The sequence below is a fragment of the Bradyrhizobium sp. 63_E2_N1_3 genome, from assembly GCF_052076005.1.
GTDB classification, from domain to species: Bacteria; Pseudomonadota; Alphaproteobacteria; order Rhizobiales; family Xanthobacteraceae; genus Bradyrhizobium; species Bradyrhizobium barranii.
The window spans coordinates 5,992,847-6,048,819 of the sequence record NZ_CP197235.1 but is presented as its reverse complement, the minus strand read 5'-3'; the positions used below and the strand labels follow the sequence as shown (position 1 = coordinate 6,048,819).

Sequence of the window (55,973 nt, the reverse complement as noted above, 5' to 3'; positions counted from 1 at the left end):
GCCATCGTCGCCGACCTTGGTCACGGAACTCGAGGGATGAAATATAGACGCGAATTTGTCAGCATCCATTTCATAGGCACTGTCGAAATAGGTCTGCGCCAGGGAGCGCAAGGCACGAGCATCGGTATCCATAGGCCTGTTATCCATCAGCTTGGGAATGGGAAGAAGCTGCGCGTGGCTGGAAAGCGTGGTCTCCGGCCGAAACCTGCAGAAGGTTGCCTCAAGTCTTCCTTGCTGACCGAACCTAGGACAAAGTAGCTTATGAGGATAGGCGTGCTGGACAACTTGGGCTTATGAGGAATATTCATAAACCATGAGAAACGAACTGAACGAACTCGCTACGTTTGCAATCGTCGCCAGAGAACGGAGCTTTACGCGGGCTGCGGCAAAGATCGGTGTGTCTCAGTCTGCCCTGAGCCACACAATCCGGGGACTTGAGCAACGGCTCGAGCTGCAGCTTCTTGCTCGAACGACCAAGAGCGTCGCACCAACCGCCGCAGGCGCAGCTCTTTTGAAAGAATTGTCTCCGGCACTTGAGCAGATTGCTCGTGCCATCAACGAGGCCCGAAACGTTCGGCACCGGCCGGCAGGCCGCCTTCGGATTGTCATGTCCCGGTCGGCTGCCGTGATGGTATTGTTGCCGCGGCTCACGGCATTCGCGGAAGCTTACCCCGACATCGTTCTTGACGTTGTTACCGTCACTGGCCCCGTCGACCTCGTTGCGGGTGAGTTCGACGCCGGTATTCAACTTGGCGAGTACATTCAGAAAGACATGATCGCGGTGCGGGTCACCCAGGAGTTGAGATTGGCGGTGGTCGGATCGCCCGGCTATTTTTCATCACGAAGCATTCCCCGGAAACCCAAGGATCTAAATGACCATCGATGCATAAGCCTGCGTCTTCCGGGCGGTCCATACAGGTGGGAATTCGAGAAGGGACGGAAGGCGGTCACGGTCGGCGTGAATGGCCCGCTCATCATCGATGATACCCACCTGGTGATTCAGGCGGCACTCGCTGGCGCCGGCCTGGGGCTCGCATTTGAAGAGCAGGTCGCAGAGCATGTTGCGAAACGTCGCCTTATCCGTGTGCTGGAAGATTGGACGCCGCCAATTCCCGGCTTCTTCATGTATTACCCCAGTCGTCAGCATCAGCCGGCTGCGCTGTCTGCATTGACGAACGTGCTGCGAGCCTCTTAACCACAATTCGACGCGACGAACTGTATGGTGGCACCGTCGCTGAAATCGAATCCGAACGCCATCAGGGCCCGCGTGGGTCGCGATGCAGCAGTCGACAATCCGTCGAGCGTTCAACGCCGGGATGTCCGGAAGCCACCCAGACCCGACCGCCGATGGCGACGACGACCGTCGTGCTCTTTCAGGAGGCTTGCCTCGGGCTTTTGCGGTGGCTTAGGTACCGAACGGCCAATTTGATGAAATTGCGCACGACCATCGACGTCTCATCCTCTCGGAACACCAAAAACACATCGGCCGAGGGTGGTGAGGGTCTGATGGGCCGGAATACAATGTCGGCTGTCGTGAAGCGCGCAATGGACTGCGGCACCAGTGCCACGCCGAAGCCCGCCACGATCAGGCTCGGAATCGACTGGGCGTCGACGACCTGCTGGGATACCCGCGGCAAAAAGCCGGCATCGACACAGCATTTCTGGATGTAGCGTGCGAACTCCGAGCTATTGGGGTCGAGGACGATGTGATCCTCCGATGCTAGTTCGCTAAGCGCAACGCGCTTGCGCCCGGCCAACGGGTGCGCGTGCGGCAGTGCGAGGACCACCTCTTCCCGCCAAGCAAGCTTGCTGGTCAGGCCGTGTTCGGTCGGAACGCTGCGAATAAGACAAATGTTGGTCGTGCGGTTGAGGAGTGCTGCGATCTGCAATGCAGGCGCCTGCTCATGCACCGTGGTTTTCACCGATGGAGCAACCTTTCGGTAGGCGGCAAGCAGTTCCGCCAGCCGACCGCGCAAGATGGAGCCGGTCGCACCAACGTCAAGCGTGCCGATAAGGCCGGCGCCGATCGACTGAACTTCGTCTTCCGCGAGCTTGATCTGCTGGAGAATGGCGCGACCTCTGCCCAGCAGGGCTTCACCGGCCTTAGTCAGTTCGACCCTTCGGCTGGTCCTGTGGAGAAGCTGCGTCTTGAGCTCGGCCTCCAGCGTCTGGATGTGCTGGCTCAGCGGTGGTTGGGAAAGGTTCAGTCGCCGAGCGGCGAGGGTGAAGCTGCGCTCTTCGGCGACGGCGATGAAATATCGGAGCTGGCGGAGATCCATTTGGAAAACCTATCAATCGTGTCGTTCTATATATTGGACTTGAGATCCGCGATGGTCAACGAATGCCCGACGGAGCCCTCTGCGAGCCGGGCGCGGTCCGCGATCACGGGCAAGCGCGCTCCATTGTGCGTACGACGACACGTCACCATCAAACAACAAGATAGGCGGAGGCCTGAAGGCCCACCAAGCCGCGTCAGTCGAAGACCAGCCAAGCGAGGAAAAGCCGTGCCCAAGATCTTCAAGTCACTCTTCTTCCAGGTCGTCATTGCGCTCATGCTGGGCATCGCCCTCGGCATGGCTAATCCCGACCTCGCCCTTCAGATGAAGCCGCTCGGCGACGGCTTCATCAAGCTGATCAAGATGCTGGTGCCTGTGATCGTGTTCTGCGTCGTCGTGCACGGTATCGCCGCGGCGGGAGACCTGTCGAAGGTTGGAAGGGTCGGCATCCGCTCTCTCCTGTATTTCGAGATCGTCACCACCGTCGCACTGGTGTTCGGCATTGGGCTTGCCTACTATTTCGAGCCGGGCGCAGGAATGAACATCGACCCGAAGACGCTCGACGCCAAGGCCCTTAGCGGGTTCAGCCAAACCGCGGCTCAGGTCGCGGGAGGCGGCGTCTCCGAATTCCTGATGAAGCTCATCCCCTCGACGATTGTGGGGGCCTTCAGCTCCGGCGACGTCCTGCAGGTGCTGATCGTCTCGATCATGTTCGGCTGCGCCGTGTCCTTGTGCGGCGAGCGAGCGAAGCCGGTCGTCGAGTTCATCGAGCGCGTGAACGAGATCATCTTCAAGATGATGAATTTCGTCGTCCGGCTCGCGCCGATCGGCGTCTTCGGTGCCATCGCCTTCACGGTCGGGAAGTACGGTGTTGGTTCGCTCAAGCAACTCGGCGGGCTCGTCGGCCTGTTCTATCTGGCCGTGGTCCTGTTTGTGATCGTGGTGCTCGGCGCGATCATGCGACTGTCCGGCTTCAGCCTGTTCAAGTTGCTCGCCTACTTGCGCGAAGAGTTGATGATCGTTCTCGGCACCGCCGCAGGTGACAGCGTTCTGCCGCAAACCATGCGAAAGCTCGAGCAGCTCGGCATCAAGCGGTCGACGGTTGGTCTCGTTATACCGACCGGATACTCGTTCAATCTGGACGCGTTCTCCATCTACTTGACGCTGGCCGCAGTCTTCATCGCACAGGCGACCAACACGCCGCTTGCGACAGGCGATCTCCTCGCCATCCTTGGCATCGCGTTGCTCACCTCGAAGGGCGCGCACGGCGTTCCGGGCTCGGCCATCGTCGTGCTCGCCGCGACGCTTGCCGCTATCCCGGCCATTCCGGCGATTGGCCTTGTGCTCATCCTGTCGGTCGACTGGTTCATCGGCATTGCCCGCGCCCTCGGCAATTATGTCGGAAACTGCGTTGCCACCGTCGTCGTCGCGTCCTGGGAAGGCGACATCGACAGGGCAAAGGCGCATCGTATCCTGAACGGCGAGATTGATCCCTCAAGTGAGGGGCTGGTCGATGCCGTCGGCGGAGATGAGCCCGTCCCGAGTGCACAGACGGCGTGAAACGCGAGTGTTGGTTGGAATATGGCGATGCTGACGCTTTCGATTGAGCGTCTAACGAGGAAGGCATTTGCGCCGTTTGGCGAGGTCGTCGATACGGATGGGTTGACGCCCCTGCCGATCAACGAAGGCTTTGCCCGGCGCTTCAACGATCTCGCCACGATCGACGTCACCGCGGAAGGCGGACAGATCAACATCAGTTGGTTTGTCGCCTCCACCCGGCCTGCGCCGATCGCGATCCGGCTGATGGAGCGCCATCCGCTTGGAAGTCAATTGTTCATGCCCTTGAACCGCAAGGACTGGCTGATCGTCGTCTGCACGGATCCGCATATCGCCTCGACCTATCGGGCCTTCGCTGCAACGGGATACCAGGGCGTAAACTATGCCCGCAACTGCTGGCACCATCCGCTGCTTGTTCTGGAAGACTCCAGTCCGTTCTTCGTCGTCGACCGGAAGGGCGGGGGCGACAATCTTGAGGAATATTGGCTGGAAGAGATGGTGCAGCTCGATTTTGCGCCGGACAGCATTCTCGGGAAATGACGTGCGGCAAGCAGAGCCGCGCAATGACATACCACACGGGAAACCTATCGGAGGCCACGACCATGCGATCGCAAACCTATCACGTGCCGCAGGGCGGCCATCCGGCCCAGACGGAGCTCTTGAGCGGCCGGGCGGTCTTCACGAACGCATATGCGGTCATACCCGGCGGTGTGCAGCGCGATATCGTCGTCAGCCATCTGCCGCATTGGGATAACACGCGTGTCTGGGTGCTGGCGCGACCGCTCTCCGGATTCGCCGAGACATTTTCCCATTATCTTATGGAGGTGGCACCGGGTGGGGGAAGTGAGCTGCCGGAGCCGGACAAGGATGCCGAAGGCGCGCTGTTCGTCGCGGGTGGCAAATTGAGCCTCGAGGTGGCGGACAAGGAGCGGGAGCTGCGACCCGGGGGCTTTGCCTATCTTCCACCCGGCCGCGGCTGGAGCATTCGCAATCGCAGCTCGAGCCCCGCTCATTTTCATTGGATCCGCAAGCTATATCAGGGCGTACCGGGGCTTGCTCACCCCGACGTCATCGTGACCAACGAGGACTCGGTCGCACCGACGCTAATGCCAGATACGGATGGGAGATGGAGGACCACACGCTTCATCGATCCGGCCGATATCCGATATGACATGCACATCAATATTGTCACGTTCGAGCCGGGCGCATCTATTCCCTTCACAGAGACCCATGTCATGGAGCACGGTCTTTACGTTTTGGAGGGCAAGGCCGTCTACCGGCTCAACCAGGACTGGGTCGAGGTCGAGGCAGGAGATTTTATGTGGCTGCGGGCGTTCTGTCCGCAGGCGTGCTACGCCGGGGGCCCAGGTCGGTTCCGTTATCTCCTCTATAAGGATGTCAACCGGCACATGGATCTGCGGCCCTTCACGGCAGCGTAAGTTGGAGGCGCTTTTTGGCGAGCTATCGCGGACGGATCATCCGGACGATGCTGATAATTGCACAAAAGCTCGGGGTTACATCGGCTCGATGCCGATCTTCTTGATGACCGCAGCCCATTTCGTCGTTTCCGATGTCATGAAATCCTTCAGGCCTTGTGGGTCCATCACCATGGGCTCGGCGCCTTGCTCGACGAAGAGGGCGCGCACCTTCGGATCGTTCACGGCTTCCGCCATCGCCGCATAGAGCCTGTTGAGCACGGCCTTGCCTGTGCTCGCGGGCGCGAGCAGAGCAAGCCAAGCGGCGCTCTCGTAATTCTTGAGGCCCGCCTCCGCCGCGGTCGGCACATCCGGCAGCGCGGACATGCGCTTGTCGCTGGCCACCGCGAGCGGGCGTGCATCGCCGCTCTTGATCAGGCTGATGACGTTCGGCAAGAGCTGGAAGCCAAGCGGGACCTGGCCCGCGATGAAGTCCGGCGTGTAGGCGGCGATATTGCGATAGGGAACGTGCGTGATCTCGGTGCCCGTGAGCTGCTCGAAATAGGCGGCCGCCAGATGCTGCGACGAGCCGACGCCGACCGTTCCGTAGTTCAGCTCCCGCGGATGCGCCTTGGCATAGTCGATCAGCTCGTTCAGTGATTTCGGTGGCAGCCTCGAATTGATCACGATGACATTCGGCAGCGTCGCGAACAGGCCGATGGGGACGAGATCCTTCTGCGGATCGTAGGGCAGCTCCTTGTACAGCGATTTGTTCGCGGCCAGCGGACCGGAGGTGCTCATAAGCAGCGTGTAGCCGTCGGGTGCTGCATGCGCCGCAGCAGCGGTGCCGATATTGCCGCCGGCGCCGGGACGATTGTCAACCACGAAGGCCTGCCCTAGCGACATGGACATGCGGTTGAGCAGGATGCGGGTGATGACGTCGCTGGCGCTGCCGCCGGCGAAGGGCACAAGCACCTGGACCGGGCGGGTCGGATAGTCTTGCGCGTTTGCATGCCGCATTCCCGTTGCTGCGAGCAGGGCGCCACCACCGAGCGTGAGCAGCGACCTCCGGTCAGGACGAAATCCCTCGCTCTCCTGGTGAGCGCCATCTGTGATCTTGCTGCGACCGAACCGTGCCATCTCGGACTGAATCTCCCGACTGTGTCTTGTTCTGCGAGCCCAGGGAGCGTCCGGGACGGGAGTCGTCGGGGATGAGCGCCAGGTCGCGTTTTTCTGCGCCTGGACCGTAGTTAGCAGGCCGCTACGACCGTCATGCCTGCACGTCTCAAAACTTACCAACCCGTCTCATTTTGCAGTGGGCGCGACATCTTGTCCGAGCAGGAATTCTGCACTCAAGAGATCGCTTTCCGCCGCGTCTTGCTGCGCGCCTTGCGAGGCGATGAGGTCGTGCTGCCAATGAAAGGCTCCACAAACTCTCGCGCCACGGCGGCCGCTTGCGCAAGATCGTGGCTGATGACGTCGAGCACCGCCTTGGCCGCGACCGACACCGCTCGCCGCGGGTGATGCACCCAGGCAATCGAGCGCACGATCCGTTGCTGGTCGAAACGATGCGCCCGGATGGCGCCGCTCGCGAGCGATTGCCGGAGCGCGATGGTCGGCAGCACTGTGGCAAAGTCGGTGGTCGCGATCACGTCGCAGAGCGCGGGGAGGGTGTCGAGCTCGAGCCGCGGCCGCAGGTCGATGCCGATGGCGGCGGCGTGCTCATCCAGGATCAGCCGCAGGCCGTGGCGCTTGGACGGCAGCACGAGGTCGAAATTCGCGATGTGGTCGAACCGCAGCTTTGCCGGTGGCCTGACCGGGCTGTCCTTGCGGCAGGCGAACACCATCTCCTCGTCCATGATGTGATGCGCGGACAGCGGCGTCTTCCGGCGCGGCACGTTGATCAGCGCGAAATCGAGCTGACCGGTGTTGACCCAGTCCACGAGCGTCTCGGTATAGCCCTCGCAGGCGGACAGCGTGATCTCGGGATAACGACTGGCGACCGTCGCCGACGAACTGGCCATAGTGCTCTGCGCCACCGACGTGATGAGGCCGACCGAGACCCGCCCCGAAATGCGCCCGCCGAGCTGCGCCATCTCCTGCCGCGCATATTCGGCGTCACGCACGATCGGCGCGGTCAGCCGCACCAGCGCCTCGCCGGCGCTGGTCAGAGTCATGCCCTGGACGCTGCGGTCGAACAGTTTTTGGCCGAGTTCGGCCTCGAGCTTGGCGATCTGCATGCTCAGCGCCGGCTGCACGATGTTGAGCTGGCGCGCGGCGCGGGTGACGTTCTTTTCCTCGGCCAGGCAAAGGAAATATTGCATCTGCCTGAGTTCCACGGAGCTGTCCTTTGTTCGCTGTTGCTTGTGCGCGGCCATCATCACAGATGATGGATGATATAATCAATCATTATTTGTAGTGATGGGTGGGATTGCCTAGTCTCGTGGCGGACCGCGAGGCCTCGAGGGCCGCGCCGTCTGGGAGCGAAATCAGACATATGCAGGACGCCACACCCAAACGGATGATCATCGGCATTTCCGGCGCCTCCGGCGTCACCTATGGCGTTCGCCTGCTGCAGCTCCTGCGCAATGCCGGCGTCGAGACGCATCTGGTGATGTCGAAGACCGCTGAGCTGACCTTTGCCTACGAGACCGACCTGAAGATCGCGGAGGTGAGGGAGCTCGCCAATGTCTGCCATGCGATCGACGACATGGCCTCGGCGATCTCCAGCGGCTCGTTCCGCACCGCCGGCATGATCGTGGCGCCGTGCTCGATGCGCTCGATGTCCGAGATCGCCTCCGGCGTGACCACGACGCTTTTGACCCGCGCTGCCGACATCGTGCTCAAGGAGCGCCGGCGACTGGTGCTGATGGTGCGCGAGACGCCGCTGCACACCGGGCATCTCAGGACGATGACGGCCCTGTCGGAGATGGGCGCGATCATCGCCCCGCCCGTGCCGGCCTTCTACGCAAAACCCGAGAACCTCGACGACATGGTCGAGCACACCGTCGGCCGTGTGCTCGACCTGTTCGACATCGATATCGGCGTTGTGCGCCGCTGGGGCGAGGACGAGGCGCTCAAGCGCCGCTCGCCGCCGCTGCGCAAGATCGCGCCCTGACCTGAAGACCTGAGGAATGACCCGTATGCCAATGGAAAATGTTGCGAGGAGAGGCGCGAACGCGCCCGCCGATCTGCGCGCCTGGCTCGCGTTTCTCGCCGAGCGCGGCAAGCTCGCGATCGCCCGCGAGGGCATTGGGCTCGCTGACGAGCTCGCCGCCGTCGCCAAGCGGCTGGAGCGCGACAGCGCGGTGCTCTTCCCGCGCCCCGATGGGCATGAAATTCCCGTCGTCGCCAATCTCTTCGCCGGACGCGACTGGGTCGCCGATTCCATCGGCGTGACCGAGGACCAGTTGCTGCCACGGTTCCTGGCTGCTGCAAACCATCCACTGCCGACGCATGAGGTCGCGAGCGGACCGGTGCAGGACGTCGTCCACGAGGACGTCGATCTGCTGCGCCAACTCCCGGTGCCCAAGCACAATGAGCGCGACAGCGGCCCCTACATCACGGCCGGCCTGCTGATCGCGCGCAACCCGAAGACCGGTGTACAGAACGTCTCGATCCACCGCTGCCAGATCTCTGGCAAGAACCGCATCGGCGTGCTGCTGCTGCCGCGGCACACCTTCTCCTACTACCGCCTCGCGGAGGAGCTGGGCCAGGCGCTGGAGATCGCGATCGTGATCGGCGCGCATCCGGCCTTGATGTTGGCCTCCCAGGCGATCGCCGCGCTTGACGATGACGAGATGGCGATTGCGGGTGCGCTGCTCGGCGCGCCCGTCGACGTCGTGAAGTGTCGCACCAATTCAGTCCGCGTGCCCGCCCACGCGGAGATCGTCATCGAGGGACGCATTCTTCAGGGCGTGCGCGAACCGGAAGGTCCGTTCGGCGAATTCCCCCAATATTATGGTCCGCGCGCCAATCGCGAGGTGATCGAGGTCGATGCGATCACGCATCGTGCGAAACCGATCTTCCATACCATCGTGGGCGGCGGTTTTGAGCACCTGATCCTCGGCGGCGTGCCGCGCGAAGCGACGCTGCTCCAGCATCTGCGGCGCAGTTTTCCGGGCGTGATCGACGTCCGCCTCACGCGCGGCGGCACCTGCCGCTACCACCTCGCGATCAAGATCGACAAGGCGAACGACGGGGAGCCCAAGAACATCATGATGTGCGCCTTCGGCGCCCATTACGACATCAAGCAGGTGATCGTGGTGGACAAGGACGTCGACATCTCCTCGTCCGAGGAAATCGAATGGGCGGTGGCGACGCGCTTCCAGGCCGACCGCGACCTCATGGTCGTCGCCGGCGCGCTCGGCTCGAAGCTCGATCCGACCACCGACAACGGCATCAGCGCCAAGATGGGTCTCGATGCGACCGCGCCGGTCAACGCGCCCGAGCTCGCTTTCAAGCGCATTCGCGTCAAGGGCGAGGAGGAGGTCGATCTCGCCACTGCCTTGCAGGCCGACCCCGGCGCTGCGGTCGCGCGGTTTCTTTCGGAGACGCGCGCATGAGCGGATTACCGCTCGGAAGCAACTTGCGTCGGTTTGCGCCGTTGGAATATGAAGCGGGTGCTGCTTATAGTGCCGCGCCAATGAAGCAATCATTTTGCAGCGCAACGCTGCCGGGAGGAAGGAACTGATGTCGACGGCCCTGCGCATCGCTCATGGCGCTTTCGGCAGGGTCGCTCTGCTCGACATGGACCGTTCGCTGGTCCGCCACGCTCATCATCACTGCCACGTCCTGCTCAAGGTCGAGGGCTCCGACACGCAGTTTCTTGTGGGCGACCAGGTCACGCCGCTGACAGACACCGCCGCCGTGCTCGTCGACGGTTGGAAGCCGCATGCCTATGTGCACGACGCCAACCGTCCGCGCACGCTGATCATGGCGCTCTATATCGAGCCGGAATGGCTGAAGGAGTTCCGTCCCGGCTGGGCGGCCAGCGGTGCGCCGGGCTTTTTCGAGCGGCCGTCGGGCGAGGTGTCGCCGCGCATCCGTCAGCTCACGCTGCATCTGGCGGCCGAAATGATGGCGAATCCGGATGCGGTGCGGACCCACGAGCAGACGCTCTCGGATCTCATGATCGCGGTGATCGAGCGCTTCACGCCCTGGCGCAGCTTCCCGACCTCGATCCGCGGCATGAGCGCGGTGAGCTGCGACTGGCGGATCCGCCGCGCGATGGACGCGATGCGCGTGCATGATTCCTATGCCAACGTCGATCAGTTCGTGAAGGGCGCAGGCCTCTCGCGCGCGCAGTTCTTCCGCCTGTTCGAGACCTCGCTCGGCGTCTCGCCAAAGCTCTATCTCAACGTCGTCCGCATGGAGCGCGCGCTCGATGCTGTCATGCGCGAGGACACACCGCTCGGCGAGCTCAGCGAGCGTTTTGGCTTTCCGGAGCCTGCGCATTTCACGCGCTTCTTCCGCGATCACGCCGGCGTCAGCCCGCGCGAGTTTCGCAATGTCTCGCGTCTTGCGGGTTGAGTCTTGCGGGCCGATATTGCGCTGCACGCTCTCGAATGAGACGATTTGGTAAGTCGTGAGAGCGGGCGGTATGGCTCCCGCACCCCCAGTCCTGACAAACGTCATCGTCGCGTCAAAGAACGCGTCGGGAGGTATGCCGGGACATGTTGCAGGCGGTCAAATCCGCAAATCCGGGAAGTGGCGATGAGCCGTGGGTCGGGCGTTCGATCGAGCGCGTCGAAGACGCCGCGCTGCTCTCTGGCCGCGGCCGCTTCATCGACGATCTCGGTGTCCAGCCCGGCACGCTGCACGCGACGATCCTGCGCTCGCCGCATGCGCATGCCGATATTCTCTCCATCGATGTTGAAGCCGCCAAGCGTCTGCCGGGCGTTGCAGCCGTTCTGACCGGCAGCGACGTCAAGGCCGTCACCACGAGCCTCGTCGTCGGCGTGAAGGCGCCGGTGGAGTGTTGGCCGATCGCGATGGACCGCGTGCGCTATGTCGGCGAACCGGTCGCTTTGGTCGTCGCAACTGACCGTGCGCGCGCCGAGGATGCGGCCGAGCTGATCAACGTCGAGTATCGCCCGCGGGCTGCTGTCGTCGATCCGCTCGGGACGCTCGTATCAGGCGCGCCGGTACTGCACGAAGGCTTTCCCGGCAATCTCGCCAGTGACCGCCATTTCCGGTACGGCGATCCTGAAAAGGCCTTCGCGGACGCGCCGCATCGCTTCTCGATCGACATACGCTATCCCCGCAATTCCTGCACGCCGATCGAGACCTACGGGGTCGTCGCCTCGCACGATGCGGGCGAGGATGCCTATGAGGTGCTCGCCAATTTCCAGGGCCCGTTCAGCATCCACACCGTGATTGCGCGCGCGTTGAAAGTGCCGGGCAACCGGCTGCGGCTGCGTACGCCGCCGGATTCCGGCGGCAGCTTTGGTGTCAAGCAGGGCGTGTTTCCCTATATCGTGCTGATCGCCGCGGCCGCGCGTGTCACGGGCCGGCCCGTCAAGTGGATCGAGGACCGGCTCGAGCATCTGACCGCGTCGGTGTCGGCGACCAACCGCGCGACGACTTTGTCGGCGGCGGTCGCAGCCGACGGAAAGATCCTCGCGCTGGACTGGGACCAGGTCGAGGATTGCGGCGCGCATCTGCGCGCGCCTGAGCCTGCCACGCTCTACCGCATGCACGGCAATCTGACCGGCGCCTACGACATCCGTCACGTCAAGATCCGCAACCGCGTCGTCGTCACCAACAAGACGCCGACCGGTCTCAACCGGGGCTTTGGCGGCCCGCAGGTCTATTTCGCACTGGAGCGCCTGGTGCAGCGGATCGCGATCGGCCTTGGCCTCGATCCGCTCGATGTCATCAAGCGCAATCTGATCGACGCCGGCGCGTTTCCCTATCGCACAGCGACTGGTGCCTTGCTCGACTCCGGCAACTACCAGGAAGCCGTCGCGCTCGCAGTCGAGCAGGGCAGGCTCGCTGCGCTCAAGGCGAAGCGGGACGAGGCGCGAGCGCAGGGGCGGCTCTACGGGATCGGCTTCACCGCGGTGGTCGAGCCCAGCGTCTCCAACATGGGCTACATCACCACCGTGCTGACGGCGGCCGAGCGCCGCAAGGCAGGTCCCAAGAACGGCGCGCAGGCAACCGCAACCGTCGGGCTCGACCCGGTCGGCAGCGTCACGGTTCACGTCGCCTCCGTGCCGCAGGGGCAGGGCCATCGCACGGTGCTGTCTCAGGTGGTTGCCGACGTCTTCGGCCTCCAGCCGAAAGACATCCGGGTCAACACCGAGATAGACACCGCCAAGGATGCCTGGTCGATTGCGTCAGGGAATTACGCCAGCCGCTTCGCCGCAGCCGTGGCCGGTACCGCGAAGATCGCAGCCGAGCGCGTTGCTGGCAGGCTCGCCCGCATCGCCGCCAGCCAGCTGAACGTCGAAGCCGCCGACATCGTGTTTGCGAAAGGCTTCGTTGCCTCCAGGCACAATCCGGAGAACCGGATCGCGTTCTCGCGCGTCGCGGCGCTCAGCCATTGGTCGCCGGGCTCGCTGCCTGATGATGCCGGCCAGACCATCCGCGAGACCGTGTTCTGGACGCCGCCGGAGCTGACGCCGCCCGACGAGGACGACCGCATCAACTCTTCGCTCTGCCACGGCTTCATCTTCGATTTCTGCGGCGTCGAGATCGATCCGACGACGCTGGAGACGCGAATCGACCGCTACGTCACCATGCACGATTGCGGCACCATCCTGCATCCCGCCATGGTCAACGGCCAGATCCGCGGTGGCTTTACGCAAGCGCTCGGCGCCGCGCTCTACGAGGAATATGCCTACGCCGAGGACGGCAGCTTTCTGACGGGAACGCTCGCCGATTATCTGCTGCCGACCACGACAGAGGTGCCGGAGCCGCAGATCATCCACATGGAGACGCCGTCGCCGTTCACGCCGCTCGGCGCAAAAGGCGTCGGTGAGGGCAATTGCATGTCCACACCCGTCTGCCTCGCCAATGCAGTCGCGGACGCGCTCGGCATTGCCGATATCACCTTGCCGCTGGTGCCGGCGCGGCTTGCAGAGCTGGTGCGCGGTGCCGAACCGCCGCCTCCCGCTGGCGGCGCGACTGCCGCGCCTGTGCGCGAAGGCGACCGGCGGCTGCGCGGTGAGGGGCAGGCCTCGGTAAAGGGGGCGCCCGAGCAGGTCTGGGCGATGCTGCTCGATCCCGCAACGCTGCAATCGGTCATTCCCGGCTGCCAGCGCGTCGACAAGATCACCGACACGCATTTCCGCGCCGACGTCACGCTCGGTATTGGCCCGGTCAGCGGGCGTTATCGCGCCGACGTCGAGCTGTTCGATCTCGATCCGCCGCGCGCGGTCACCCTGCGCGGCGGTGCCACCGGCGCGCTCGGTTTCGGCAATGCCGAGGGGCGCATCACGCTCGCGCCCGACGGCAATGGCGGAACGAAGCTGACCTACAGCTACGACGCCGCGATCGGCGGCAAGGTGGCGAGCATCGGCGGTCGCCTGCTCGACGGCGCGACGCGCGTCATCATCGGCCAGTTCTTCACTGCGCTCGCCCGCAAGGCCGGCGGTGGTGGTGCGGAGGGCGGCTTCTCGCTCTTCGCGCTGCTGGCAAAGGTGGCGAGCCTGTTCGGGGGACGCCGATGAAACCGTCCGCATTCGACTATCTCCGTGCCGAAACCCTTGGCGATGTCCTCGAAGGACTCGCGCAGCAGGGTGGCGATGCGCGCGTGCTCGCGGGCGGGCAGTCGCTGATGGCGATGCTCAACATGCGCCTCGCCAAGCCAAAACTGCTGATCGACATCATGCGCATCAGGGAGCTGCGCGAGATCGAGCGGAAGGGCGATGCCGTCACTATCGGCGCCGGCGTGCGCCAGGCTGACCTCCTGGCATGGCCTGACCTCGCCGAGGCGCTGCCGCTGGTCGCGCTGGCGCTGCCATGGGTTGGGCACATGCAGACCCGCAGCCGCGGCACCATCTGCGGCTCGCTCGCGCACGCCGATCCCAGCGCCGAGATGCCGCTGACGCTGGTTGCGCTCGGCGGCGAGGTGTTGCTGCGCAGCGCCAAGCGGCGGCGGCGCGTTGCCGCCAAGGACTTCTTCGCCGGCATGATGCTGACCGCGCGCGCCGATGACGAACTGATCGAAGGAATCTCGCTGCCCGCCGTCAAGGGATCGCGCTTCGTCTTCCGCGAGGTCGCGCGACGCCATGGCGATTTCGCCATCGTCGCCTGCGCCGCGATGAAGACACCGACGGGCGTGCGCCTCACAGTCGGCGGCGTCGCCGACGTTCCGACCGCGCGCGACTGGCCGCGGCTGGAGGGCAGCGCGCTCGACGATGCCCTCAATGACTTTGCCTACGAGCTTGGCGCCCGCGACGACGTCCACGCCACCGCGCGCTACCGCCGCGACCTCGTGCGCATGATCGGTCGCGATCTGATCGGCGAGGTGCTGCAATGACCCGTCTCAAGGCAGATCAGCGCCATGCCGTCCGTTTCGCGCTCAACGGCAAGCCGGTCGAGGGCGAGGCCGAGCCGCGCATGCTGCTGTCCGATTTCCTGCGTCACCAGTTGGGCGCGACCGGCACCCATGTCGGCTGCGAGCACGGCGTCTGCGGTGCCTGCACTGTTGTCGTCGACGGCATGCTGACGCGGTCGTGCCTCACGCTCGCCGCGCAGGTCGATGGTTGCGAGCTCAAGACTGTCGAAGGCCTCGCGCCGTCGGCGGACCGGCTCGGCGTGCTGCAGCAGGCGTTCCGCCGCAACCACGCGCTCCAGTGCGGCTTCTGCACCGCCGGCATTTTGATGTCGCTCGACCACTATCTCGCCAGGAACCCGGCGCCGACCGAGGCCGAGATCCGCGACCTCCTTAGCGGACATATCTGCCGCTGCACCGGCTACACACCGATCATCCAGGCGGCGCTCGAAGCCGCCGCCGAACTCGCTTCATCCAAAAAAGAGACGTCCGATGCTTGATCTCGCCAGCAGCTTCATGGCCAGCGCCGCGCGCGATCCTCATGCGATTGCGCTTGTCGACGGCGATCTCCGCCTGACCTACCGCCAATGGTACGGCAAGATCTCTGCGCTCGTGGCGTCATTCGACCGCCTTGGCCTCAAGCCCGGCGATCACGTCGTCACGCTGCTGCAAAACCACTGGGAAGCGGCGACGCTGCACTGGGCCTGCCAGTTCGCAGGCCTCGTGATCACGCCGATCAACTGGCGCGCCAAGGCCGACGAGCTCGATTACTGCATCGAGAACGCCGAAGCCTGCGCGATCGTCTATCAGGATATCTCTGCCGAGGCGGTGCAGGGCTCGGGGTTGGCAGGCAAGCTGCTGCGTGTTTCCGTCGATCCCGGGACGGGGGAGGCCACCAGCTTTGCCGATCTGATCAAGGACAGCGCGCCGGACGCCGAGCCGCGTGTCGGCACCGATGCCTGGTCGATCATGCTCTACACGTCAGGCACAACCTCGCGGCCGAAGGGCGTGCCGCGGCGGCATCGCGCCGAACGCGCCGCGGCGATCGCCCATGTCGCGCAAAATCTCTACGGCCGCGGCGAGCGCACGCTCGGCGTCATGCCGCTCTACCACACCATGGGCGTCCGCTCGCTGCTGGCGATGTCGCTGATCGGCGGCACTTTCATCTGCCTGCCGCGCTATGACAGCCACCAGGCCCTGGCCCTGATCGAGAAGGAGGAGATCACCAACCTCTATCTGGTGCCGACGCTCTATCACGACCTCGTTCATCACGAGGCCTTTGCCAGGACCGACGTCTCCAGCGTCCGCAAGCTCGGCTTCGCCGGTGCCTCGATGACCGACGGCCTTCTCAAGAAGCTGAACGAGGCGTTCAAGCCAGAGTTGTTCGTCAATCACTACGGCAGCTCCGAGATCTACACCTTTACGATCGACCAGAACGCCGCCGCAAAGCCCGGCTCGGCCGGCAAGGCGGGGCTGAACCAGCACGTCAAGGTCGTGCGCATCGGAGCGAAGTCGGTCGCGGAGCTTGCCGCGGTCGGCGAGGAGGGCGAGATCATCGCGACGCTGGCCGGCGACGAGGCCTTCGAGGGCTACTGGCGCCGCCCTGAAGCCGACGCCAAGTCGCTGCGCGAGGGCTGGTATTTTACGGGCGATACCGGCTTCGTTGATCCCGACGGCGACCTGTTCGTCACCGGCCGCGTCGACGACATGATCATCACCGGCGGCGAGAACGTCTCGCCGGTCGAGATCGAGAGCTGCCTGTCGCTGCATCCGGCGGTCGACGAGGTCGCAGTGGTCGGCGTCGCCGACGAGAAATGGGGCAAGGTCGTAGCCGCCTTCGTCAAGCGCAATCGCCCTGTGTCGGACGTCGAGCTGGAGCAGTTCTGCCGGACCACGGGCCTTGCCAATTTCAAGCGGCCGCGCCGCTACGTCTTCGTCGACGCCATTCCCAAATCGCCGGTCGGCAAACTGCTGCGGCGACTGCTCGTCGCCGGTGAATACGAAGCCGAGCGCCTGCCGCCATCAGACGCCGCCTGATCATCACTCATCTACAATCAACAGAAGGAAACCAACATGCCGTCAGCCTACAATTTTACCGATCCTCGACTCGCAAAACTCGACGGGTTCAAGGTCGAGATCGATGAGGCGCATGAGCGGGCCGATATCATCCTGGGCCGGCCGCCCTACAACGTCGTGGCGATGCCGCAGCGTGACCAGCTGCGCCTGACCTTCGAGACGCTGGACGAGGATCCGCGCGTCCGCGTGATCGTGGTGCGCGGCGAGGGCGAGCATTTCTCCAGCGGCGGCAATATCGGCGGCTTCATGGAGGCGAGCCCCGAGCACGTCTCCAAGCTCGCCTGGAACATCGCCGCGCCGGCGCGCTGCGCCAAGCCCGTGATCGTTGCCAACCGCGGTTATTGCTTCGGCGTCGGCTTCGAGCTGTCACTCGCCTGCGACTTCCGCATTGCCTCGGAGACCACGCAGTACGCGCTGCCGGAGCAGAAGCTCGGCCAGATCCCGGGCTCGGGCGGCTCGGCTCGCTTGCAGAAGATGGTCGGCATCACCCGCACCAAGGACATCGTGATGCGCTCCAAGCGTATCTCGGCCAAGCAGGCGTTCGACTGGGGCATCTCCACGGAGTGTGTGCCGGATGCCGAGCTGGAGAAGGCGACCGACAAGCTGGTCGACGAGCTCCGCACTTTCTCGCCGCTGGCACAGCGCACCGCCAAGAAGCTGCTCAACGACACCGAGGATTCGACGCTCGCGATCGCCATCGAGCTCGAAGGCCATTGCTACAGCCGCCTGCGGCAGTCGGAAGACTTCAAGGAAGGCGTCGAAGCCTTTAACGCCAAGCGTCCGCCGAAGTTCACCGGGCGCTGATGCGCGACAAAACTGCCGCGGGTCGCAATGACGCGAACCGCGGCTCTATCAAAACGGGGGAGGTAAAACAGCATGGCTGAGATGGATATGCCGGCCGCGGGCGCACAGGCGTCGGCGGATAACAAGCAGATGGTCAATGCGATCATCGCATCGGTGCTCGGATGGGCGCTGGATCTGTTCGATTTGTTCATTTTGCTCTACGTGGCGCCGGTCGTCGGCGCGCTGTTCTTTCCGTCGAGCAACCCAGCGCTGTCGCTGGCTGCGGTCTACGGCTCTTTCGCCGTGACGCTCCTGATGCGGCCGCTGGGCTCGGCGGTGTTCGGGCATTATGCCGACGTGCACGGCCGCAAGCAGGCCATGCTGATCGCCATCATCGGCGTCGGCATCAGCACGGCGGCGTTCGGCCTGCTGCCGACCATCGCCCAGGTCGGCGTGATCGCGCCGATCCTCTTCCTGATCCTGCGTCTGGTGCAGGGCATCTTCGTCGGCGGCGTCGTGGCCTCCACCCACACCATCGGCACCGAGTCGGTGCCGGCGCAATGGCGCGGCGCGATGTCGGGTCTGGTCGGCGGCGGTGGCGCCGGCATCGGTGCGCTGCTCGCGTCCTTCATCTTCCTGATCACGTCCTCGATCTTCCCCGGCGATGCCTTCGCGGTATGGGGCTGGCGCTTCATGTTCTTCTCGGGGTTGCTGAGCTCGCTGCTCGGCTGGTTCATCTTCCGCAACCTCGAGGAGTCGCCTTACTTCAAGGAGCTCAAGCGCCAGCAGGGTAAGAAGCAGGCGAAGGTCTCGAAGGCGCCGGTCAGGGACGTGTTCTCCGGCGAATATCGCGGCGTGCTGCTGGTCAACCTTCTCATCACCTTCGGTGGCGGCGCCGGCTACTACCTGACCTCGGGCTACCTGCCGAGCTTCCTGAAAGTCATCAATGCGGTCCCGAACCAGACCTCGTCGTTGATCCTGATGGGTGCGAGCGTGTCGGCGTTCTTCTCCGCGGTGCTGGTCGGCGCGCTGAGCGATCGTATCGGCCGCAAGAAGACGTTCCTCATCATCGGTGTCTTGGCCGCGGTGCTGCTGCCGCTGTGCTATCTCAATCTCGCGGCGACCAAGGACACGACGCAAATCACGCTCTATGCGCTCGCCATCGCTTTCATCGGCAATGCCGGCTATGCGCCGGTGCTGATCTTCCTCAACGAGCGTTTTCCGACCGCGTTGCGCGCGAGCGGAACGGGCCTGTCCTGGAACATCGGCTTCGCGCTGGGCGGCATGATGCCGACCTTCGTCTCGCTGGTGAGCGGCAGCCCTGCGGAGATCCCGATGTCGCTGGCTTATTTCGCGGTCGGCGTGTTCGTGATCTACCTGATCGGGGCGGTCGTGATCCCCGAGACCAAGGGTAACTTCCGCTGAGCCAAATCGGCGCGGCCGCATTCGTGGCCGCGCCGATCCATCGAATTGCGCGATGAGACGGGAATGGATGGGCTGCATTTCGACGACGTGATCGTCGGCGGCGGGTCGGCGGGCTGCGTGCTCGCCAATCGGCTTTCCGCAGACGGAAGCCGTCGCGTGCTTCTGATCGAAGCCGGGATGGACACGCCGCCCGAGGCGACGCCGCCGGAAATACTCGACAGCTATCCGATGACGCTGTTCTTCGGCGACAAATACATCTGGCCGGGCCTGTCAGCGGCCGCCGGCCGCAATGCCGAGGGCAAGCCGGTCGTCCGCGCCTACGAGCAGGGCCGGGTGATGGGCGGTGGCTCCAGCATCAACGTGCAATCGGCCAATCGCGGCCTGCCGCGCGACTATGACGAGTGGCGCGATCTCGGTGCCCGGGGCTGGGGCTGGGCGGATGTGTTGCCGTACTTCCTCAAGCTCGAGACTGATCTGGATTTCGACGGCCCGCTGCATGGCAAGCACGGCCCGATCCCGATCCGCCGCATCGCGCGCGAGGCGATGCCGCCGTTTGGCCACGCCGTCGGCGAAGCGTTGTCGGCGACCGGCCTGCCGTTCCGAAAGGACCAGAATGGCGAGTTCGAGGACGGCATCTTTCCGCCGGCCTTCTCCAATCGCAATGACCGGCGCGTCTCGACCGCAACCGGATATCTCGACGCAGCAACGCGCGCGCGGCCGAACCTGATCATTTGGGCGGACAGCGAGGTCGAACAACTCCAGCTCGATGGCCGCCGCGCGACGGGCGTCGTGGTCGCGCGGGGCGGGCAGAAGCTCGCCGTCGCCGCCGGCCGCGTGATCCTGACCGCAGGCGCGCTGCAATCGCCGGCGATCCTGATGCGGGCGGGCATCGGCCCGGGTGCGGCGCTGCAAGCGCTCGGCATTCCCGTGGCGATCGATCTGCCCGGCGTCGGCAGCAATCTGCGCGATCATCCCGCGCTGACCTTCTGTCAATATTTGCCGCGGCGGTTGCGGTTGCCGCTTGCCCGGCGGCGTCCCAATTTCGCGGCGATGCGCTTCTCGTCGGGACATCAGGGCTGCGATGCTTCCGACATGTACATCACGGCCTCGGCCCGTGGCGGCTGGCACGCGCTGGGCACGCGGCTCGGGCTCTACTTCCTCTGGTGCAACCGGCCGTATTCGAGCGGCTCGCTCACCTTGGCGACGCCCGATCCCAGAACCTATCCGGTCGTGGATCTCAACCTCTTGTCCGACGATCGCGATCTCGAGCGGATGGTTGCGTCGGTCCGGCTGCTCGCGAAGCTTATCGTTCATTCCGCGCTCAACCCCGAGGCGGCCGATTTCTTCCCGGCCTCCTATTCCCCGCGCATCAAGCGGCTGAGCCGGTATGGCACGGCCAACCGAATCGTCGCCTCCATCCTCGGCCCGATGCTCGACGTGCCCGCGGGCCTCAGGCAGCTCTTGATCCGCCTTGTGCTGCTCAACGGCACGGCCTTCCAGGCGACGCTGGCGGACGACCGCGCGCTGGAAGCCTTCGTGCGACAGAGCGTGTTCGGCGTCTGGCACCCCGTGGGGACATGCCGCATGGGCGATCCATCCGACCCGAAAGCGGTGGTCGCCCCGGAAGGGCTGGTGATCGGCAGCGACAATATCTTCGTGGCGGATGCTTCGATCATGCCGCGGCTGCCGACGGCCAATACCAACATTCCCGTGATCATGGCGGCCGAGAAGATCAGTGATGCCCTGCTGTCGCGAAATTAAGCTTTGTGCTGCGCCAGCGCGGAAACGCCCTCCTGCGTGAGGTATTCGAGTTCCACGAGGTCACTCCGTTGGATTCGACTCCTGAACAGGAAGCGCCGCGACGACCGACTGCGGCATCGAGCGGTTCACGTTGGACAGGGCTCGCTCTTCTTCGCTGTTGTTAGAAAGTGGCCCGTGATGGATTGGAGCGAGGGTTAGATTGTTTCAATCAGTTAAGGGGCGGCGTGTGCATGACGTATGCACCGGGAGATCGAGAAAAAAATTTGCGCAGGCCAATGTGAGCAGGCGTTTTTCAGCAGGCGGATTGGTCGCGGAAAGCGCAGCTTCTTTGCACTCACGCAGCTAACTGCGACCTAGTCGATCAATGACGCGACGTCCTGGGATGGGACCAACTGGCTCTTAATCAGCAGGGCTCGGGTTCGAGCCTTTGCCGCGTCGGGCGCGAGCCCCCGCAGAGGCGCCAGGGCTCCAGAGACAAATCCTTTTGTCTTGCCGAAGCGCGTCGTCCTCTTGTTGCAAGACACCCGTCATCTTTGAAAGGACTATCTTGCCGCAAACGCCTAGCATATCCGGATCGTTGCCATCGTGACTGCGTGACATGAACACTCCCCGAGTTGAAAACCAGCGCGCCTCCACCAGCGTGCGATCGCCGATCATCGTCAATCAGCTTGGCCCGGACATTCGTGCGGCGCTGGTCGATCACTGGTCGCGCCCGCTGATCATCGATCATTCCGCCGATCGCGCGCCCTGGGAGGTTGCTCCCGAAGCCGACGTGCTGCTGACGCGGCCGCTCGTGGGCTGGCACAAGGCGCCTGCGGAGAAGCCGGCCGGCTGGCCGTTTGGCCTGCACTGGATCCAGACCGCATCGACGGGAGTCGATTTCTTTCCGGCGTGGCTGCTCGACGGTCCCGTGGTCACGGTCGGCCGCGGCATCTCGGCTGATCCGATCGCGGAATACGTCCTTGCGGCGATTCTCGGCTTCGAGAAGCGCATCCATGACATCCGGCCGAGCAGCCGCGAGCAGTGGAAGATCAGTCCGCTGGGCTCGCTCACCGGCAAGACGATCGGGATTGCCGGTTTCGGCGCGATCGGCCGCGCAGTCGCCGAGCGGGCCAAGCCGTTCGGTGTCAACATCAGGGTTCTCAGGCGCTCGGCCTGGCCATATGTCCTTCCGGGCATCCAGCCGGTTGATAGCATCGAGGAACTGGTCGCGGTTTCCGATCATCTCGTCCTTGCTCTGCCGGCGACGACCAAGACCGCGCGTCTGATCAACGCCGATGTGCTGGCGCGGGCCAAGACGTCGCTGCACCTAATCAATGTCGCGCGTGGGCGGATCGTCGATCAGAGTGCGCTGTTGCAGGCGCTCGACGAGGGGCGGATTGCCGGCGCGACGCTCGACGTCACCGATCCCGAGCCGCCGCCGGAGGGCGATCCGATCTATCGCCATCCCAAGGTCGTCCTGACCCCGCATGTGTCATGGACGGGTGGCGAGGATGCCAAGCGGCTGGCCGACAAGACGCTGGTCAACCTCGATGCCTATGCGCATGGCGTGGCGCTGGCCGACGTCTTCGACAAGAATCTCGAGTACTAGAGAAGGAAACCGCAGCAATGAACAAGGTCGTCGAGAAGCCCAAGAAATACTCTCTGGTCGAGCGCACGCCGGCCGCGACGTTCGAGGAAGAGCGGCTGCACCGCAAACAGCGGCTTGCCGCAACATTCCGCCTGTTCTCGCGCTACGGCTTCGATCAGGGGCTCGCAGGCCACGTCACCGTGCGCGATCCGGAGTTCCCCGAGCGGTTCTGGATCAATCCGCTGTCCAAGCATTTCAGTCAGATCAAGGTCTCCGACCTTCAGCTCGTCGATCACGATGGCAACATCCTGATCGGTCAAGCCGATCAACCAGGCCGGCTTCGTGATTCACTCCGCGATCCACGCCGCGCATCCTGAGGTGATCGCGGCCGCGCACACCCATTCGACCTATGGCAAGGCCTGGTCGGCGCTCGGCCGCCTGCTCGATCCGCTGACGCAGGACTCCTGCGCCTTCTACGAGGATCACGTGCTGTTCGATCCGTTCTCCGGCGTCGTGCTGGAGGCGGAAGAGGGCCGCAAGATCGCGCACGCGCTGGGATCGAAGAAGGCGGCCATCTTGCAGAACCACGGCCTGCTCACGGTCGGACCGACCATCGAGGCTGCCGCCTGGTGGTACATCGCCATGGACAATGCTGCGCGCGCCCAGCTGCTTGCGGAAGCCGCCGGAACGCCAAAGCCGATCCCGCACGAGATCGCCAGCCTGACCTCGCGGCAGGTCGGAACGCACAAGGGCGGCTATTTCAGCTTCCAGCCGTTGTGGGACTGGATCACCGAGGCGGAACCGGATCTATTCAATTAGGGATCGAGGCTTCCGAGCCGGGCCGATGACCCGGCTAGCCGAATTGCGCCATGCTCTAACATCGTGAGATATAGCGGCAGGCGGCTTGTCACGCTTGTGCAGGCTGCCGCAGCAACGGTGAGGAGCAGGGCGACATGGTCAATGGTCTGCCAAGCGAAGTTGAAGTCATCACATTGTTCGTCGATGACATTGCGTCGTCGAAAGCGTTTTACGCCAAGGTTTTCGCGTCCGAGACGGTCTGGGAGGATGCGGTCTCATCCGTGCTTCGATTTGGCGGGCTCCTGGTCAATCTTCTCGACGCGTCTCAGGCACCGCCGCTTGTCGAGCCGCTGCGTGTCGCGCAGTCCTCCGCAGGGGCGCGCGCACTCCTGACGATCAGGGTCGTCGACGTCGACCAGGTCTGTTCAGCCCTGCGGGAGATTGGCGTCGATCTGCTCAATGGCCCGATCGACCGTCCGTGGGGGCGACGAACTGCGTCCTTTGCCGACCCCTCAGGCCATGTCTGGGAGATCGCGCAGCTGATTGAGCGGAAATAGCAGCCTGCTGCCGGCCCGCCGATCGCGACAGCGTCCCACAGACGCGATTGACCAGTTCGATGAACCAGCGCAGCGCCGGATTGGCCATGGCGCGGCGCGTGTGGAGAAGGTCGATGGTGAATGGCTCCACATCGTAGGGAATCGGAACGACAGATACGCCGGCGGCTGTCGCGAAGCGGCGCGCGACGCGCTCGGCCATGGTTGCCACGAGATCGGTGCCGGCGACGGCAAACGGCACCGCGACGACATGGGCGAGCGTGATTGCGGTCCGGCGCTTGCGTCCGTGCCGGCTCAGCATCGTGTCGATTGCGCCGGGAAGCCCGTCGCCGCCGGCGGAGGAGAACAGCACATGCGGAAGCCGCGTGTAATCGTCCTTGGTGAGACGGGCTTTCAGTTTGGCGCGTTTGGCGTCGCGAATGCAGACGAAACTCTCCGTGAAAAGCGTGGATCGGATGATGCGCGGGGAAGCGGGAAGATGGCCACCTATCAGCGCGTCGACATCGCCGTGTTCCAGGCTTGCGACACTCGCGGCCGGATCAATGATGGGGCGCACCACGAGATCGATACCAGGCGCCTCCCGCCGCAACGCCTCGACCAGTCGCGGCACCACGACGAGGTCGCCATAGTCGGTCGCCGCAATAGACAGGCGATGGCGGGCTGTTGCCGGATTGAAGGCTGATGTCGGTTCGAGCACGCCCCTGATCTGCCCCAGAGCGTCGCTGATCGGCCGCGCCAGCGCCAGCGCCTTGGCCGTCGGCTGCATGCCGGAGGCCGAGCGCACGAAGAGCTCATCGCCAAACAGCGCACGCAGCCGCGTCAGCGTGCTGCTCATGGACGGTTGCGCCAGGCCGATGCGCTGGCCGGCGCGGGTCACATGGCGTTCCTCCATCAGCGCCTCGAAGGCGACCAGGAGGTTGAGGTCGACGGAAACCAAATTCATTTGAACGATGATAGATATAATAACAATCGATTTCAAGAATGATGCGGGGTGTGGTCTTCTGGCGAAGACGACATGATTGGGCGCGGCGTATGCGATCCTCACTCCTGCACTTCATCCCGCGCGGACCGACATTGCTGGCGCTTGGCGTCCTGCTTGGATTGGCCTTTCCGGCTCTTGCGGACCTCGCTCACCCCCTGATGCCAATCACGATCTTCCTGATCGTGCTGGGAACGCTGTTGCGGATCGACAGTCAGGCCGTCGTCGCAACGCTGCGACGGCCATCGCTTTCCGTGCTCTTGCCGGCTGTCGTCATGGTGGCCTGTCCGCTCGTGATCGGTGTTGCCGGTCACGCCTTGAACCTTGGTCCGGAGATCGCGCTTGCGGCGGTGCTCGCCGTCTCGGCGCCGCCATCGAGCGGAACGGCAGCAGTGGCACGCATGCTCGGGCTCGACGGTGCGGTGCCGCTCGTGGTGACGGTGTTGTCCATGGTGCTGGCTCCGGTCACCGTGCCGCTTCTTGCAGGCTGGTTCGGCGGGCTCGAGATCAGCGCGCTCGAGCTCGCGCTTCGTCTGGCGCTATTGATTGGCGGCGCCGAAGGGGTGGCTTTCCTGGTCCGCCGGCATGCAGCCCCGGTGCTGGCGGCCCATGGCGGGATGGTCGACGGGATCATCGTCGCGGCGCTTCTCGTCTTTGCGGTGGCGACGATGGCTGGCATTCGCGCGCAGATCGCGGCAGATGTGCAGGCCGCCATGCTCTGCCTCGGGCTCGCCTTCGCTTGCAATATCGCCCTTCAAGCAGCTGGTGCCGTGCTGCTGCCGGGCAATTTGGGCCAGCGGCTGACCGTCGGGCTCATCCTCGGCAACCGTAATGTCGGCCTGGTCTGGTCGGCGCTGGGTGCTGCCGCCTCGCCACGCATGGCGCTATACTTCGCCGCGACGCAATTTCCGATCTACCTCCTGCCGCGCCTGATCGAGACATTGATCGGCCGGAACACTGGAAAGGCCAAGCCGTGACCACGCCCCGTCTTACCCGCGAACATGCCTCGCATTTTGCCAACATCGCGCTCAGCCATGTCGGGCGCGAATATCCCAATAACGTTGACCACGCGCTGGCTGAACCTGCGGATGCCCGCACGCCGAGCCAGCTGCATCCGATCTTCTACGGCAGTTATGACTGGCATTCCTGCGTCCACAGCTATTGGATGCTGGCGCGACTGCTGCGCAGGTTTCCCGACTTTGCGGCAGCTTCCGACATCCGCGCTCTCTTCGATACGCAATTCGTGCCCGAGAAGGTCGCCGCCGAACGTGCTTACTTCGCCCGCCCGACTGCCCGCGGCTTCAAGCGGCCGTATGGCTGGGCCTGGCTCCTGAAGCTCGCGACTGAACTGGCGCTCCAGCCTGACGATCGCTGGAGCCGCAATCTCGCGCCGCTGGCCGAGGTCATCGCGCAACGCTTTCGCGACTTCCTGCCGTTGGCGTTCTATCCCGTACGCGTCGGCACGCATTTCAATACGGCGTTTGGCCTGCGGATGGCGGCAGACTACGCCGGCATCAAAAAGGATGAAGCGCTCGCCAGGTTGCTGCACGAGACTGGCCAGCGCTGGTATGGTGAGGACACCGACTGCCCCGCCTGGGGGGAGCCGAGCGGCGACGACTTCCAGTCCTCGGCTCTTATCGAGGCCGAATGCATGCGGCGGCTGTTGCCTCCGGACGCGTTCCTGCCCTGGTTCGATCGGTTTCTGCCGCGGCTGGTCGAACAGCGGCCGGCAACGCTGTTCAAGCCTGCGACGGTCACCGATCGCACCGACGGCAAGATCGCTCATCTCGACGGACTCAATCTCAGCCGCGCCTGGTGCTGGCGCTCTCTCGGCGACGCCTTGCCGGCAGGCGACCCCCGCCGCGTCGTTGCTCACGAAGCGGCGCGCGAGCATCTGGCCGCAGGCCTCCCCCATATCGCCGGTCACTACATGGGAGAGCACTGGCTCGCGAGCTTTGCCGTGCTCGCACTGGATGATGAGAACTGAGCGGGCAGGGGCCTTCCGCGGCTTATTCAATCCGCGGTCATGATCAACCGAAGGCGCGCGTGCGCATGTGTGCGACATCGTTGCCACCCGACGGGATCGACGCCAGCAGCGACCTCGTATAGGGCTGCTGAGGGTTGTCGAAGATGTCGGCGACGGTCCCGTGTTCGACGATGCGTCCGCGATGCATCACGGAGACGGTGTGGGCGAGCTGACGCACCAGCGCCAGGTCATGAGACACGAACACGTAGGTCAGGCCCAGAGTAGCCTGTAGCGAGAGCAGGACTTCGACGATGCCGGCCTGGACGCTGACGTCGAGCGCGGAGGTGGGTTCGTCGAGCACGATCACGTCGGGCTTGAGGACCAGCGACCGGGCGATGGCCACGCGCTGGCGCTGGCCACCTGACAGGGCTCCGGGCTTGCGGGAGAGCAGGTGCTCGCCAAGTCCGACATTGGCCAACGCTTCGCGGACGCGCTCATCCCGTTCCTTTCGCGTTCCGATCTTGAATCGATCGAGCGGCTCGCGCACGAGCCGCTCAATCGTCCAGGTCGGATCGAGCGAGGTGAAGGGGTTCTGGTAGACCAGCTGAAGGTGGCGCCACACCGTCCGCAGTGCCTCGGGCGAGCGGCCGGTGATTTGTTCGCCTGCGACCGAGATGCTCCCGGTGTCGGGTCCCTCCAGTCCAAGCAGCAGCCGAACCGTCGTGGTCTTGCCCGAGCCCGATTCGCCGACCAGCGCGTGCGTGGTGCCAGCAGGGACGCTGAACGACAAATCGTCGACGGCCGTCAGCGCCTTGCCGTCGACTGTGAAGGTCTTCGTGACGGCGCTGACCTCGATCTTCGGTGCCTGGCCGGTCTTGAGGGAACGGAAGCCCGTGTCGCGCAGTGCGGCGTAACGGTCGGGGTTGAGGGCCGGGACATCCGCGCGCAGCTTCTTTGCGTAGGCCGACGCCGGCGAGGAGAAGACGGAGGCGGTCCGGCCAGCCTCCTGGATGACGCCGTCCTTGAGCACCACGAGCGAGTCCGCTCGCTCGGCGGCGATCGCAAGGTCGTGCGTGATGAGCAGCAGGCTGATCTTGAGATCGTGCTGCAGCCGCGTGAGCAGGTCGAGGATCCGCTTCTGGATCGTGACGTCGAGCGCGGAGGTCGGCTCGTCCGCGACCAGCAGTGCCGGCCGTGGCAGGATCGCAAGGCCGATCAGCACGCGCTGGAGCATGCCGCCGGACAGCTGGTGCGGGTAGGAGTCGTAGACACGCAGGGGGGTGTCGAGCCCAACCTGGGCGAACGTCTCCAGGATGAGCTGCTTGCGGATCGCCTTGTCGGGCTCGTCGAGCAGCGCAGCCGCCTCCTGCGCCTGGGCACCGATCGTCCGCACCGGGTTGAGTGAGTTGGCGGGGTCCTGCGGGACGAACCCGATGGCTCGTCCCCGCAGCGGCCGGAAGCCGCGCTCGGAAATCCCGAGCACCTCCTGGCCGTCGAACGCGACGCGGCCGGTGGCGTGCCCGCCGCTGGGGAGCAGCCGCAGCACCGCGCGGGCGATCGTCGACTTGCCGGAACCGGACTCTCCGATGAGGGCGAGGCTCTCGCCGCGGCCGAGTTCAAAGCTCACGTTGGTTACGACCTCGTGCGGCCCATAGGAGACCGACAGGCCGTCGACCCGGAGCTGCGGAATCGACCGCAGCGGCGTCGGCGCGACGCGGTCGGCGCGGGTGAACGTGGCGGTCAGTCTGTCTTGCGGAGCCATCGGCTGATCCTGTTTGCGGAGAGGACGGTCGCGATCGTGACGAAGGCGGGGGCGTACACCAGCCACGGCCATTTGAGGTAGTCCTTGCCGATCGAGATCAGCAGGCCCCAGTCGGAGGCGGGAGGCGGATCGCCGTAGCCGAGGAAAGCAAGGCTGGCGATCACCAGGATCGACAGGCCGAACTGCAGCACCGCGAGCGGGAGCACCGAGCGCGATGCATTCGGCAGCACGTGCCGCAACAGAATGTGCCAGCGCGAGCCGCCCATCAGGAACGACGCCTCGACGAAAACGGCCTGCCGGGTCTTGATCACTTCCGAGCGCATCACCCGCGCGAACACGGCGACCGCCGAGACGCCGGTCGCAACCGCAGCGTTCGTGGTGTCGAAACCGATCGCGGTGACGACGATGACCGCCAGCAGGAAGTTCGGGATCGCCAGCAGCACATCCACCAGGCGGGCGAGCACGATGTCCACCCAGCCGCCGAGGAAGCCGGCCAGGAGGCCGATGAGCCCGCCGGCAACCGCGGCGATGACGACCGCGATGAGCGCGCTCGTCACCGAGGAGGCCGTGCCATAGACGACACGGGTATAGAGGTCGCGACCGAGGTGATCGGTGCCGAACCAATGCGCTGCGCTGGGGCTGAGCAGCTTGTCAGCGGGGACGCCGCTGGCGGGATCATGACTCGTGAACAAGCTCGGCGCGAGCGACCAGGCGATTACGATCAGGATGACCGCGAATGCGAGCGCGACGGTTGGCGGCACGCGAAGGGCTGTCAGCCGGCTGATCGCCGTGATGCGCGAGGCCGGCGAGACGGAGACGGCAGTCATGGCGTCACCGCCTGGGAAAGATTGGTGGAGCTCTCGTCGGCGGTGGTCGGGCGGACCTTGCGACCGCCGATCAGCTTCACGCGCGGGTCCAGCAGCGGGTAGACGAGGTCGGCGATCAAATTGACGAGCACGAACACCACTGCCGCAAGCGAGACGACCGCTTGCAGGACAGGCAGGTCCTGCGTGCTCACCGAACGCTGCACCAGGCTGCCGATGCCGGTGCGTCCGAACACCGTCTCGGTGATCAGCGAACCGCCGAGCAGCTCACCGATGGCGAGTGCGATGACGGTGATGACCGGGAGCGAAGACGGCTTGAGCAGGTGCTTGGCAAAGAGGCGCATCTGCCCGAGCCCACGGCTGCGCGCAACGGCGGCGTATTCCTGCTCGGACTCGTTGTCGAGGTTCGCGATCAGCACCTCGGTGATCCGTGCGGAGATGGGGATGCCGAGCGCGACCGCGGCGAAGAAGGTCGCCCAGAAGCTGTCCGGCGCGATTACGCGAAAGAACCCGAGCTGGAAGCCGAAGATGTGGATCAGCACCAGGCCGATCACGAAGTTCGGCACCGACAGGAACAACGATGGGAAGCCACGCAGCAAGCCCTGGCCGAACCGTTTCGGAAGGAACTGGGTGCCGTAGGCGATCGTGGCCGCCAGCAGCAGCGCGATGGCGAAAGCTGCGGATGCAAGGATCAGTGTCGAAGGGAGAACCTCGGCGATCAGAGTTGTCACAGGCCGGTTGGATCGCATCGACAGGCCGAGGTCGCCGGTCATGAAGTTGGACAAGGACGCCCACAGCTGGATCGGAATTGGCCGGTCCAGGCCTTGGGCGGCGATGATCTCCTTGATCTGATCCTCGCTGAATCCATTCTGCGGGTCGCGCAGCACGTTGGTGATGGGGTCACCAGGCAAAATACTGACGACGACGAAGGTGAAGACGTAAGCCAGCAGGATAACGACGACGGCTTGGGCGAAGCGCTTCGCGGCATAGGACAGGTAGGCGCTTCTCATGCCGGTCGCCTCCTCACGTTGCTTGTTTGCACTGCGGATTACTCGCCGATCGTTGCCGTGTAATAGCTGGCGTAGGCGATGCCGTTGTAGACCTCCCCCTTGAGCTTCGGGGACTGCACGTAGATTCGCTGGACGATCTGCGTGCGCGGGATGAAATAGCCCTGCTCGAGAACGTAGGTCTGCAACTGGTCGAGCAGCGGATTGCGAATGCCGAAAGAGGCAGCGCCGGCGATCTTGTCGCGCAGTTCATTGAGCTTCTTGTCGCTGTCGCCGAGGTTGAACCAGTTCTCGCCGTTGTTGGCGTCGGTGAGGATGCTGGCCACCGTGCCGGCGTCGATGAAGCTGCGCGTCACCTCGTAGGCCGGCACGGCCGGCCCGCCGAACCGGACCTTCTCGCCGAACGTCACGACGTCGTAGGCGCGAATGGTGACCTTCCAGCCGAGCTTGCCGAGTTGCTGGGCGATGAGCTCGTCGATCGACTTTGCCGTCGCAAGATAGGGGTTGGAGTGGAGCGTCAGCGACAGCTGCTTGCCGTCCTTGGTCCGGATGCCGCCAGCACCCTTGATCCAGCCGGCTTCGTCGAGAAGCTTCTCCGCCTTGCCGGGATTGTAGGCCAGGAGCTCGCTATGGTCGGTTGCACCCGGCACGTTGCTCTGGATGAAGGACGTCGCCAGCTTCCAGTCGGGCGTATAGACGGTGTCGATGATCTCCTTCCGGTTGATGCCGGCTTGAAGAGCCTGGCGCACTTTCACGTCATTGTACGGCTCCAGCTTGGTGTTGATCGCGAGGCCGTTGACGAAACCGAGATAGCGCGGGGTTGCGATCGTGAAGCCCGCTTCCTTGAGCGATTTCAGTTCCTGCGGTGAGGGGCTGTAGGCGACATCGGCCTGTCCCGACTGGACAGCGGCGACCCGCAGCGACGGCTCGGTCACCAGTTTGTAGGTGATCGAGTTGAGGTAGGCCGGACCGGTGTGGGCGACGGCTGCCGGCCCCCAATTGTAGTCCTTGCGCTTGACCAGCTTGACGAAGTCGCCCTCTTTCCAGGAAGCGACCACATACGGGCCGCTGCCGGATGTCTTGGCCAGATCAGCCTGCTGGGCGGCGGGCTGCGCGATCGTTTTCGGGGAGATGAGGATCGAGCCGTGATAGCCGAGCGTCGGGATAAACCCGAGCGTCGGCGCCTTGAAGACAACCTTCACGGTGGCTGCATCGACCGCCTCGGCGTGGTCGTAAGTCTTCGGGAAGAGGCCGATCGGATTGATCCCCTCGTTCCGCCGGCCTGCGTGCCAGATGTCGAGATTGGCGACCACGGCTGACGCGTCGAGCGGTGTTCCGTCGGAGAAGGTCACACCCTTCTTGAGGCGCAGGGTGAACTGTGTGGCCTCGCCGTTCTGCTCCCAGCTTTCGGCGATCCAGGGGCTGACCTTGCCGTCGGCATCGACATAGACGAGCTTGTCGGTCACGTGGCCCCAGATGTGGCCCTGGAAGCTGGAGATTGCGCTGTTGTTCGGAATCCAGGTGCTGCCGAGCGAGTCGATGAGGAAGGTGATGTCGCCGCCGCTCGGTGGAGCGCCGGCACTTCGCGCCGGAGAGAGGCCCGCCGTTGCCGTCACGGTCGCTGCTGCAATCACGGAGGCCGCAGCGAGGAGGCGGCGCCGGGAGAGCGAGAACATTGGGAAACGTGCGGTCATGAAGAGCCCCTGATGATTGATGCGCGATCAGGTCACCGTTTCGCGAAAGCGTTACGGCACGATCAGCGTTTCCGCGTAGGAGAAGCGAAACAAAGGGACCTGGCCATTCCAAATTTCACATGGGACAGACAACAAAAGCGTCGGGGGCGGGGCAGTGGACGCGATGGTCATTTTGTTTTCATTGCGAACGCGCCCGATCTGGGTTTGCCCGTGACCGAACAGCGCAACGATTGCCGCTTCATTCGCGCGTCAACCCGAGTTCGGCGTCGAGACGGTCCTCTCAGGCGCATTATGTCGCGCGGCGCATCACCAAATTGAAAAGACATTCTGCAGAGAGCCGAGCGCTGGAGAACGGCATGCTGGCGATCGAGAATACGCGCGAAGCTTGCGTCGGTAGCGCGGTCTTGGGTGAAACGGAATAGGTCAGACACGGCCTTCGATGCGATTGCTCGTGCCGACGAGATCAGTGACGTTGGAAGCCGTGGCGCCCATGATGGACCGGAGCGAGAATTAAAGTCCTTCAATAGATTAGATAGTGGCGTGTGCACTGGGAGATCAAGAAAAATCCCGTCAAAGCCAGTGTGAGCAGGCGTTCAAAGGTGGATCGAAGCGCTCAGCAGGCGCTACGATACGAATGTCTGAGATCGGGTACATGTGGCGTAGCGGCGGGCGATTGCAGTAGTGCGCAGATAGAAGCGCCAAATCTCACCACGCACTCCAATCCAACCAGAAACGAGAGGATTTACGGCGCCGTCGTCTAAGGATGCCTCGGTTCGCGATCTGTCAATTCGTCGCGTGGAATTGGCTCGTCTTTTGTTGGCTCTTATTCCACGGCAATCGGCGGCACCGGCAGCGCCGTGATCGACTTGATCTTCTCCATCGCGAAGCGCGAGGTGACGTTCTTGAGCGGGACGGCGTGGATCAGCTTCTTGTAGAACACGTCGTAGCTCGGCATGTCCGGAATGACGACGCGCAGCATGTAGTCGACGTCGCCGGCCATCCGGTAAAATTCCATCACCTCTGGCATTGCGCTGACTGCTGAGGCGAAACGCTTCAGCCAGACGTCGGAGTGATCCGCGCTCTCCACCGAGACGAACACCGAAAGGCCGAGGCCGATCTTGTTCTGGTCCACCAGCGCAACGCGCTTGAGGATGACACCGTCGGCTTCGAGCCGCTGAATGCGCTTCCAGCAGGGCGTGGACGACAGGCCGACCCGGTCGCCGATTTCGGCCACCGAGAGCGAAGCATCCTCCTGAAGCACCGTCAGGATCTTGCGGTCGATGGCGTCGAGGCGGCGGCCAGTCTCGGCGAGCTGCAACGCAGCGTCGGTCATGTCATAAACCTCAGTTTGATGAAAAGTTGGACGCGTTGCCGGGCGTCAGCCGTGGGGCCCGAACAGGAAGATCTCGTAGAGATCGTCCTGCGTGTTATCCGAGCCGCCTGTCCGTGGTCGCAGCGAGCGCGGGAACCATCCACGTGCCTGTTCGATCAAACGAGCGAAGCCTGAATGCAGCGAGATGACGTAGCTCATATTCACTCCGGACGACGGTGTAGGACGAGAACCCGGAAAAGCTATCACGGCAGGGGTGGAATTGAACATTGCGACACACTCGTCGGAATCAGTTTGGTTGAATCATGCTGGCGTCGTCGCGAGCGCGGCTGGAAAATTCCACGATGCTCGGCTGAGATGGATGATTTTGATATCCATCGCCGCGCCGAAAGCATGGAAGGCATAGTCTTGCCGCTAGTCGGCCGTCAGTAGCGCAAGCACTTCAGCCTGCCGGAGCCGCGGCAGGGAACCGAGGTTCGATGGCCTGCGACAGGACTCCGATGCGGGATAGAGCATGGGCATACCCATGCCCCCCGACACGAGATACGGCAAAGCGTGGTTTGCTCGTCCGTTCAAATGAGCTCCTGTCACGATGCCCAGTGCGAACAGGAAGATGATCAGCAAGACCAGCGGGAGGACGAAAGCCTCCTGGAAACGAAGCTTATCGGTCATCGCTCGCGCGTCGATCGCGCGCTCGGCGGCGGTGCGGCGGCTGGCCCATTCAAGCGTGAAATCGAACATGCGCTTCGCTCACTTCATGTAATCAGGCAAAGTGAAGCCGTCATAGAACCGGTCGGCCTGGATTGCCGCCTTGAACCCAGGCGATTTGTAGCCGGCGACGATGTCCTGAGCCCATTCTGCGTTTGCATTCGCCTTCTTCACGGCGAGGACGTTGATGTAGGGCGTCGTCATCTTCTCCAGCGCAAAGGCGTTGGTCAGCTTCAGCCCGCTGAAGATCGCGAAATTGCCCTGTACGGCGGCGAAATCGACGTCGTCGAGCGCCCGTGGCGCCTGTGCGGCCTCGAGCGGCACGATCTTGATGCCGCCGGGATTTTTGATGACATCGAGCTCGGTGACGTCGACCGACTTGCTATCACGGATCTCGATCAGGCCGAGGTCACGCAGCACCCACAGCGCGCGCTGCAGATTGACCGGATCGTTCGGCACGGCGACGCTCGAGCCCGGCTTGATCGGCGTGCCCAGCGGATGCTTCTTCGAATAGAGGCCCATCGGCGGGGTGGGGACGTGGACGATGCCGACGAGATCGGTCTTCTGCCGCTCGTTGTAGGAATCGAGAAAGATCGTGTGTTGCATCACATTGGCGTCGATCTCGGATTTGAATACCGCATTGTTGGCTTCAAGGCCGGTCGAGAACTCGACATAGCGGATCTTGTAGCCCTTCTTCTTCAGCTCGGGCTCGACGCCGATCTTGAACTCGTCGATATACGGTCCCGGCACGAAGCCGACCCGGAGCTCCGGCTTCGCGGGCTGCTGTGCCAAGGCGTCTTCGGCGGCGAAAGGGGAAAGAGCCAAAAGGCCGGAGAGGAGAAACAACGCTGTCTTCATGTCTTCTTACTGGTCTCGAGTTGGGATGTCAGTGCGGAAGCGGTGTCAGGCGATCGCCTTGACCGCGTTGGAGTAGATGCTGGCGGGACGCGCCAGGCCGTAATGCTCGCGGAGCGTCGTACCGGTGTAGTCCTCGCGGAACAGGCCGCGCTTGCGCAGGATCGGGACGACCTGCTCGGCGAAGACGTCGAAGCCGCCGGGCAGCCAGGGCGGCATCACGTTGAATCCGTCCGCCGCACCGCCCTCGAACCAGGTCTGGATGTTGTCGGCGATCTTTTCCGGCGTGCCCGCAATCACCCAATGGCCGCGCGCGCCGGCGAGGCGCTGCACCAGCTGGCGGATGGTCGGCTTCTCGCGGTCGACGATGTCGACCACCAGCTTGAAGCGGCTGGCAACGCCGCGCGCGCTCGCGGTGTCGATGAGATGGCGCGGGACGGGGCCGTCGAGATCATATCCGGTGAGATCGACGCCGATCATTTGGCGCAGCTGGGTCAGGGAATATTCCGGTTGGATCAGCGCGTTGAATTCGTCCTGGAGCCGGTCCGCCTCGGCCTGCGTGCTGCCGATGAAAGGGCTAATGCCCGGCAGGATCTTGATCTCATCCGGACCGCGGTCGAAGGCGCGGGCCTGGCGCTTGATGTCGGTATAGAACGCCTTCGCCGAGTCCACGGTTTGATGCGCGGTAAAGATCGCCTCCGCAAAGTGGGCGGCGAAGGCACGGCCGTCGTCGGAGGCGCCGGCCTGGACATAGACCGGCCGGCCTTGCGGCACGCGCGAAATGTTGAGCGGGCCGCGCACGCGAAAGTGTTTGCCGACATGGTCGAGCGTGTGGATCTTGTTGGTATCGGCAAAAATGCCCGAGATGGGGTCGTTGACGAGCGCGTCATCCTCCCAGCTGTCCCAGAGCCGCGAGATCACGTCGAGATATTCGCGGGCGCGCTCGTAGCGTTCGTGATGCGAGGGGTGTTCGGGCAGGCCAAAGTTCTGCGCTGCTTGTGGCGCACTGGTCGTCACGATATTCCAGCCGGCGCGACCCTGGCTCAGATGGTCGAGCGAGGCGAACAGGCGCGCGAGGTTGTAAGGCTCGGTATAAGTGGTCGACGCGGTTGCGATGAGGCCGATGCGTTTCGTCACTGCGGCAATCGCAGCCAGCCAGGTGATCGGCTCGAAGCGAAAGCGCTGGGCATAGCGAACGTTGTCGGCGAGGGCCGGACCGTCGGCAAAGAAGATGGCGTCGAATTTACTGGCCTCGGCCCGCTGCGCCAGCTCCTGGTAAAAGGTGATGTCGAGGATGCGTTCCGCCGACGATCCCTTGTAGCGCCACGCGGCTTCGTGGTGGCCGCCGGGATAGATGAAGAGATTGAGAACAAGCTGCCGTTGATTGCTCATGGTTCGAATGTCCAGATGCGATTGCCGGAGAAACTAGGAGGCGGATGGAGTCGTTCGCGACCTCGGCTTTCGCGCGAAGGCGAAACGCAGATATCGCTCCAGGCGCAGGCCCTCCGGGGTACGCCTCGCCTCGACTAGCGCTGCAAAGGCCGCGTCGATCGCTGCCCGCTCCGCCGGCGAAAAGCCGCCAAGAAAGTTGCCGAAGGCGCTGGCCTCGGACCATCCCAGCACCGACGTCACGTCGCCGTGCAGATCGACGAGCGAGCGTAGGTCGCTTCGGTAATCGATGAATCCGACCTCGGCGAACAGGGCTCTGAGCTCTTCGTCGGTTGCTCCGAGCACGCGATGCGACTCGCTGCTTCTCTCGCCGAAGCCGGCCTGTTCGATCGCCTGGCGGAGCAGGGTTCGCGACTCGTGAGGTTTGGTCGGATCCTGAACGTTCAGCCCGATCTGGCCGCCCGGCCTGAGAACGCGTTCGATCTCACGTAGCGCCTGCCGCTTGTCCGCGATCCAGTGGAAGACGCTGTTGAGGTAGACGGCGTCGAATTCCGCGGGTCCAAAGCGCGAAAGGTCCTCGGCACGGCCGACATCGAAGGTCAGCGTCCCCGAGGCGCGCCGGCGCGCGATGGCGATCCGGTTCTCCAGCGGGTCGATGCCGATCACGCGGCCGGTCGGGCCGACAAGTCCCGCGACGAATTCGGTCAGGCGGCCGGTGCCGGCACCGATATCGAGCACGCGATCCCCGGACTTCAAAGCCAGCGGTCCGATGAGGAATTTACCATGGTGAAACTGGAGGACGCCGGTTTGCTCGTAGGTCCGTGCAAGCTCGGGCGTGTCCCGTTCAAGGCTGATGACGCCGGCGGTCGACATCGTGCTTTCCAAAATCTCCAACGAGCCGTCGAGACGGCTTGATCGAGACGAACTCTATGTTGTCGGGGTGAGAAAAGTCGATGAAATGGATTTGCGTTGTTCGGTGCGATGCGAGCATGAATCTAGCGGCGGGAGCGCATTCAGTAGATAACGTCGCGAACCGATCGTCTCAACTGAAAGTCGATCTGGCGAGCGAATGGCCGGTCGTGTCTTCTGGCTCGCGCCGCTGTCGGCGCAAATCTTTCAACACCGCGTGACCTCGCGGTCTGTTCGTTGTTCGGGCCGCAAAACAAAGCCAATTCCATTTCATTGACTGAGCACCGTTGGCTTCTACGATTTGATCGCATCTGATGCAGACAAATCCGGGTGCAACATGTTTCAGTCTGATGTCGACGAGGCGGCTCGCGAGACCTTGCGTCTGATTGGTCCAGATCCGCAGAACTGGGTCTCGGATCGTCACGGGGTCGACCACAACGTCGCCATCATCGGGGGCGGGCAATCCGGAAGCGCTTTCGCCTTTGCATTGCGCCGTGCCGGCATCGGCAAGGTCACGGTGATCGATGCATCACATGATGCGGCGTCGTCCGGTCCATGGCGGAGCAGCGCGCGCATGCACAAGCTGCGCACGCCGAAGAGCTTGCCCGGACCCGAGCTCGGCCTACCCGGACTGAGCTTCCAGTCCTGGTATGAGGCCCGCCACGGCGCGGCCGCGTATGAAGCGATCGATCGCATTGCTCGCGTGGATTGGGCCGCCTACCTCGATTGGTACCGCAAGACTCTTGGTATTGAGGTGCGCTACCGGGCGAAGCTTCTCCGCATCGAGCCGGCGGAGGATCATTTTCGGCTTCATCTCGACGTCGCCGGTGAGGCAAGGATCGAGACAGCCCGCAAGATTATCCTGGCCGGCGGTTTCCCAAGCAACGGCGGTCCGTCCGTCCCCGACGTGCTCTCCCGCAATCTGTCAAAGAAGCTTTACGCGCATACGTTGGAGGCGATCGATTTCGACAGGCTCCGCGACAAGTCGGTCGCGGTGCTGGGCAGTGCGGCCTCCGCGTTCGATGCCGCGGCAGTTGCGCTCGAAGCAGGGGCGAGGGAGGTGCATCTCTTTGCACGCCGCGGCAGGGTGGCCTCGGAGCCCGTGATCAGGACGCGTGGATATCCGGGCGCATACGACAATTACGGGGCGCTCCCGGACGCGGTGCGCTGGCATCAGGCCATTCGCTTCCGTCGCGCGGGATCGACGCCGCCGCCCGATGCAATCGCGCGTGCGGTCAAGTTCCCCAACTTCCACCTTCATCTGGCAGCGCCGTGGACATCAGCCAAGCCGTTCGGACGGCGGCTGCTCGCGACCACGCCGCAGGGCGACATCGCATTCGATTTCGTCATCGCCGGTACGGGCTACCAGGTCGATCTGGCGAAGCGGCCTGAGCTCGCCGCCTTCTCCGACGAGATCCTGCTATGGCGCGACCGCTATTCTCCGACCGCGGACGAGCAGGACGAGGCCCTGGGCGCACACCCTTATCTCGGTGCGGGCCATGAATTCCTGGAGAAGGAGCCCGGCCGCGCGCCTTACTTGCGGAACATCCACGTGTTCAACCCCGCGGCATTCGTCAGCTTCGGCCTGCCGATTGGGGACGTGCCGAGCTTCAAGCGCGATATTCCGGGCGTCGTGGCGCGGATCAGCAGGGATCTGTTTCTTGACGACCTTCCGGCGCACGAGGCGCGGATCAACGGGCCGATCGCCGACGACTTCGAGCCGGCCCTTTACGCGTCGGCCGTTTGGCGGTCGCCGAATATCGTCGCGGCAGAATAGAGCAGAGTGCAAGTAGCAACTGGACACGCCATGATCGTGGATGCGTCTGTTTCTTAACGGCCTCGAACTTTGGAAGCTATTTCCGAAGTCCTTGAGTTAGCATCCTGTGACTGAACAAGGGGCTGCATCGATGCAGCCCCTGGGGAAGATCCCGCCAGACGCGATTGTCGCCAGAGCAGACGGCGGTCTCGCAAGAGGATCGATCGCAACATCACTGCCTTTCACTCCGCCATCGCAGCAGCGATCGGCGAACGGCGGAGCCTTGTCCAAATGGATCGCGGTCTCGGGGAAGATGACATGACAGACGGAATCAACATCGACAACGTCATTCCGCGTTCGGATATCGTCAAGCGATCGGCCCGTATCGGCGCCGAAATCAGGAACATCAAGCTATCGGGCGATCTTCCGGATCGGACGATTGCGGCGATCAACCAGGTGCTGCTCGAGCACAAAGTCATCTTCTTCCGTGACCAGAATCATCTCGACGATGCCGAGCAGGAGCGTTTTGCCCATCGGCTCGGCAAGCTGGTGCCACATCCCACGGTCGGCGCCACCAAGGGAACGGCCTCGATCCTCGAACTTGACTCCGCGCGCGGAGGCGGGCGCGCCGACCAGTGGCATACCGACGTCACATTCGTCGACGCTTATCCGAAGATCTCAGTCTTGCGCGGCGTCGTGATCCCCGAGTTCGGCGGCGACACGATCTGGTCGAACACGGCGGCGTCCTATCTGGATCTGCCGGCTCCGCTGCGCATGGCCAAGATCCGCTTCGAGCATGTCCGCAAGGAGTTCGTGGTCCGCGGCAAGAATGGTGGGCCTGCGCAGAGCTTCACCGCGCTTGATGATATCACGCTGGATGTTCGTGCCGGCGAATTCCTGGCACTGGTCGGGCCGAGCGGCTGCGGCAAGTCGACCTTGCTGGATCTGCTCGGCGGACTGACGGCGCCGAGCAGCGGACGCATCCTGCTCGATGGCAACACCATCGAGGGGCCGGCGCGCGACCGCGGCATTGTGTTCCAGCAGTACGCGCTGTTCCCCTGGCGTACAGCCGCGCAGAACGTCGAGTTCGGGCTCGATATTGCGGGTCTCAAAGCCAGGGAGCGACGCGAGCGGGCTCTGCATTATCTCGATCTGGTCGGACTGTCCGGCTTTGCCGATCGCTATCCGCACGAACTCTCCGGCGGTATGAAGCAACGCGTTGCGATCGCGCGAAGCCTTGCCTACGATCCGGAGGTGCTGCTGATGGACGAGCCGTTTGCCGCGCTCGACGCACAGACGCGTGAGACGCTGCAAGGCGAGCTGCTGCGGATCTGGCGCAGGACCGGGAAAACCATCCTGTTCATCACGCACGGCATCGACGAGGCCGTCGTGCTCGGCCAGCGCGTGGCCGTGATGACCTCGCGCCCCGGCCGGATCAAGCAGATTGTCGATATTCCCGCCGAGAGGCACGAGGTGTGGTCCTTGCTGCGCGACGAAGTGTTGAAGGCGCAGGGCTCGCAGGTGCCCGCGCCGGACGGCGAGCGCGCAGGAAAGAAGGAGTTGGCCCATGTCTAATCTGGAGATCCTGACGCTGCTGGAACTCGCCGAGGGGAGTCCGAAGGATCGGGTCAGACCACGCGCCGGCGCGGTTGCCGCCGCGACGGGCAGCCTGGTGCGATGGTTCGGCACCATCGGGCAACGATCCCTGCTGCTACTGGTGTTCCTGGCTGTCTGGGAGACGACGCCGCGCCTCGGGTTGATCGACGTGACGTTCCTGCCGCCGTTCTCCGAGGTGATCGCCGCGGGCTGGCAACTCGCGCAGAGCGGTGAACTCTATGACGACGTCGGTGCAAGCCTGCTGCGAGCCCTGAGCGGCTTCCTGATCGCCATTGTCCTGTTCGTGCCGTTGGGTGTGCTGACGGGATGGTACGCCCGGCTGGGCGACTTCCTGAACCAGATCATCGAGATCGCCCGTAACACGGCGCCGCTGGCTCTGCTGCCGGTGTTTATTCTGCTCCTCGGGATCGGAGAGCTCTCGAAGGTCACCATGGTGGTTTATAGTTGCGCTTGGCCGTTACTTCTCAATACGATCGCAGCCGTGCGCCAGGTCGATCCGCTGCTGGTCAAGTCAGCGCGGACGATGGGCGCGACACCGAGCCAGTTGTTCCGGAAGGTGATCCTGCCGGCATCATTGCCGACGATCTTCGTCGGCATCCGTCTGGCGAGCGCATCCGCGATGCTGGTCCTGGTGGCGTCAGAAATGGTCGGCGCGAAATCGGGGCTCGGCTATCTCATCATCAACAGCCAATACAGCTTCCTGATCCCCCAGATGTATTTTGGCATCCTGGGCATTACCGTGATCGGCCTCGTCTTCAACGCGATCCTCGAGACGCTGGAACGCCGCCTGATGCGCTGGAAGGCGCCGGCCGCCTAACCCTGCTTGTTGCGGGCGGTGGCCTGCGTCACGATGCTGTTCGGCGGCACGTCCTGGGTGACCCAGACGTTGCCGCCGATCGTCGCGCCTCGGCCGATCGTGATCCGCCCGAGGATGGTTGCGCCGGCATAAATCACGACGTCGTCCTCGACGATCGGATGCCGTGCATCGCCCTTGATCAGATGGCCATCGTCGTCGGTTGGAAAGTGGCGCGCGCCGAGCGTCACGGCCTGATAGATCCGGACATTGTCGCCGATGATTGCGGTTTCCCCGATGACCACACCGGTCCCGTGATCAATGAAGAAGCCGGATCCGATGCTGGCGCCGGGGTGAATGTCGATCCCGGTTCTCGTATGAGCGATCTCCGCGACAAGTCGGGCGATCAAGCGCGCATTGAGCCCATCAAGGATATGTGCCAGCCGGTGATGGATGATCGCCGTCATGCCCGGATATCCGATCAGGATCTCCGGAAAGTTCCTGGCTGCGGGATCGCCGACGAAGGCGGCTCTCAGATCGGAGATCAGGAGTCCACGCACCACCGGCAGGCGCTCGCCGAACTGCCGCGTCAGCTCGACCGCGTCCTCGCGCCGGTAGCCCGGGATCAGCTCGTCACCGACGAATCGTGCGCCGCGGTGGATCTGGTCGCAAAGGCCGTCGAGGGCGATGCTCAGGCGATTGCCGACGAAATAGTCGATATTCTCGCCGTCGAGGTCGAACTGACCGTAATGCCTCGGAAACAGCGCCTCGGTGAGGCCATCCAGAATGGCTTGAAGCGCCTCGCGCGAGGGAGCGCGTCGCGCCTCTCCGTCGCGCCTTATGCTGTGTGTTTCTTCGCGCGAGAGGCGAAGCTCGGCGACAATCCTGTCAAGCTGCCAGCGCCCGCCGCTGGGCGATTCCGGCGGGTTATCTGACATGGGCCAACGGAATGCTGATCTCGGCGAGGAGGTCGAGGTCGAAGTCATGGGTGATCCTGATGTACTGGCCGTTCCAGTACACCAGGCCCGACAGCTCGTGGGACAGCTCGAAGCTCAACAGGCTGCCGATGATGATGCCATGCGAGTGCCGTTCGATGATTTCCTCGACCTTGCATTCGATGGTTGCGAGGGTGTCGCCAAGCAGCGGCACGCCGGCCGTCCCCGCGGACCATCGGATCCCGTCGAAGCGCTCGTGGCCCTTCAAGCTGCCGTCGCTGAAGCGCCCGGCGAGGGCCTGCTGATCCGATCCCAGAATGTTGACGCCGAATACGCTGTAACGCGCGATTCGAGCAAAGGACGAGGCCTGCCGGTTGACGCTGACTAGTAGCCGGGGCGGACTGGCGCTGAGCGATGTCAGGGACGTCACCGTCATGCCGGTGATGTCCTCGTCGCGGCCGGCCGTGATGATGGTGACGCCGCCGGCCAGGCGCCGCATCACGGCTCGAAACTGATGCTCGACCTCGTCATCGCCGCTGACCAGATGAATGTCGGACTTTCCCATCTGTCGCTCCTCGCATCGGACGCTGTGGATCGGCCTGCTCTCTCTCAGAAAAAGCCCTTCGGGGGCAATGGCGTGCCGTTGATCTCGAATTCTCCGATTGAGCGCGCCTTGTAGGTGGTCGGATTGTGCGAAGAGAGCGTGCGCGCATTGCGCCAGTGACGGTCGAAGTTGGTGACCTTCTTGGTCGCCGATGCGCCGCCGACATCGAACAGCAGGCTGCCACCTCGGATGGCGAAATCATCGGCGATGATCTTGGCCTTTGCCGAGAGCAGCGCGGCGGTGTGCGCCGCCTCTGTAGCGTTCGCCGCGCCGACGTCGAACGCATCGGTTGCAATGTCGAGCGCCTCGGCGGCCGCCAGCACCACCGTCTCGGCCGCAAAAGCGCCGCTGGCGATCTGGCCGACCGTCTGTTGCAGGAGCGGATCGTCGGTCGGGATCTCGGTGGGCGCGTAGTAAAACGTACGCTTGCGCGAGCGGACCAGGGCTGTCGCATCGCGCAGCGTCGCACGCGCAATACCCGCGACGATCGCCGTCAGAAACAGCTGCGCAAACGTGTTGGAATAGGGCACACCATAACCGCCGTCCGGCGTGTCGAACACCACTTCCTGGCGCCTGACCTTGACGCTGCGGAAGTGCGTGGTGCCGGTCGCCGTAAGCCGTTGTCCGAGCCCGTCCCAGTCATCGACCAGCTCGATGCCCTCGCGCTCGATCGGCACGATCGTGGCGCCCGTCGCACCGGACGGATCGGCCGCGCGCACCAGCACATAATCCGAGTACAACGTGCCTGTGCTGTAGTATTTGGTGCCGTTCAGCAGATAATCGCCGTTCCCGTCGGGCGTGAACGTCGTCCCGGGCGTGACATTGCCGACGCGCGGGCTTTCAAGCTCGGTCGTCGCAAGTCCGATGATGGCGCCCTCGGCGACCGCCTTCTGCCATTGCCGGCTCTGCTCGTCCTTGGGGGAACGCACCAGGCGCTCGACCACGCTGAAATGGTTGCGCAGGATATGCGCGACATTGGCGTCGGCCTCGCCGAGGCGGATGACGAAGGCGAAGAGATCGCGGATCGTGCTGCCGGCGCCACCGGCGTCCAACGGCAGCCGCAACGCACCAAGGCGGGCCCGGCGAATGAGATCGATGACCTCGAACGGCAGAATGCGGTCGCGCTCGCGGTCACTGGCGCCCTCGGCGATCTGGTTAAGGAGCGCCTCCAGCTCCGGCGAGCCGGTCTTGAGCGGTTCGGGTGTGCCGAGGGAGGGGGCGGACACGGTCTTGTTCATAGTGTTGGCCTGTTATTAGAGCTGGGCGAGATGGTCGGTCACCTTGACCGGCTCGGGTAGAACCTTGCGGGCCGCGAGCCAGTCGGCTGCCTTTTGCAGCTCGCTGATGAAGCGCTCGTCGTTGACCGCGAAGTACCGGTATTTGCGGTTCATCGCGATGAACTGGTCGCGGACCTGATCGCTGTATTTCCCCGCCTTCTGGGCGATGTACTCGGCATCCCTGCTGTTCTCCGAAATCCACTTGCCTTCGGCGCGGAAGGCGTCGTTCACCGCGCGGACGAGGGCGGGATTGTCGGTCGCGAATTTGCGGGTGGTCAGATAGGACGTGTAGTCGATCTGGAATTCGAGATCGCGGCCTTCCAGAAAGATGTCGTGCGCCTTGTATTCGAGCCGGGCGATGTCGACGCCAGGGCTCCACATCGACCAGGCGTCGACCTTGCCGGAGGCGAGCGCCGGCGCCGCATCAGGAGGATTGAGATAGACGAACTTCACCGCGGAGCGGTCGACCTTGTGTTTCTCGAGCGCCGCGACCAGCAGGAACTCGCCGAGGCCTGAGCGGTTGACCGCGACCGACTTGCCGACGAGATCTTCGATCCTGTCGATGCCCGAGCCGTCCTTGGCGATGATCGCTGTGGTGCGGGGCTCGTAGACCACGAACTGGGTGAACACCAGCGGCGAGCCGGCGATGATAGCGGCGAGCGCAGGCGTGGTGCTGCCGCCAAAGCTGAAATCTGCGCTGCCGCCCGTCACCGCCTGCAAGGTCGGCGCATGATTCGGGAAGGGGCCGAGCCACTCGACCTTGATGCCATCCTTGGCCAGCACCTTCTCGAACTCGCCGCGCTCCTTGGCGATCAGATTGAGGCCGCTCAGGCCCCAGGTCAGGCGGACCGTGTCGGTGGTACGGCCAGGCGCGGCCTGGGCGAATTCGCTGATATTCATGCCGGCGAGCGCGCCAATGCCAAAAGCTGCGGAGCCGAGGAAGCTGCGCCGGGATGGTTTGGCAGATGAAGTGTCGGACATGTTGGCCTTCCGGATGATTAGCTGGGAGAATGGGGGACCACGCCAAGCTCGCCGAGGAGCTCGGCGCGCGAGATGGGTGTCGAGCCGTCACGCACGGCGCGATGGTCGAAGGCGATCGCGCCGTTGCGCATCACGAGGATCCGATCGGCCAGCGCGATGGCTTCGTCGACATCGTGGGTGACGAGCAGGACGCCGGGCTGATGATTGGCAACCAGTTCGCGGACCAACTCGTGCATCCGGATACGAGTCAGCGCATCGAGGGCTGCAAACGGCTCGTCGAGCAACAGAAGCTCGGGCTGCTGCACCAGCGCGCGGGCGAGGGCAACGCGCTGGGCTTGCCCACCGGACAGATTGCGGGGCCAGTCGTCGAGCCTGTCACCGAGGCCGACCTCGCTAAGCGCTTCGGCGGCGCGTTCGCGAGGATCAGGAGCCCGCAAGCCGAGTGCCACATTGCGCCAGAGATTGTCCCACGGCAGCAGCCGATGCTCCTGAAACACCACGGCCGGCCGGCGGGGCGCCACGATACGGCCCCCCTGGATGGGGTCGAGCCCGGCCAGCGCCCGTAACAATGTTGTCTTGCCGCACCCGCTCTCGCCGAGCAGGGCGACGAATTCGCCACGATCGATGCGCAGGTTCAGCTTCTCGATCACGACGCGGCTGCCGTAGCTGCGAACGAGGTTGCGGACAACGACGGCCGGTCTGGATTCGAACGGCGCGGAGGGCTGCGGAGCGACGTGCACGTTCATCTCGCTGCTCCGTAATTCGGATGCCAGGCGAGGAGGCGCTGTTCGAGAAAGCGCGCAATGGCGTCGGCCGCGACGCCGACCAGCGCATAGATCACGATCGTCAGGACGATCACATCGGTGCGCAGGAATTCGCGGGCATCCATCGCGAGAAAGCCGATTCCCGACTGCGCGCCGATGGTTTCAGCCACCACCAGCGCGAGCCACGCCGTGGCAAGAGCGTAACGAACACCGGTCAGGATCGACGGCAGCGCGCCTGGAAGGATGATTCTGCGGATCAGTTGGAGCGAGCTTAGGCCCTGGACCCGTCCCAACTCGAGCAGCTTCGGATCGACCTGGCGGATGCCGAGCACGGTGTTGATGTAGATCGGGAACGTGACGCCAAGTGCGACAAGGAAGATCTTTTCCGCTTCGCCGACGCCCAGCCAGACGATGACGAGGGGGAGCGCGGCGAGGAAGGGGATGGCCCTGATCATCTGCACGCTGCGGTCGATCGCGGCTTCCGCTACCCGCGAGAAGCCGACAAGAACGCCCAGCGTGGCGCCAACAGCGGCACCGATCGCAAAGCCGGCTGCGGCACGCAGGAGGCTGACGCCGAGGTCGTTCAATAGGCTCCCGGTGGTCGCAAGCTTGAACGCTGTCCGGATGACCTTGCTCGGCGCGGGCAGAACCTGTGGCGAAAGCCATCCCGCCTGTGCAAGCGCCTCCCAGACAATCACGAGCATCGCGGGCGCGATCCAGGACAGGAGCTGAAGGCCGCGAGCACCAAGCTTGCTTGCTCGCGCCGGCGATTGAACGTTGCCCTGCGTTGACGGCGCGTTAGCCGCGCCGATCGCCGTACTGTCGATTTGGCTCAGTTCGATATTGCTCAAGACGCGAGACCTCGTTCCACCTCCTGCATCCGATCCGGGAGGTGCGACGCCAATGACTTGCCGTCCGCGGAAAATGTCCCACGAAATCGGCCCGACAGAAATAGAGCGCTATTTCAATTGTCATTCGATACGGAGTGATCTGCTGTCGTTGCGGCGCCGCTGCACGACAAAGAAAATCTTTTGAGGCGGATGTGCTTGATCTCGCATCAGCCGTTGGCGAGAACAGGTACCGATCGATAGCATGGCCAAAGAAAGTTACAGGAGAGCACGATGGCGACTGCACCTCTTCGCTTCGGCATTTGGGCGCTGGTGCATGGGCCGCGCGCGGCGCATCAGGATCCCGAAGAGCCTTATGATGCGTCCTGGGAGCGCAATCGCGATCTCATCCTTGCAGCCGAAGAGCTCGGTTATGATTCAACGCTGATCGCGCAGCACACCATCAACCCGCATCAGGAAGACCTCGATCAGCTCGAGGCCTGGAGTGCCGCGGCAGCGATCGCGGCGCTGACCAAGCGCATCGAGATCATTGCTGCGATCAAGCCCTATCTCTATCACCCCGTCGTGCTGGCGAAGCTCGCACTCGGGATCGAGAATATCAGCGGTGGCCGGTTTGCGATCAATCTGGTCAATGCCTGGAACCGTCCCGAACTGGAGAAGGCCGGGATCGGCTTCCCGGACCATGACGCTCGCTATGCCTACGGCCGCGAGTGGATATCTGTCGTCTCGCGTCTCATGGAAGGCGAACGTCTCAATTATGCGGGCGAGCATTTCAACGTCACGGACTATGCCCTGCGCCCGACCAGCCTGTATCGCAAGCGTCCGGCCATCTATGTCGGCGGTGAGTCCGAGCCGGCGCGCGGCCTCGTTGCAGGCCACGGCGACGTCTGGTTCATCAATGGCCAGCCGCTGGAGGATGTGGCTGGGTTGATTGCCGATGTCGCAGTGCGCCCGCGCGATGCCGCGCCGCCGCTCCGTTTCGGCTTGTCGGCCTTCGTCGTCGCACGCGAAACCCGGGAGCTGGCGCAGGCCGCTTACGAGCGGTTGCTGAGCCTCGCGGCAAAGGATGCGCCGATGAAGGCGATCCAGAAGCAGAACACCGACCCTGAGGTCGTGATGATGCAGACCATGCAGAAGACGCCGCGCGTTGGCAGCAATGGCGGTACTGCCGCGGGGCTGGTCGGGAGCTATGACGAGGTGGCGGAGCGCATCGAGGCGTTCCATGCGGCCGGCATCGAGCTCTTCATGCTGCAATTCCAGCCGTTCGAGGCCGAGATGCGGCGATTTGCACTCGAGGTAATTCCGCGCGTGCGGGCCAGGCGATCGGCCAAGGCCGCCGACGGGTGGGCTCGATCTCTGGGATAGATAGTCGGGACAGCTAGGCTGATGCGACCTCCGGCGACCGCTTCGCATATCGGCTCACTGGTCGCTGCAGGCCAAAATGATCGCGCAGCGTCGAGCCGGCGTACTCGGTGCGGAACAGCCCGCGACTCTGTAGGATGGGCACGACGGTATCGACGAAGGTCTCCAGACCGGACGGCAGTACGTCTGGCATGAGGTTGAAACCGTCGGCGGCACCCGCCTTGAACCAAGCCTCGATGTCGTCGGCGATCTGCTCCGGCGTGCCGACGATGATGCGATGTCCGACGCCGCCTCCGAGCGCGCGGATCAGCTGTCGGACTGTGAGATTGCCACGCCGTGCGATATTCACTGTGCCTTGGAACATGGTGTGGTTGGCATTGACCGGAAGCGGCAGGGGATCCGGCAGGGGCTTGTCGAGCTCGAGGAGGGTAGGGTCGATCTGAAGCGTGCCGGCCAACCGCGCCAGGCTGTATTCGATCGGTACCAGTTCCCAGAGCTCGTCCTGTCGCCGCTTGGCTTCGGCCTCGGTGCTGCCGATGACGGTGGCGAGCCCGGGCAGAATGACGATGGAATCGCCGGAACGACGATAGGACGCGGCGCGTGCGCGCAGATCGCGCGCATACGCGACGCCTTCCTCGATGCTCTGCGCCAGCGTGAATACGGCTTCTGCATAAGCTGCCGCGAAATCGCGCCCGTCATTCGAGCCACCCGCCTGCACCGTGACCGGTCGCCCCTGTGGTGAGCGTGGGACGTTCAGCGGTCCTGCCACCGAGTAATGCGGGCCGCGGTGCGCGATCGGGTGCACTTTCGACGTATCAACAAATCGCGCGCTCGCCTTGTCGCCCACAAAGGCGTCGTCCTCCCAGCTGTCGAACAATGCGTGGACGACTTCCGTGAACTCCTTGGCGCGTTCGTAGCGTGCCTTGTGTTCCAGTGCACCCGTGAGGCCGAAGTTGCGGCTTGATGCGGCATCTGCCGTGGTGACCGCGTTCCATCCCGAGCGGCCGCCGCTGGCGTGGTCGAGCGTCACGAAACGGCGTGCGATGTTGTAGGGCTCGTTGTAGGTCGTCGACACGGTCCCAATCAGACCGATGTGCCTGGTCGTTGCGGCAACTGTTGCCAGCACGATGGTCGGCTCCATCGACGTGAACGACCGGTAGTCGATGCGGTCGTTCACGGCTGGCGAGTCCGCCAGAAAGATAGCGTCAAACTTGCCGCGCTCGGCAATCTGAGCCACGCGCACATAATGACCGAGATCGAAGAAGGCGCGTGGATCGCTGTCGGGCAGTCGCCAGGCTGACGGATATACGCCGGAGTGAAGCAGGTTGACGTTCAGGTGCAATTGGCGTGGCGACATGGGGATTACAAAGGTCAGCTGGTTGTCGGGTCACGATGCGCAACGATCGTGCAGCATCGAATTGTCGGATTGGCGTTCGATGTCGTCGATTTCATCCACCGTCGGCGTGAGGGCTCGAATAATTTTTCAAACTTCATGTGCAGCCGTGGTCGCGACCGTTTGCATGTTGCGTTTGCGCGCGACGACGAATTACATCGCGATGCAACAAGAGATAACGCCTCGTGCAGATCGGATGAAGCGCAAACGAACGTCATCCTTCAATTGATGATGTTCGATGCGCCGATTGCAGGGGCAGCAGCAGAAACGATTGCGAGTGACGCGGATGAAGAAGAATAATTTGCTGGTGAGCGGCGTGGCGATTGCCTTGCTTGCGTCGAATGTAGCGTATGCCGAAGACAAGCCGGTTTCCGGAGGCGCGTTGCGGTGGGGCGTGACGACCGAGCCATCATGCTTCGATCCGCATTATTCGTCACAGCAGGCCGCGTTCTTCGTGGCCCGCAATTACATCGACTCGCTGATCGCGAAGAAGGCGGATGGCACGTTCGCACCCTGGCTTGCGACCGAGTGGTCGATTTCGACCGACGGCAAGGAATACACATACAAGCTGAGGGAAGACGTCGTCTTCCACGACGGGGAGAAGTTCGACGCTGCAGCGGTCAAAGCCAACTACGATTTCGTCAAGAAGCCCGAGAACGCGGTCACCGCGGTCTCGCTGCTCCAGGCCTACGATCGTGCCGAAGTGGTCTCGCCCTATGTGGTCAAACTGGTGTTGTCGACGCCGGATTCGAGTTTCCTGGAGTCGACGTCGAATGTGAAGCTCGGCCTGATTTCGCCGAAATCGCTGGTGAAGGGTGATCTCTGCGGAGGTGGACGCGGGTTGGCCGGCACGGGACCGTTCGTGTTCGAGAGCTACACGCGCGGCCAGTCCGCGGTGTTCGCGCGCAACGCGGCCTATAATTGGGCGCCTGGCAATGCCGCGCATAACGGACCTGCTCATCTGGACCGCGTCACTTTCCGCTTCCTCCCCGAATATGCCGTTCGCACGGGCGCATTGGCCTCGGGGCAGGTGGATCTGATCGAGGGCGTGCAGCCGACCGATGCGCCGCTGTTCGCGGAGCAGCCGGGCTTCAAGCTGCTGACCGGCCCGTCCGGCGCCAGCACGTCCTTCACCTTCAACATCAACTACACGCGCCCGCCGGCGGACGATGTTCGCGTGCGCCGCGCGCTGCGCGACGGTTTCGATCTGGAGCCGATCGTGAAGCAGGTCTATCTCGGCACCGTGCCGCGCGCCTGGTCGATCATCGGCCCGGCCAATCCCGCCTATAACAAGGCACTGGTCGGTTCCTGGGGCAACGACATTGCTGGCGCCAACAAGCTGCTCGACGAAGCCGGCTGGACCGGCCGCGATTCCGAAGGCTTCCGCACCAAGGACGGCAAGCGCCTCTCGGTCGAGGTCGGCTATCCGCAGCCCTATGTGCGCGACAATCGCGACATCCTTATCCAGGGCGTCCAGGCGGCGTTGCGCAAGAATGTCGGCCTCGATCTCAACCTGCGCCTGATCACGGCGGGCGAATACGCCAAGAACAACGCCAACGGCACCTGGGTGATCTATCCCAATACGGACAATCCGTCCGATCCTGCCCGCGAGCTCTGGGACATGCTGGGGTCGAAGGGCTTCCTCTATTCCAACATTCCCAATCCAGACCAGGAGATCACGAGCCAGATCGACGAGTCGTTGCGGACGACCGATCCCGTCCGCAAGCGGCAGCTCACCGACGCGATTCAGAAGCGGGGTGTGGACCAGGCCTTCATCGTGCCGTTGTTCGCGCCGAGCTGGTTCCTGGCGGCGAAGAGCAACGTCAACGGTCTGGGCTTCGAGGCCGGCCTCGACTCGCCGTCCAGCGCCTACGATTTCTGGATCGCGAAGAAGTAGGCCATGTGGTCCCGCATCGTCTCCAGGCTGTTCACCAGCCTGGTGGTGGCCTGGGCGAGCGTGACAGCAACGTTTCTCGCGTTGCATGCGCTGCCCGGCCGCATTCAGGACATCCTCGCCGGTGACGTCGAATATCCCGGCCTCCGTGAGGCGATCGCAGCCGAATGGGGCCTAGATCGCTCGTTGCCCGAGCAGTACGTCGAGTTCTTGTCGCGCATCCTCCGCGGCGATTTCGGCACGTCCTATGTGCTACGCCAGCCGGTGATCGAGGTCGTCGGATCGCAGCTTCTGCCGACCGTCGAGCTCGCGCTCACGGCCGGCGTGCTTGCGATCGTGATTGCCGGCTTTATCGCGCTGCTGACTGCGGGGCGAGGGCGGTTCTCGCGCGAGCTGGCCTCGTTCGTCGAACTGGTGTTCGCCTCGACGCCCGTCTTCTGGCTCGGCATCCTCCTGCTGATGGCATTCTCGTTCAATCTGCGCTGGTTTCCAGTATCGGGCGCGGAGGGGTGGAATTCCCTCGTGCTGCCGGCGATCACCCTGGCATTGCCGACCGCCGGCCTGCTGACGCAGGTTCTGCGTGAAGCCATGGAGAAGACGCTCGACCAGCCCTTCGTGACGACCGTGCGGTCGCGCGGCGTCGGCGAACTCGTCATTCGCTGGCGTCACGTGTTGCGGCACGCTCTTTTGCCGGCGGTGACGCTAGGCGGTTGGCTGATCGGCGGCCTGCTCGGCGGTGCGGTCATCACCGAGAAGGTGTTCGGCCGGCCAGGCCTCGGCACGGTAACGTTGGGCGCGGTGCTGACCCACGACGTGCCGGTCGTGCTCACCGTCGTGCTGCTCGCAGCCTTCATCCACGTCGCCGCGTCCACGCTGCTCGACATCCTCTATGTGCTGATCGACCCGAGATTGAGGGCCCAATGACCGCGCCGTCGCATCGCTCCTTCGACACGGCCGTACCGCTCGAGGCCCCGCAAGACCTCGTTGGCTTTGAGGCGTCACATTCTCTGGCTGCAATCGCTGTTCGGCGCCGTCTGCCGTTCGGGCTCGTCCTGTCCTTCGTCTTCGTCGCGTTCCTGATCGCGGCGTCGATCGCGCCTTCGCTGTTCACGCACTTCGATCCGCTCGTCGGCGATTTCAGCGAGGGCCTGAAGCCGCCGGGCTGGGCGCATCTGTTCGGGACCGATCGGCTCGGCCGCGACGTCTTCGCGCGGACCGTCTTCGGCACGCGCTACTCGCTCCTGATCGGGTTCGGCGGTGTTGCGGTCGGACTCGGATCGGGCATTGTCCTCGGCATCATCGCGGGCCAGCGCAATCGCATTCTGGATGAGGCCGTGTCGCGCCTGTTCGATATGCTGTCGTCATTTCCCGGCGTGCTGCTCGCCATGCTGATCGTGACCTTCCTCGGCCAAGGCATGCTCAACATCGCCATCGCGGTCGGCATCGCCGGCATCCCGAAATTTGGTCGCGTGGTGCGGGCGCAGACCCAGCTGATACGCGATGCCGATTACGTGACGCAGGCCGCGATCTACGGGTTGAGCCGCTGCCAAGTGTTCATCCGGCACGTCCTGCCCAACGTCCTTGTTGCCATCCCGATCATCGCCACCGTCTATATCGGCTCGACGATCCTGATCGTATCCGGCCTGAGCTTCCTCGGGCTCGGACCGCAGCCGCCGACGCCGGAATGGGGCGTGATGCTGGCGGAGAGCCGGGATGTGCTGCGCGTCGCCTGGTGGCCTGGAGTCTTCCCGGGCCTCGCCATCACCGCGACGGTGATCGCCTTCAGCGTGATCGGCAATCACCTACAACAGAGATTTGAAGGGCGGCTCGCATGAGCAGCGTAGGTTCGCAGATAGATCTGGCAGCGCCGATCGTCGAGGTGCAGGGACTGAGCATCGGCTTTGCCGGCGCCAATGGTGGCAAGCCGATCGTTGTTGATTTCGATCTGACGATCGGGCCCGGCGAATGCGTTGCCCTGGTCGGTGAATCCGGCTCGGGCAAGAGCATCACCGCGCGAAGCCTGCTCAATCTCGCCGGCGACGGTGCGAAGACCGCCGCGCACCGGTTCGAGATCAAGGGACGCGACGCTCGCAGCTTCGGCGAAGCCGACTGGCGCAAGCTGCGCGGGACCGTGACCGGGCTCGTCATGCAGGATGCTCTGGTCTCGCTCGATCCCTTGCGCACGATCGGCCAGGAGGTTGCCGAGGTCATTTCGAGCCATCGCATTCTGACCGATGCAGGCGCTATCCGGGATCGGACGCTGCAGACGCTCGGCAAGGTCGGCATTCCCAACCCCGCTGATCGTGCCCTGCAATATGCGCATCAATTGTCCGGTAGGCCTGCGCCAGCGTGCGCTGATCGCGTCGGCGATCGCGGCTGACCCCGATCTCATTATCGCGGACGAGCCGACGACCTCGCTCGACGTCACCGTCCAGGCGCAGGTGCTCCAGGTCTTGGCGGAGCGAATCCGGGAGGGGGCGGGTCTCCTGCTCATCAGTCACGATCTCGCGGTGGTCGCCGGCATCGCCGACCGTGTCATCGTGATGCGTGACGGCAGGGTGGTCGACAGCGGGCCGACTCGCGATGTCCTTACCCATCCGCGCCATCCCTATACGCGGCAGTTGATCGCGGCGGTTCCGTCGGGGCGGTCGCGCGGGTCCAGGCTCGCGTCGGCGAGGTTCGAGCCCGGTGCGGGTGATGCGACGGCGGTCTCCATCGTGCGGGAGCCCTTGCCGCAGCGACAGGCGGCAGGCGAGGTCGTGCTCGAAGTCAAGGAGATCTCGAAGAGTTTCATTGCGCCGAAAGCCGCCGGACGGGCGAAGTCGGTGGTCCTGCAGGACATCAGCTTCGATGTCAGGGCCGCCGAGGTCGTCGGCATCGTCGGCGAATCCGGCTCGGGAAAATCCACCTGTGCCAAGATCGTGCTCGGGCTGCTTCACCCGGATGACGGTGAGGTAACATTGCTCGGAGAGCCCTGGTCCTCGGTCGCGGAAGCCGGGCGCCGCCGGCTTCGTCGCAAGCTGCAATACATCCCGCAGGACGCACTTAGCAGCTTCGATCCGCGCTATCGCGTCAGGAACATCATTGCGGAAAATCTTCCGGGCGCCGATAGCCGCATGGCGCGCCTGGACCGGATCGTGTCGCTGCTCGAACTGGTCGGCCTGAGTGCCGATCATCTCGATCGGGTGCCGCGATCATTGTCCGGCGGCCAGCGTCAGCGGGTGTCGATCGCGCGGGCGCTAGCGGCTGAACCCGCCATCATCGTCTGCGACGAGCCGGTCTCGGCGCTCGACATCTGCATCCAGGCCCAGGTGCTCGATCTCCTGGCCGAGCTCCAATCGCGGCTCGGAACGGCGCTGCTGTTCATCTCGCATGATCTCGGCGTCATCGAGCATCTGTGCGACCGCGTGCTGGTCTTCCAGAACGGCCGCATCGTCGAGCAGGGTGGCGCCGAGGCCGTGCTCAGGCAACCGCAGCACGCCTACACAAGGAGCCTGCTGGCATCCGTGCCGGACATCCAGCGTGGCTTGAGCGCGGCCTAAGCTGGAAGTCAGGACCCCTTCGGCGCCCAGATCTTGATCGCCGTGGTATCGATCTTCACGGGGATCAGGCCCTCGGCGTGGAACGCGTCCGCAATGCGCTGCTGCTCGGACAGGCCCGGGCCGGTCACCGCGCCCACCTGATAGGAACGGTGGCTGTTGGCCTCTTCGACGGTCGCGGCGTCGATACCCCAGAGCCCGGCGAGCAATGTGGCCGCGTCCTTCGGCTGGGCCTTGACCCATTTTCCCGTCTGGGAGAGTTTTGCGAAGATCACGTTGAGCACCTCGGCGTGCTTGTCCGCATACGCGGCCGAAGCGAGATAGTAGCGCTTGTAGCTCGCGAGACCGTTGCTGCCGTCCGTCAGGATGCGGCCCTTTGTCTGGTGCAAGGCGCTGGTCAGGAACGGATCCCAGGCCACCCAGGCATCGACGTTGTTGCTAACGAACGCAGCGCGGCCGTCGGCGGGTGTCAGATAAGCGGGCGTGATGTCCTTGAAGTTGAGCCCGGATTTCGCCAGCGCCGCAAGCAGCAGATAGTGGCTGCCGGCGCCCTTGGTGACGGCGATCTTCTTGCCCTTGAGCTCAGCAATGGTCTTGATAGTTGAAGACTGTGGAACGACGATCGCTTGCGCTGCCGGCGAGGCGGCTTCTTCCGCGACATAGGCGAGCTTGGCGCCGGCGGCCTGCGCGAAGATCGGCACGGTGTCGGCGACGTCCGCGCCGAAATCGATGCTGCCGATGTTGATGGCTTCCAGCAGCGGCAGGCCGCTGCTGAATTCGTGCCAGGAGATGGTGACGCCGAGCGGCGCGAGGGCCTTCTCCAGCTCCCCGTTCGTCTTCAGGATCGCCGTTAGTGTCGAGGATTTTTGATAGCCGATGCGGATCTCCTCGGACCTCGCGGGCTGAACGGACGCCACGGCCAAGAGGCCGAGCGCAACCGCGGCAAGGGCTCGCAGGCGGAACGTGAGATGATGCATTTCGGGTATCCTGTTCAACGAAACTGCCTTGCCGTCTCGAGCTCTGTTTGGGGGAGACTGGACGGCTCACTTTGCCGGCAAACGGGTCCGCGT

Annotated in this window: 53 protein-coding genes (1 of these 53 cut by a window edge); 30 read left to right on the top strand and 23 right to left on the bottom strand. The window is 63.9% G+C overall.

The genetic code is table 11. The annotated features are described in order from the left end of the window. Positions 1-132: the beginning of a nuclear transport factor 2 family protein gene (locus tag AB7531_RS29130; RefSeq protein WP_063984205.1), read on the bottom strand. 237 nt of this gene lie to the left of the window's left edge; only the first 132 of its 369 coding nucleotides appear in the window; the start codon lies at positions 130-132; its stop codon lies off the left edge, out of view. Positions 133-313: 181 nt separating this feature from the next. Between AB7531_RS29130 and AB7531_RS29125 the strand changes: the two genes are divergently transcribed. Next, a complete protein-coding gene (locus AB7531_RS29125) occupies positions 314-1,195 on the top strand; it encodes a LysR substrate-binding domain-containing protein (RefSeq protein ID WP_063984204.1) in 882 nt (293 codons plus the stop codon). 178 nt (positions 1,196-1,373) lie between these two features. On the opposite strand, the gene AB7531_RS29120 is transcribed toward AB7531_RS29125, so the two are convergent. Next, positions 1,374-2,279, bottom strand: a complete 906-nt coding sequence (locus AB7531_RS29120) for a LysR substrate-binding domain-containing protein (RefSeq protein WP_063984203.1) — start codon at positions 2,277-2,279, stop codon at positions 1,374-1,376. A gap of 225 nt (positions 2,280-2,504) precedes the next feature. Between AB7531_RS29120 and AB7531_RS29115 the strand changes: the two genes are divergently transcribed. From AB7531_RS29115 to AB7531_RS29105, 3 genes are all read left to right on the top strand, one after another. After that, positions 2,505-3,836: a C4-dicarboxylate transporter DctA gene (locus tag AB7531_RS29115; protein WP_063984202.1), complete on the top strand. Its 1,332-nt coding sequence runs from the start codon at positions 2,505-2,507 to the stop codon at positions 3,834-3,836. A 27-nt stretch (positions 3,837-3,863) separates the two neighbouring features. Further along, positions 3,864-4,373 carry an ureidoglycolate lyase gene (locus AB7531_RS29110; RefSeq protein ID WP_063986501.1) on the top strand — a complete coding sequence of 170 codons (510 nt, stop codon included), beginning with the start codon at positions 3,864-3,866 and terminating at the stop codon, positions 4,371-4,373. A gap of 62 nt (positions 4,374-4,435) precedes the next feature. Continuing rightward, on the top strand, positions 4,436-5,272 hold the full coding sequence (locus AB7531_RS29105) for a bifunctional allantoicase/(S)-ureidoglycine aminohydrolase (RefSeq protein WP_063986500.1): 837 nt from the start codon (positions 4,436-4,438) through the stop codon (positions 5,270-5,272). A gap of 75 nt (positions 5,273-5,347) precedes the next feature. Here the strand turns inward: AB7531_RS29105 and AB7531_RS29100 are convergent, their stop codons facing one another. Both AB7531_RS29100 and AB7531_RS29095 read right to left on the bottom strand, forming a co-directional pair. Then, positions 5,348-6,388 carry a Bug family tripartite tricarboxylate transporter substrate binding protein gene (locus AB7531_RS29100; protein WP_063984201.1) on the bottom strand — a complete coding sequence of 347 codons (1,041 nt, stop codon included), beginning with the start codon at positions 6,386-6,388 and terminating at the stop codon, positions 5,348-5,350. A 212-nt stretch (positions 6,389-6,600) separates the two neighbouring features. After that, entirely contained in the window at positions 6,601-7,572 is a 972-nt protein-coding gene (locus AB7531_RS29095) for a LysR family transcriptional regulator (RefSeq protein WP_063986499.1), read from the bottom strand. Between the two features lie 173 nt (positions 7,573-7,745). Between AB7531_RS29095 and AB7531_RS29090 the strand changes: the two genes are divergently transcribed. The 14 genes from AB7531_RS29090 (at position 7,746) to AB7531_RS29025 (ending at position 23,720) form a co-directional block, all read left to right on the top strand. After that, positions 7,746-8,366, top strand: coding sequence for a UbiX family flavin prenyltransferase (locus AB7531_RS29090; protein WP_063984200.1), 621 nt, complete (start codon positions 7,746-7,748; stop codon positions 8,364-8,366). A 25-nt stretch (positions 8,367-8,391) separates the two neighbouring features. Beyond that, entirely contained in the window at positions 8,392-9,813 is a 1,422-nt protein-coding gene (locus AB7531_RS29085; protein ID WP_063984199.1) for a UbiD family decarboxylase, read from the top strand. Between the two features lie 127 nt (positions 9,814-9,940). Further along, positions 9,941-10,780, top strand: a complete 840-nt coding sequence (locus AB7531_RS29080) for a helix-turn-helix transcriptional regulator (RefSeq protein ID WP_014496257.1) — start codon at positions 9,941-9,943, stop codon at positions 10,778-10,780. Positions 10,781-10,923: 143 nt separating this feature from the next. Next, a complete protein-coding gene (locus AB7531_RS29075) occupies positions 10,924-13,923 on the top strand; it encodes a xanthine dehydrogenase family protein molybdopterin-binding subunit (protein ID WP_063984198.1) in 3,000 nt (999 codons plus the stop codon). Next, the gene (locus AB7531_RS29070; protein WP_063984197.1) at positions 13,920-14,735 is read left to right on the top strand and encodes an FAD binding domain-containing protein; all 816 of its coding nucleotides are present in this window, start codon (positions 13,920-13,922) and stop codon (positions 14,733-14,735) included. Before AB7531_RS29075 ends, AB7531_RS29070 begins: the two co-directional genes overlap by 4 nt. Beyond that, a complete protein-coding gene (locus AB7531_RS29065; RefSeq protein ID WP_063984196.1) occupies positions 14,732-15,250 on the top strand; it encodes a (2Fe-2S)-binding protein in 519 nt (172 codons plus the stop codon). Before AB7531_RS29070 ends, AB7531_RS29065 begins: the two co-directional genes overlap by 4 nt. Continuing rightward, positions 15,243-16,787, top strand: a complete 1,545-nt coding sequence (locus AB7531_RS29060; protein WP_063984195.1) for an AMP-binding protein — start codon at positions 15,243-15,245, stop codon at positions 16,785-16,787. The genes AB7531_RS29065 and AB7531_RS29060 overlap by 8 nt, the downstream gene beginning before the upstream one ends. A gap of 36 nt (positions 16,788-16,823) precedes the next feature. Beyond that, positions 16,824-17,630, top strand: a complete 807-nt coding sequence (locus tag AB7531_RS29055; protein ID WP_063984194.1) for an enoyl-CoA hydratase/isomerase family protein — start codon at positions 16,824-16,826, stop codon at positions 17,628-17,630. A 72-nt stretch (positions 17,631-17,702) separates the two neighbouring features. Beyond that, positions 17,703-19,034 carry an MFS transporter gene (locus AB7531_RS29050; protein ID WP_063984193.1) on the top strand — a complete coding sequence of 444 codons (1,332 nt, stop codon included), beginning with the start codon at positions 17,703-17,705 and terminating at the stop codon, positions 19,032-19,034. A gap of 63 nt (positions 19,035-19,097) precedes the next feature. Then, entirely contained in the window at positions 19,098-20,795 is a 1,698-nt protein-coding gene (locus AB7531_RS29045) for a GMC family oxidoreductase (protein WP_063984192.1), read from the top strand. A gap of 598 nt (positions 20,796-21,393) precedes the next feature. Continuing rightward, a complete protein-coding gene (locus tag AB7531_RS29040) occupies positions 21,394-22,386 on the top strand; it encodes an NAD(P)-dependent oxidoreductase (protein WP_063984191.1) in 993 nt (330 codons plus the stop codon). Between the two features lie 17 nt (positions 22,387-22,403). Then, positions 22,404-22,742: a class II aldolase/adducin family protein gene (locus AB7531_RS29035; RefSeq protein ID WP_256376421.1), complete on the top strand. Its 339-nt coding sequence runs from the start codon at positions 22,404-22,406 to the stop codon at positions 22,740-22,742. After that, positions 22,708-23,184, top strand: a complete 477-nt coding sequence (locus AB7531_RS29030) for a class II aldolase/adducin family protein (RefSeq protein WP_256376420.1) — start codon at positions 22,708-22,710, stop codon at positions 23,182-23,184. Before AB7531_RS29035 ends, AB7531_RS29030 begins: the two co-directional genes overlap by 35 nt. A 134-nt stretch (positions 23,185-23,318) precedes the next feature. Then, entirely contained in the window at positions 23,319-23,720 is a 402-nt protein-coding gene (locus AB7531_RS29025) for a VOC family protein (protein WP_063984190.1), read from the top strand. On the opposite strand, the gene AB7531_RS29020 is transcribed toward AB7531_RS29025, so the two are convergent. Next, positions 23,620-24,660: a LysR family transcriptional regulator gene (locus AB7531_RS29020; RefSeq protein WP_441280200.1), complete on the bottom strand. Its 1,041-nt coding sequence runs from the start codon at positions 24,658-24,660 to the stop codon at positions 23,620-23,622. The genes AB7531_RS29025 and AB7531_RS29020 overlap by 101 nt on opposite strands. 89 nt (positions 24,661-24,749) lie before the next feature. Between AB7531_RS29020 and AB7531_RS29015 the strand changes: the two genes are divergently transcribed. Together AB7531_RS29015 and AB7531_RS29010 are read left to right on the top strand one after the other, a co-directional pair. Continuing rightward, positions 24,750-25,673: a hypothetical protein gene (locus AB7531_RS29015; protein WP_063984188.1), complete on the top strand. Its 924-nt coding sequence runs from the start codon at positions 24,750-24,752 to the stop codon at positions 25,671-25,673. Next, entirely contained in the window at positions 25,670-26,683 is a 1,014-nt protein-coding gene (locus tag AB7531_RS29010; protein ID WP_063984187.1) for a DUF2891 domain-containing protein, read from the top strand. The genes AB7531_RS29015 and AB7531_RS29010 overlap by 4 nt, the downstream gene beginning before the upstream one ends. 43 nt (positions 26,684-26,726) lie before the next feature. On the opposite strand, the gene AB7531_RS29005 is transcribed toward AB7531_RS29010, so the two are convergent. From AB7531_RS29005 to AB7531_RS28960, 10 genes are all read right to left on the bottom strand, one after another. Continuing rightward, the gene (locus AB7531_RS29005) at positions 26,727-28,424 is read right to left on the bottom strand and encodes an ABC transporter ATP-binding protein (protein WP_063984186.1); all 1,698 of its coding nucleotides are present in this window, start codon (positions 28,422-28,424) and stop codon (positions 26,727-26,729) included. Beyond that, complete coding sequence (locus AB7531_RS29000) at positions 28,403-29,251, bottom strand: ABC transporter permease (RefSeq protein WP_063984185.1); 849 nt, start codon at positions 29,249-29,251, stop codon at positions 28,403-28,405. Before AB7531_RS29000 ends, AB7531_RS29005 begins: the two co-directional genes overlap by 22 nt. Beyond that, positions 29,248-30,258 (bottom strand): ABC transporter permease, encoded by a 1,011-nt coding sequence (locus AB7531_RS28995; protein ID WP_063984184.1) that lies wholly within the window; start codon positions 30,256-30,258, stop codon positions 29,248-29,250. The genes AB7531_RS29000 and AB7531_RS28995 overlap by 4 nt, the downstream gene beginning before the upstream one ends. 38 nt (positions 30,259-30,296) lie before the next feature. Beyond that, a complete protein-coding gene (locus tag AB7531_RS28990; RefSeq protein ID WP_063984183.1) occupies positions 30,297-31,949 on the bottom strand; it encodes an ABC transporter substrate-binding protein in 1,653 nt (550 codons plus the stop codon). Positions 31,950-32,772: 823 nt separating this feature from the next. Continuing rightward, a complete protein-coding gene (locus AB7531_RS28985; protein WP_063984182.1) occupies positions 32,773-33,282 on the bottom strand; it encodes an Lrp/AsnC family transcriptional regulator in 510 nt (169 codons plus the stop codon). Between the two features lie 45 nt (positions 33,283-33,327). Then, a complete protein-coding gene (locus AB7531_RS28980) occupies positions 33,328-33,480 on the bottom strand; it encodes a hypothetical protein (RefSeq protein WP_187387755.1) in 153 nt (50 codons plus the stop codon). Positions 33,481-33,693: 213 nt separating this feature from the next. Beyond that, positions 33,694-34,020, bottom strand: coding sequence for a hypothetical protein (locus AB7531_RS28975; protein WP_063984181.1), 327 nt, complete (start codon positions 34,018-34,020; stop codon positions 33,694-33,696). Positions 34,021-34,029: 9 nt separating this feature from the next. Then, a complete protein-coding gene (locus AB7531_RS28970) occupies positions 34,030-34,845 on the bottom strand; it encodes a MetQ/NlpA family ABC transporter substrate-binding protein (protein ID WP_063984180.1) in 816 nt (271 codons plus the stop codon). A gap of 45 nt (positions 34,846-34,890) precedes the next feature. After that, complete coding sequence (locus AB7531_RS28965; RefSeq protein ID WP_063984179.1) at positions 34,891-36,234, bottom strand: LLM class flavin-dependent oxidoreductase; 1,344 nt, start codon at positions 36,232-36,234, stop codon at positions 34,891-34,893. 33 nt (positions 36,235-36,267) lie between these two features. Beyond that, a complete protein-coding gene (locus AB7531_RS28960) occupies positions 36,268-37,104 on the bottom strand; it encodes a class I SAM-dependent methyltransferase (protein ID WP_063984178.1) in 837 nt (278 codons plus the stop codon). Between the two features lie 373 nt (positions 37,105-37,477). Between AB7531_RS28960 and AB7531_RS28955 the strand changes: the two genes are divergently transcribed. From AB7531_RS28955 to AB7531_RS28945, 3 genes are all read left to right on the top strand, one after another. After that, positions 37,478-38,917, top strand: a complete 1,440-nt coding sequence (locus AB7531_RS28955) for an FAD-dependent oxidoreductase (protein ID WP_063984177.1) — start codon at positions 37,478-37,480, stop codon at positions 38,915-38,917. A 270-nt stretch (positions 38,918-39,187) separates the two neighbouring features. Beyond that, a complete protein-coding gene (locus tag AB7531_RS28950) occupies positions 39,188-40,471 on the top strand; it encodes an ATP-binding cassette domain-containing protein (RefSeq protein ID WP_441280199.1) in 1,284 nt (427 codons plus the stop codon). Continuing rightward, positions 40,464-41,330, top strand: a complete 867-nt coding sequence (locus AB7531_RS28945) for an ABC transporter permease (RefSeq protein WP_063984176.1) — start codon at positions 40,464-40,466, stop codon at positions 41,328-41,330. The genes AB7531_RS28950 and AB7531_RS28945 overlap by 8 nt, the downstream gene beginning before the upstream one ends. On the opposite strand, the gene epsC is transcribed toward AB7531_RS28945, so the two are convergent. The 6 genes from epsC to AB7531_RS28915 are packed head-to-tail and all read right to left on the bottom strand — an operon-like array spanning position 41,327 to position 46,571. Continuing rightward, complete coding sequence (gene epsC / locus AB7531_RS28940; protein WP_166352076.1) at positions 41,327-42,244, bottom strand: serine O-acetyltransferase EpsC; 918 nt, start codon at positions 42,242-42,244, stop codon at positions 41,327-41,329. The two genes, AB7531_RS28945 and epsC, sit on opposite strands and share 4 nt — an antisense overlap. Continuing rightward, on the bottom strand, positions 42,234-42,806 hold the full coding sequence (locus AB7531_RS28935; RefSeq protein ID WP_063984174.1) for a flavin reductase family protein: 573 nt from the start codon (positions 42,804-42,806) through the stop codon (positions 42,234-42,236). The genes epsC and AB7531_RS28935 overlap by 11 nt, the downstream gene beginning before the upstream one ends. A gap of 44 nt (positions 42,807-42,850) precedes the next feature. Further along, positions 42,851-44,083: an acyl-CoA dehydrogenase family protein gene (locus tag AB7531_RS28930; protein WP_063984173.1), complete on the bottom strand. Its 1,233-nt coding sequence runs from the start codon at positions 44,081-44,083 to the stop codon at positions 42,851-42,853. Between the two features lie 15 nt (positions 44,084-44,098). Further along, positions 44,099-45,103: an NrtA/SsuA/CpmA family ABC transporter substrate-binding protein gene (locus AB7531_RS28925; protein WP_063984172.1), complete on the bottom strand. Its 1,005-nt coding sequence runs from the start codon at positions 45,101-45,103 to the stop codon at positions 44,099-44,101. A 17-nt stretch (positions 45,104-45,120) separates the two neighbouring features. Then, positions 45,121-45,849 (bottom strand): ABC transporter ATP-binding protein, encoded by a 729-nt coding sequence (locus AB7531_RS28920; protein WP_063984171.1) that lies wholly within the window; start codon positions 45,847-45,849, stop codon positions 45,121-45,123. Further along, entirely contained in the window at positions 45,846-46,571 is a 726-nt protein-coding gene (locus AB7531_RS28915; protein WP_063986497.1) for an ABC transporter permease subunit, read from the bottom strand. Before AB7531_RS28915 ends, AB7531_RS28920 begins: the two co-directional genes overlap by 4 nt. Positions 46,572-46,988: 417 nt before the next feature. Between AB7531_RS28915 and AB7531_RS28910 the strand changes: the two genes are divergently transcribed. Then, entirely contained in the window at positions 46,989-48,080 is a 1,092-nt protein-coding gene (locus AB7531_RS28910; protein ID WP_063984170.1) for an LLM class flavin-dependent oxidoreductase, read from the top strand. 13 nt (positions 48,081-48,093) lie between these two features. Here AB7531_RS28910 and AB7531_RS28905 read toward each other — a convergent pair whose 3' ends face one another. Then, on the bottom strand, positions 48,094-49,434 hold the full coding sequence (locus AB7531_RS28905; RefSeq protein WP_063984169.1) for an LLM class flavin-dependent oxidoreductase: 1,341 nt from the start codon (positions 49,432-49,434) through the stop codon (positions 48,094-48,096). On the opposite strand from AB7531_RS28905, the gene AB7531_RS28900 reads away from it, so the two are divergent. The 6 genes from AB7531_RS28900 to AB7531_RS28875 are packed head-to-tail and all read left to right on the top strand — an operon-like array spanning position 49,393 to position 54,906. Further along, on the top strand, positions 49,393-49,770 hold the full coding sequence (locus tag AB7531_RS28900) for a hypothetical protein (protein ID WP_187388103.1): 378 nt from the start codon (positions 49,393-49,395) through the stop codon (positions 49,768-49,770). The genes AB7531_RS28905 and AB7531_RS28900 overlap by 42 nt on opposite strands. Then, positions 49,757-51,367, top strand: a complete 1,611-nt coding sequence (locus AB7531_RS28895) for an ABC transporter substrate-binding protein (RefSeq protein WP_063984168.1) — start codon at positions 49,757-49,759, stop codon at positions 51,365-51,367. Before AB7531_RS28900 ends, AB7531_RS28895 begins: the two co-directional genes overlap by 14 nt. Positions 51,368-51,370: 3 nt before the next feature. Then, entirely contained in the window at positions 51,371-52,288 is a 918-nt protein-coding gene (locus AB7531_RS28890) for an ABC transporter permease (RefSeq protein ID WP_063984167.1), read from the top strand. Further along, on the top strand, positions 52,285-53,199 hold the full coding sequence (locus AB7531_RS28885) for an ABC transporter permease (protein ID WP_084795211.1): 915 nt from the start codon (positions 52,285-52,287) through the stop codon (positions 53,197-53,199). The genes AB7531_RS28890 and AB7531_RS28885 overlap by 4 nt, the downstream gene beginning before the upstream one ends. Continuing rightward, positions 53,196-53,744 (top strand): ATP-binding cassette domain-containing protein, encoded by a 549-nt coding sequence (locus AB7531_RS28880; protein ID WP_231144539.1) that lies wholly within the window; start codon positions 53,196-53,198, stop codon positions 53,742-53,744. Before AB7531_RS28885 ends, AB7531_RS28880 begins: the two co-directional genes overlap by 4 nt. Beyond that, positions 53,680-54,906: an ATP-binding cassette domain-containing protein gene (locus AB7531_RS28875; protein WP_231144540.1), complete on the top strand. Its 1,227-nt coding sequence runs from the start codon at positions 53,680-53,682 to the stop codon at positions 54,904-54,906. Before AB7531_RS28880 ends, AB7531_RS28875 begins: the two co-directional genes overlap by 65 nt. 8 nt (positions 54,907-54,914) lie before the next feature. On the opposite strand, the gene AB7531_RS28870 is transcribed toward AB7531_RS28875, so the two are convergent. Beyond that, complete coding sequence (locus AB7531_RS28870; protein WP_063984166.1) at positions 54,915-55,880, bottom strand: aliphatic sulfonate ABC transporter substrate-binding protein; 966 nt, start codon at positions 55,878-55,880, stop codon at positions 54,915-54,917. Between the last annotated feature and the right edge of the window lie 93 nt (positions 55,881-55,973).

Bases quoted from the DNA above. Each gene is read 5' to 3' on its own strand.
- AB7531_RS29125 (WP_063984204.1), top strand. From the start codon at position 314: ATGAGAAACGAACTGAACGAACTCGCTACGTTTGCAATCGTCGCCAGA.
- AB7531_RS29120 (WP_063984203.1), bottom strand. From the start codon at position 2,279: ATGGATCTCCGCCAGCTCCGATATTTCATCGCCGTCGCCGAAGAGCGC.
- AB7531_RS29110 (WP_063986501.1), top strand. From the start codon at position 3,864: ATGCTGACGCTTTCGATTGAGCGTCTAACGAGGAAGGCATTTGCGCCG.
- AB7531_RS29105 (WP_063986500.1), top strand. From the start codon at position 4,436: ATGCGATCGCAAACCTATCACGTGCCGCAGGGCGGCCATCCGGCCCAG.
- AB7531_RS29100 (WP_063984201.1), bottom strand. From the start codon at position 6,388: ATGGCACGGTTCGGTCGCAGCAAGATCACAGATGGCGCTCACCAGGAG.
- AB7531_RS29095 (WP_063986499.1), bottom strand. From the start codon at position 7,572: ATGCAATATTTCCTTTGCCTGGCCGAGGAAAAGAACGTCACCCGCGCC.
- AB7531_RS29090 (WP_063984200.1), top strand. From the start codon at position 7,746: ATGCAGGACGCCACACCCAAACGGATGATCATCGGCATTTCCGGCGCC.
- AB7531_RS29085 (WP_063984199.1), top strand. From the start codon at position 8,392: ATGCCAATGGAAAATGTTGCGAGGAGAGGCGCGAACGCGCCCGCCGAT.
- AB7531_RS29080 (WP_014496257.1), top strand. From the start codon at position 9,941: ATGTCGACGGCCCTGCGCATCGCTCATGGCGCTTTCGGCAGGGTCGCT.
- AB7531_RS29075 (WP_063984198.1), top strand. From the start codon at position 10,924: ATGTTGCAGGCGGTCAAATCCGCAAATCCGGGAAGTGGCGATGAGCCG.
- AB7531_RS29070 (WP_063984197.1), top strand. From the start codon at position 13,920: ATGAAACCGTCCGCATTCGACTATCTCCGTGCCGAAACCCTTGGCGAT.
- AB7531_RS29065 (WP_063984196.1), top strand. From the start codon at position 14,732: ATGACCCGTCTCAAGGCAGATCAGCGCCATGCCGTCCGTTTCGCGCTC.
- AB7531_RS29060 (WP_063984195.1), top strand. From the start codon at position 15,243: ATGCTTGATCTCGCCAGCAGCTTCATGGCCAGCGCCGCGCGCGATCCT.
- AB7531_RS29055 (WP_063984194.1), top strand. From the start codon at position 16,824: ATGCCGTCAGCCTACAATTTTACCGATCCTCGACTCGCAAAACTCGAC.
- AB7531_RS29050 (WP_063984193.1), top strand. From the start codon at position 17,703: ATGGCTGAGATGGATATGCCGGCCGCGGGCGCACAGGCGTCGGCGGAT.
- AB7531_RS29045 (WP_063984192.1), top strand. From the start codon at position 19,098: ATGGATGGGCTGCATTTCGACGACGTGATCGTCGGCGGCGGGTCGGCG.
- AB7531_RS29040 (WP_063984191.1), top strand. From the start codon at position 21,394: ATGAACACTCCCCGAGTTGAAAACCAGCGCGCCTCCACCAGCGTGCGA.
- AB7531_RS29035 (WP_256376421.1), top strand. From the start codon at position 22,404: ATGAACAAGGTCGTCGAGAAGCCCAAGAAATACTCTCTGGTCGAGCGC.
- AB7531_RS29025 (WP_063984190.1), top strand. From the start codon at position 23,319: ATGGTCAATGGTCTGCCAAGCGAAGTTGAAGTCATCACATTGTTCGTC.
- AB7531_RS29020 (WP_441280200.1), bottom strand. From the start codon at position 24,660: ATGAATTTGGTTTCCGTCGACCTCAACCTCCTGGTCGCCTTCGAGGCG.
- AB7531_RS29015 (WP_063984188.1), top strand. From the start codon at position 24,750: ATGCGATCCTCACTCCTGCACTTCATCCCGCGCGGACCGACATTGCTG.
- AB7531_RS29005 (WP_063984186.1), bottom strand. From the start codon at position 28,424: ATGGCTCCGCAAGACAGACTGACCGCCACGTTCACCCGCGCCGACCGC.
- AB7531_RS29000 (WP_063984185.1), bottom strand. From the start codon at position 29,251: ATGACTGCCGTCTCCGTCTCGCCGGCCTCGCGCATCACGGCGATCAGC.
- AB7531_RS28995 (WP_063984184.1), bottom strand. From the start codon at position 30,258: ATGAGAAGCGCCTACCTGTCCTATGCCGCGAAGCGCTTCGCCCAAGCC.
- AB7531_RS28990 (WP_063984183.1), bottom strand. From the start codon at position 31,949: ATGACCGCACGTTTCCCAATGTTCTCGCTCTCCCGGCGCCGCCTCCTC.
- AB7531_RS28985 (WP_063984182.1), bottom strand. From the start codon at position 33,282: ATGACCGACGCTGCGTTGCAGCTCGCCGAGACTGGCCGCCGCCTCGAC.
- AB7531_RS28980 (WP_187387755.1), bottom strand. From the start codon at position 33,480: ATGAGCTACGTCATCTCGCTGCATTCAGGCTTCGCTCGTTTGATCGAA.
- AB7531_RS28975 (WP_063984181.1), bottom strand. From the start codon at position 34,020: ATGTTCGATTTCACGCTTGAATGGGCCAGCCGCCGCACCGCCGCCGAG.
- AB7531_RS28970 (WP_063984180.1), bottom strand. From the start codon at position 34,845: ATGAAGACAGCGTTGTTTCTCCTCTCCGGCCTTTTGGCTCTTTCCCCT.
- AB7531_RS28965 (WP_063984179.1), bottom strand. From the start codon at position 36,234: ATGAGCAATCAACGGCAGCTTGTTCTCAATCTCTTCATCTATCCCGGC.
- AB7531_RS28960 (WP_063984178.1), bottom strand. From the start codon at position 37,104: ATGTCGACCGCCGGCGTCATCAGCCTTGAACGGGACACGCCCGAGCTT.
- AB7531_RS28955 (WP_063984177.1), top strand. From the start codon at position 37,478: ATGTTTCAGTCTGATGTCGACGAGGCGGCTCGCGAGACCTTGCGTCTG.
- AB7531_RS28950 (WP_441280199.1), top strand. From the start codon at position 39,188: ATGGATCGCGGTCTCGGGGAAGATGACATGACAGACGGAATCAACATC.
- AB7531_RS28945 (WP_063984176.1), top strand. From the start codon at position 40,464: ATGTCTAATCTGGAGATCCTGACGCTGCTGGAACTCGCCGAGGGGAGT.
- epsC (WP_166352076.1), bottom strand. From the start codon at position 42,244: ATGTCAGATAACCCGCCGGAATCGCCCAGCGGCGGGCGCTGGCAGCTT.
- AB7531_RS28935 (WP_063984174.1), bottom strand. From the start codon at position 42,806: ATGGGAAAGTCCGACATTCATCTGGTCAGCGGCGATGACGAGGTCGAG.
- AB7531_RS28930 (WP_063984173.1), bottom strand. From the start codon at position 44,083: ATGAACAAGACCGTGTCCGCCCCCTCCCTCGGCACACCCGAACCGCTC.
- AB7531_RS28925 (WP_063984172.1), bottom strand. From the start codon at position 45,103: ATGTCCGACACTTCATCTGCCAAACCATCCCGGCGCAGCTTCCTCGGC.
- AB7531_RS28920 (WP_063984171.1), bottom strand. From the start codon at position 45,849: ATGAACGTGCACGTCGCTCCGCAGCCCTCCGCGCCGTTCGAATCCAGA.
- AB7531_RS28915 (WP_063986497.1), bottom strand. From the start codon at position 46,571: ATGCTCGTGATTGTCTGGGAGGCGCTTGCACAGGCGGGATGGCTTTCG.
- AB7531_RS28910 (WP_063984170.1), top strand. From the start codon at position 46,989: ATGGCGACTGCACCTCTTCGCTTCGGCATTTGGGCGCTGGTGCATGGG.
- AB7531_RS28905 (WP_063984169.1), bottom strand. From the start codon at position 49,434: ATGTCGCCACGCCAATTGCACCTGAACGTCAACCTGCTTCACTCCGGC.
- AB7531_RS28895 (WP_063984168.1), top strand. From the start codon at position 49,757: ATGAAGAAGAATAATTTGCTGGTGAGCGGCGTGGCGATTGCCTTGCTT.
- AB7531_RS28890 (WP_063984167.1), top strand. From the start codon at position 51,371: ATGTGGTCCCGCATCGTCTCCAGGCTGTTCACCAGCCTGGTGGTGGCC.
- AB7531_RS28885 (WP_084795211.1), top strand. From the start codon at position 52,285: ATGACCGCGCCGTCGCATCGCTCCTTCGACACGGCCGTACCGCTCGAG.
- AB7531_RS28880 (WP_231144539.1), top strand. From the start codon at position 53,196: ATGAGCAGCGTAGGTTCGCAGATAGATCTGGCAGCGCCGATCGTCGAG.
- AB7531_RS28875 (WP_231144540.1), top strand. From the start codon at position 53,680: ATGCGCATCAATTGTCCGGTAGGCCTGCGCCAGCGTGCGCTGATCGCG.
- AB7531_RS28870 (WP_063984166.1), bottom strand. From the start codon at position 55,880: ATGCATCATCTCACGTTCCGCCTGCGAGCCCTTGCCGCGGTTGCGCTC.